The following is a 57,671-nucleotide window of genomic DNA, read 5'->3' on the forward strand; positions in this document are numbered from 1 at the left end:
CCGGGTCGTCGCCAAGGAGACGGACGGGCAGGTCACCGAGTACGGCTACGACGAGGCCGGCCGCCTGCTGAGCGCCCGCGCCCCCGGCAGCGAGCTGAGCCGGTCCTACGACCCCCTGGGCCGGGTGCTCAGTGAGACCGTGGACGGCCGCACCATCACTTACGCCTACGACGTGCGCGGGCAGATGACGGGTCGTCGGACACCCTCGGGCGGCACCAGTCACTGGACCTACGACCAGCTGGGCCACCCGCGGACGCTCACCGCCGCCGGGCACCTCGTCACCTTCGACCACGACGCGGCCGGACGCGAAGTCAGCCGCGCTCTCGCGCCGGACCTCACCCTCGCCCTCACGTGGGACCCGGAGAACCGGCTGACCGGCCAGACGCTGTCCGGCTCCGCCGGCCTGCCCCTGATCCGCCGCACCTACCGCTACCGGGCCGACGGCGAGCTGACCGCCCTCACCGAACAGACCGGCGCGAACCCCGCGCGCACCACCTCCTTCCAGCAGGACCGGGTCGGGCGGGTGACCGCCGTCCGGGCCGCCGACTGGACCGAGACCTACGCCTACGACCAGGGCGGCCACCTGGTGGGGGCGACCTGGCCGGGCGCAGCGGCGGCGGCGGCCGGTGGCGAGCGCACCTTCGACGGTTCACTGGTCAGTTCGGCGGGGCGGGTCACCTACCAGTACGACGCCCAGGGGCGGACCACCGCTCGCCACCTGCGCACGCTCTCCGGCCGGACCAGGGTCTGGCGGTACACCTGGGACGCGGAGAACCAGCTCACCGCCGTCACCACACCCGAGGGTGACCGCTGGCACTACCGCTACGACCCCCTCGGCCGCCGCATCACCAAGCAGCACTTCGTCGCCGACGGCGAGGCCTGGACCCTCCACGAGTGGACCGACTTCAGCTGGGACGGTCACACCCTGGCGGAGCAGACCGCACACGGCCCCCACCTGCCCGGCCCCTACACCCTCACCTGGGACCACCGAGGGCTGCACCCGGTCGCCCAGACCGAACACCTGGTGACCCAGGACGAGACGGACCGCCGGTTCTTCGCCATCGTCACGGACCTGGTCGGCACCCCCACGCACCTCCTCGCACCCGACGGAACGACGGCCTGGGAGCAGCGCAGCACGATCTGGGGCCTGCCGGTCGCCACCGGCCAGCACGCCACCACCACGCCGCTGCGCTTCCCCGGTCAGTACCACGACCCCGAATCCCGGCTCCACTACAACGTCTTCCGCTACTACGACCCCGCGACCGCCCGCTACCTCAGTGCGGACCCGCTCGGCCTCTCTCCCGCACCGGACGCCTACACCTACGTCGGCAACCCGTTGCTCGCCTGCGACCCGCTCGGCCTCGCGGCGAGGCATGACCGCAAATCCGAGTACCCGAAGGGGTACTGGCAGGACACTCACGATGAGATGGTCAAGAACTGGACGCACGAGGGAGTCGGGGCGGGTACCGGCGACATTCGTGACGCCAACGGCAAACGGGTGCCGCGCAGTCAACTGCACTGGTTCGACGCTCAGGGGAACAACATTCCCCCCGGACAGCAGACCTATGAGCACACGCGAGCGGTCGTCGACCACTACAACACGGTCGGGCACAATTCGGACCGGGCGACCCGGGACGAGTTCTTCAACAACACCTCGCACATGGAGGCGATGTCACGGCAACAGAACTCGAGCGGTGGTGGCAGCATGACCCAGACCTACACGCAGAACACCGGGCCGAACTACCAGTCGCGCTAGCCGCACGGCGTACCCCCTATCCTGGAGAGCTTTCATGGACCTGACCGCGACCCTGGCCGGAATGCCGGGAGCCGAGCCGTGGACAGACCTGCCCGACGCCTGGCGTTGGGCCCCCAACCCCCGGTTCAGCTTTTCCGCCGTCCTCACCACGGACCGCCGGCACCTCCTGCAGGTGGTCGCGCTCGATCACCACGACGAGGACCTGGTCCGCAGTCTCCTGGCCTTCGCCCGCGACCACAGCGCCGAGGCGCTCGGCAGCCGGCGCCCGCTGACCGTGCTGAGCGGGTTCACCGCCGCCGGGCACGGGTTCGACACCGCGGTGGTGGCGGCGCCCGGTGCTCACCGCTACCAGATCCAGGACGCGAGCCTGCACGCGGTGACCTACGCACTCTTCCCCGGCTGGCACTTCGAGTTCTCCGGCACCGAGACCGAGAGCGAGGCGCTGTTCCTGACCTCGCACCCCCAGGGCCTGAGGGCCACCCGTCTGGACCGGCAGCCGGTGCCGTTCCTGAGGATGAGCTACCTGAACACGGCCACCACGTCACGGAGCACCTCGACCGAGCGTGCCCTCGCCACGGCGGACGTGCTCCTTCGCGAGCTCCCGCTGCTGGAGGATGCGCCCGGGAGCTGGGTCGAATTCGAGAACTTCCGCGGCCAGGCCTGGCGCGCCGAATGGAACGGGACCTTCGTGGTGACCGGCGAGGGCAGCCGCCTGGAGTTCGACCGGGACGGGCTGCTGGATTTCGCCCGGAATTCTCTGACCTGATCCGACAAGGAAATTGGGGGCGCCGGATGGCGATCGAACTACCCGAAGAGGTGGCGCAGTTCCTGCTGGTCATCGGGATCAACTGGCCGATGGTGAACGAGGACTCGGTGCGGAGCTTCGCCGAGCACGTGCGGGAGTTCGCCACCAACATCGACGACACGCACAACCAGGCCACCGGCACCATCAAGGCCATGGCCGACTCCTACCAGGCCGACTCCTACGAACTGCTGGTCTCCAAGTGGGCCCACCTGTCGCAGGGGCACATGAACAGCCTGGTGGAGGCCTGCCACGTGCTCGCCACCGCGCTGGACGCGGGCGCGGAGTTCATCGTGGCGATGAAGCTGGAGTGCATCGCCGAACTGATCGCGCTGGCGGTCGCCTTCGTCGCCGACCAGGCCGCCGCCGTGCTGACCCTGGGCCTGGCCGAGGCCGCCGGGGCCCTGGTCATCGCGGCGGCGGAGAAGGCCGTCGACTACCTGGAACAGCAACTCATCCAGTACATCATCACGAAGGTCATCGAGGCCGCTCTCCCACCGTTGCTCGCCCTCATCGAGAAGGCCGTCGCGGGCATGGCCTACTCCGCTCTGGAGGACCTGCTCGGCGTCTCCGGCACGGGCCGGGGTCAGGGCGACGGCTTCATGGTGCACCCCGAACAACTCCGTACCCACGCCGAGGTCTTCGCCCGCCACGCCGAGACCGTCCAAGGCCACGCCGAAGCCCTCTCCGGCAAGATGGCCGCCCTGAGCTTCACCTGAATCCACCCGGCCTGGTGGCGCCCTCCGTGTCGAGGTGGGACCACGCCGTTACCACGGCTACCCCCGAGGTGGCACCTGCGCGGCCCGGCCGAAGCGAGCACTCCATTCGCGCAGCTGCTCGACCAGCTCGGGCGGATCCAGGACCCGGAAGTCAGCCCCGATCGCACCCAGGGCCATGGTCGGCCAGTCCAGGGAATCCGTGGTCATCCGCACCCGGCAGTGCGCGGGGTCGGCCTCCTCCACCGTGGCCCACCGGCCGATCCGCGCGCGCACGGCAGCGGCGGGGGCGTCCACCACGACGTCGACCTGGTAGGGGCGGGGCGCGCCGATCAGGCCGGCCCGGACGAACTCGGCGGCGTCGGCCCCGGGCAGCTCGCGAGGCCGGAACCGGGCGCCGCCGCCGCGGGGTGCGGCGAGGCGGTCGAGCCGGAAGCTGCGCCAGTCGTGCCTGACGCGGTCGTAGGCGACCAGGTACCAGCGGCGCCCGAGGCAGACCAGCCGGTGCGGCTCGACGTTCCGCTCGGTGTGACGGCCGTCGGCCGTGGTGTACGAGAAGCGGAGCTGCTCGCTGTCCCGGCAGGCCAGCGCCACCACGGTGAGCGCCTCGGGATCGATGCCTGTGGCCGCCGTGCCGGCCGGGTCGCCCCAGTCGGCGGGCACGGTCATCGCGCGCAGCGCCTCGGCCCTGCGCCGCAGTCGGGTCGGCATCACCTGCACGACCTTGGCCAGTACCCTGACCGACGCCTCGGCGATGCCCTCCACTGCCACCTCCGCGGCGGCCTGCAGCCCCACGACCAGCGCCACCGCCTCCTCGTCGTCGATCACCAGCGGCGGCAGCACCGCGCCGGCGGCGAGCTGGTAGCCGCCGTCCACGCCGCGCTGCGCGTCGACCGGATAGCCCAGATCGCGCAGCCGGTCGATGTCGCGGCGCAGGGTACGGATCGAGACGCCCAGTCGATCGGCCAACTCCTCGCCCGGCCAGTACCGGTGGGTCTGGAGCAGGGAGAGCAGTCGCAACGTACGGGTGCTGGTGTTCGCCATGTCGACGATTCTCTCGGGAATTCAGGTCAGAAAGTGACCGCTGTCCTCCCTAGGGTGGGACTCGACCGACGGAGCAGCAACAACGGAAGGCGAAACCCATGAGCGAGACCACGACCACCACTGCCCCGGCCCTGACCGGCGAGCGCGCCGACCTGCTGGTCGCACTGGCCAAGCAGCGGCACTTCCTCCGCTTCACCACCCGCGACCTCACCGACGCCCAGGCCGGGCAGCGGACCACGGCCAGCGAGCTCTGCCTGGGTGGCCTGATCAAGCACGTCACCTCGGTCGAGCGGGTCTGGGCGAACTTCGTCGTCGACGGTCCGTCGGCGATGCCCGACTTCACCGCCTTCACCGAGGCCGACTACGCCCGCCGCGCCGACGAGTTCCGCCTGCTGCCCGGCGAGACCCTCGCCGGTGTCCTGGCCGACTACGAGGAGGTGGCCCGCCGCACCGACGAGCTGGTCGCCACCCTGCCCGACCTGGACGCCACCCAGCCGCTCCCCAAGGCGCCCTGGTTCGAGGCCGACGCGGAGTGGTCGGCCCGCCGGGTCCTGATGCACGTCGTCGCCGAGACCGCCCAGCACGCCGGCCACGCCGACATCATCCGAGAGTCGCTGGACGGAGCGAAGAGCATGGGGTGAGTGCCGACAGGAGGGCGACCATCTGGTCGAGCTGAGGGCTGAGGGCTGAGGGTGGTCGGTTCAGGTTCGGCGCACGCATCTCCCCGCCTTGCCGAGTGGCCGTCAGCCGGACTCGTGCAGGGGGTCCTTGACCATCACGGGGCGGCTGGAGGGCGTTGGCGTCCCGGACCTGTCTCCGGGTCCACTCACATGGGCCCGGAATTGTCGGTCGCCGGAGACGAAGCCGGATGGGGGACCGGCATGCGATGTGCCTTCGGTGATTCCCAGGATACTCCGGTGCGGGGCCGGACCCACCATGTCCGCCAGGGGCCCGCCGCAGTGGGCGTCGCGGGGCGGGTGGCCGGCCGTCGCCCGGCCGTCCGGCGGTGCCGTGCTGATGGTCTGTCACCTGCGTGTTGTCCCGGGGGGCCGGTCGTGGGTGTGGTGGAGTGGGCGACTATGGCAGAGGCGGATGGGGAGCCCGACCGGGTCGTGGTGGACCGGTCGGAGGGGTTCGGTGAGCGGCTGCTCGGTGTGCTGCTGGACCGGGCGCACGAGATGCCGCCGCAGCTGATCGCCCCGTTGATCGCCGAGGAGGTCGGCATCGTCGGGGGCCGGGACGTCTCCATCCTGCTGCAGGACTACGAGCAGCTGATGCTGGTCCCGCTGCCCGGGCGGCGGTTGTGGGTCGGGGAGCCCCAGCCCATCGACGCTTCCCCCGCCGGCGCGGCGTTCCTGCGTGCGGCGGCGGTCGAGGTGGCGCAGGCCGACGGGGTGCGGATGTACCTTCCGCTGCTGGACGGCAGTGACCAGGTGGGGGTGCTCGCCCTGACGCTGGACACCGTGGACGACGACGACCGGCGGCTGCTGCGGCGGCTCGCCGGTCTGGTGGCCGACATGCTGGTCACCAAGAACGGGTACACCGACGAGTTCTTCAAGGCGCGTCGCCTCGTCCCGATGACGACCGCCGCGGAGATCCAGTGGTCGTTGCTGCCGCCGCTGACGATGTCCACCCCGCAGGTCGAGGTCGCCGGGATCCTCGAACCCGCCTACCAGGTGGCCGGCGACAGCTTCGACTACGCGCTGAACGGCGACGTCCTGCACGTGGCCGTGATCGATGCGATGGGCCACGGGCTGGACGCGGCGGTGATGGCGACGGTCGCCATCGGGGCCTACCGGCACTCCCGGCGCTCGGGCATCGCGCTGGCCGAGACGTACGCCTTCATGGACACGGCGATCGCCGACCAGTTCGGACCCGAGCAGTTCGTCACCGCGCACATGATGGAGCTCAACGTCGCCTCGGGACGCCTGCGGTGGGTCAACGCCGGCCATCCGGCGCCGCTGCTGATCCGCGACCACGACGTGGTCCAGCAGTTGAAGGGCCCGACGACGTTGCCGGTCGGCTTCGGCGGCGAGCAGCCGCGGATCAGCGAGCAACTGCTGCGGCGCGGTGACCGGGTGCTCTTCTTCACCGACGGGCTCGTCGAGGAACACCTGGCCGGCGGTGAGCAGTTCGGCGAGGAACAGCTGATCGACGTGGTCGCCCGGGTGGGGCGTGCGGAGGTCGGTCTGCGGTCGACGGTACGGGCGCTGTCCCACACCCTGAAGCGGGAGCGCGGCGGCGCCACCAGTGACGACGCGACGCTCTTCCTGGTCGAGTGGCGCGGCGGCAGTGCCGACCACCTCGCCACGGCCTCCTGGGACGACGGCCGCAGCGCTCCTCAGCGGAGCGGGGGCAACCCGGGAACCACGGACAGCGCGTACCGCTGAGCGCAGCTCGCGCCGGGACAGCCATCGCCGGGCTTCGAGGAGCACCCCGAGGAGATGACCCGGCTGCTGCTCGAACGTCCAGACGGTCGCGGCGGCGAACGGCTACCGGCGATGGAGCGCGTGCTGGGGGCGACAGGGACAGTCGTGGCCGGCACCTCATGGAGCGTCAACCACCTTCTCGGAGCTCGATGAGCCGGAGCGGGATGGAGGCGCTCGTCCGGCGGCGCGGCTGCTCACGACAGCGACAGTGCAGTCCCGCCCCCACCTGCGGTCTTCGGGCCGGAGTGATCATGGATGGTCGACCCCGTCGGTGACCTCGTGGGGATGAAGGTGCTGAGCCTGGTGCACGGCGGGGTGGTGATCAGGATGTGCTACTAATACGAAGGATTGCCTTCTCCTGGGGGGAGGAAGGCCACAGCGGTGGCGACGGCGGCGGCTGGGTCGATCCCCGCCGGGCGTCGGGTGTTTCGCACGAGGGGACTGCCGCCCATGATCCAACCTGTCCGCTTCTTCCTGCTGGGCGCCATGCGGGCCCAGGACGGGGACGAGGTCCTGCCGGTCGGGTCGCCGCTGCAGCAGGTGATGATGGCCGCCCTGCTGCTGCGGGACGGCCGGGCCGCGAGCGCCGGCGAGCTGATCGACGGCATCTGGGGCGAGGCCGCTCCCGCCAGTGCCTCGGCCATGCTCCGCACGTACGCCTGGCGCTGGCGCAAGGTGCTGGGACGGGACGGGACCGCTCCGGGGATCCTGGCCTCGGTGGGGGACGGCTACCGGACCGTGCTGCCCCCCGACGGGGTGGACGCCGTCCGGGCGGAGAAGCTGGCCGCGACGGCGCTCGGCGCCGCGACGGCGGGCGAGGACCCGCAGCGCGCCCGGCGGCTGCTCGCCGAAGCGCTCGACCTCTGGTACGGCGAGCCGCTGGCCGGCCTGCCGGGTCCGTTCGCCGAGCAGCAGCGGGCCAGGCTGGCCGACCTGCGGATCAGCCTGCTGGAGGAGCGGTGCGGCCTCGACCTGGAGCTGGGGGACCAGAAGCTCGCGGTGCCCGTGCTGCGCGAGCTGACCTCCGACCACCCGCTGCGCGAGCGCCCGTACGTGCTGCTCATGCGGGCGCTCTACCAGGACGGGCGCCAGGCCGACGCGCTCACCGTCTTCGACCGGGCCCGCGGCCTGCTCGCCGCGGAGCTCGGCATCGACCCGGGGCCCGAGTTGCGCGACATGCACCGGCGGATCCTGCGCGGCGACCCCGCGCTGCTCGCCACCGCCCCCGTCGCCACCGCCCCCGTCGCCCCCGCCCACGTCGCCGCCGCGCCGGCCGGACCGGCCCTGGTACCCGCCCAACTACCTGCCGACATCGCCGACTTCACCGGCCGCCGGGCCGAGCTGGACGCGCTCCACGCGGTGCTCGGCAAGGCGGTCGACGGTGCGGCCGAGGACGCGGTGCTGCCCGTCGCGGCGATCTCCGGGATGGGCGGCGTCGGCAAGACCGCCGTCGCCGTCCGCGTCGCGCACCGCCTGCGCGGCGGCTTCCCCGACGGGCAGCTGTACGCCGACCTGCGCGGCGACCAGCCGGAACCGGCCCGGCCGAGCGTGCTCCTGGCCAGCTTCCTCACCGCACTGGGCGTCGCCTCCGCCGCCATCCCCGAGACGCTGGAGGACCGCTCCCGGCTGTTCCGCTCCCTGCTGGACGTCCGGCGGGTGCTGATCCTGCTGGACAACGCCCGGGACGCGGCCCAGGTCCGCCCGCTGCTGCCGGGTTCGCCGCGCTGCGCGGTCCTGGTGACCGGCCGGGCCAGGCTGTTCGACCTGGCCACCGCGGCCCAGATCGACCTGGACGTGTTCAGCGTGGACGAGGCGACCCAGCTGCTGGCGCGGGCGGCCGGCGCCGGCCGGATCGCCGCCGACCCGGCCGCGGCCGGCGAGTTGATCCGCTACTGCGACCATCTCCCGCTGGCCGTACGGATCGTGGCGGCCCGGCTCGCCTCCCGCCCGGCCTGGACGGTGGCCCGGCTGGCCGATCGGCTGGCCGCCGAGCAGGACCGGATGGCCGAGCTGCGCCTCGGCGACCTCGCCGTCGCCGGCGCCTTCGACTGGGGCTACCGGCAGTTGACCGCGGAGCAGGCCACCGCGTTCCGGGTGATCGCCGCCGTCGGCCGCCCGGACATCGGGGTGCCGGCCGCCGCCGCCGTCCTGGGCGTCGACCCGCGCCGCGCCGAGGCACTGCTGGAGTCCCTGGTCGACGCGGGTATGGTCACCGAACCGCGTGCCGGCCGCTACCGCTACCACGACCTGCTGCGGGTGTTCGCCCTGCAGATCGACGGGCCCGGCGGGCAGGACGAGTCTGCCGCGGCGCTGCGCCGGCAGCTGGACTTCCTGCTCGCGACCGCGACGGCCGCCTTCCAGCAGGTGGTGCCCGGCGACCCGATCGGCACCGCGCTGCGCACGCCCCCGGTGCCGGGACTGCGCTTCGACAGCACCCGGGCGGCGGTGGACTGGGTGGCGGAGGAGTTCGACGCGGCGATCACCGCGGTGCTGGCCACGGTCGCCGAACGGGCCGGTGGTCGGGCCGGTGGTCGGGTAGGCGACGGGGTCGGTGATCGGGTGGGCGACCGGGCCTCGGCGGAGGATGTCAGGACGGCCGCCGACCTGCTGATCGCGCTCTGCCCGTTCGACGCGGATCCGCGCTACGAACGCCTCGCGGTCGCCGCGGCGGCGGTCTCCGCAGCGGCGGCCGACCACGACGACCAGCACTCGCTGGGCCGGGCCGAGTTCATCCGGGGCAACCTGGCGGTGCAGGCCGCCCGCCTGAGCGAGGCCGCGGAGCACAGCCGGCGCGCCGCGGACGCCTGCCGGGCGGCCGGTGACGTCGTCGTCCTGCAACAGGCCCTCAACGACCTGGGCCTGCTCGCCCAGCTCCAGCACCGCTTCGACCGGGCGGTCGGGCTCTACGACGAGGCCAACACACTGGCCCGCGCGCTCGGCCACCGGGCCGGCCAGACCGTGACCACCCTCAACGCGGCACTGGCCCGGGTGCGCAGCGGCGCGCCCGCCGAGGCCGAGGCCGCCTGCCGGGAGCTGCTGCCGGCCCTGCGCGCGGCCGAGGACTGGCCGGGCGTGTCCTACGCGCTCTACGTGCTCGGCCTCGCGGCCCACGAGTCGGGCCGGTACCGGGAGGCCGCGGCGATCCTCCGCGAGTGCCTGGAGCTCTGCCGGTCCCGAGGGCTCCGGCTGCGCCAGGCACACGCCCGCTACCGGCTGGCCGACACGCTGCGCCACCTGGGCCGCGGGGCCGAGGCGGTGGAGGCGGCCCGGCAGGCGCTGGCCGAGTGCGAGGAACTGGCGGCCGAACGGGACCAGGGACACGCCCTGGTCGTGTTGGCGCAAGCCTTGGCGGACCTCGGCCGCAGGGACGAGGCCCGGGCGCAACTTCACCGGGCCCAGGCGCTGTTCACCAGGCTCGGACTGCCCGATCGCGACCGGGTGCGCGAGCTGCTGGCCGGGCCGGCCGGGCCGGCCGGGGTGCCGGTGACGACCACCGGGCAGGCCGCCGGGTAGGTCGCGGGGCAGGTCGCCGGGTCGATCCCCGGGAGCCTCAGTGGACCGGCCGGTGGTAGTCCGACCCGGTGTTGTTCCAGACCACGATGCCCTGCGTGCAGTCGTCGCCCACGGCGGCGCCGGTCGACCGGGCGGCAGCCACGCACGCGGAACTCGCGCCCGAGGAGCCCGGGTCGGCGCCGACGTTGATCCGCAGCAGGTCGGGGTCGGGCCGGACGTCTCGGTCGTGCTGGGTGGCCGGGCTCGACGCCGTGGTCGGGACGGGAGCGGCGGACGCGACGGCCGGCACCACTCCGACGGCCACGACCGCGCCCAGCACGGACAGGGCGGCCATGCCCCAGCGGGCGGCGGAAGGGCGTCGAGCAGTCATATCGGGTCACTACCTTCGGGTCGGCGGTTGCTGCGCGCCCAGCATCGCAGTCCTCGATATCCGCTCGATATCCGCGGATCTCCGCCGAGCCCGCACCCCGGGCGCGCGGCCCGCCGAGGCGTGCGGATCCAGCGGCGATCCGGCCGGGGCAGTCTTCGTACACCCACTGCGACCGGCCCCGACCGGCCACCGGAACCGATGGGCCACGCCGGTGACGCCCGGTCAGGGAGGGCCGGGGGAGCGGGGGGCGAGGTACCTGGCGGCCCGACGGCGACCGGCGCGCCTGGTTCGCGTGACGGTCCGTTCGCCGGACCCGGAGCGCGGACCGCCGCTCGGGCAGCTGGGCAGGCACCGACAGAAAGGCCCGTTGTATGCATGATTTCGGCTGGCGCGGCGATCTCGGCCGACGCCCCCGCCCTGCGGAGACCCAGGACCACCGGCGGGTGCCCCGCTCCCCGGACGGGATGGTCGAGCGAGAGAACCAGTACATCGAGCTGAACCGCATCGCCGACGGGGTCAGGGCCCGCGGCCCCGCCGCAGTGGTGATCCACGGGCCGTGGGGGGTGGGGAAGTCCGCGCTGCTGGCGTCCTGGGCGGCCGGGCTGCGGCGGGCGGGCTGGGCCGAACTCCGGGTGGCCGGCTCGGGCTGCCCGACCGGATCGGAGTCCGCCGCCGGTCCGCAGGCCGGGTGGCCCGACCCGACGGTCCGGCACCTGCGGGCCGTCCCCGCGGACCCGCTCGGTGTGCCCGGCACCTCCGCGGCGCCGGCCGCCGGCCGGCCCGCGCCCGGCGAACTGCTGGCCCGGGCCGCCGGGGTGGCCCGGACCGCGCCGGCCCTGCTCGCCGTCGACGACATCGGCCCCGACGACGCCTGCTGGCTGGCCCGCCTGGTCCGCCGGCTGGACGGCGCCGGCGGGCCGCTGCTGCTGGCCGTCCTGCTGGAGTCCGGTGCCCCGGGCCCGGCCGGGCGCCTCGACCACACCCTGGAGGACCTCCTCGACGCGGGCGCGCACTCGGTGCCCGTCCGCCCGCTGAGCCTGCGCGGCACCACCCAGCTGCTCACCTCCTACCCGTCCGTCGCGGCGATCCCGCTCGCCGAGGTGGCCGGCGCGGTGCACTCGGCCACCGGCGGGACCCCGCTGCTGGTCCGCCGGCTGGCGCGCCGGCTCGGCCGGGAGGACGGCTCCCACCGGCCCGGGGCCGACCGCATCCACACGCTCGCGGCGACGGAGCGCCGGCGCGCGGTGGTCGCCCGGCTCGAACAGCGGGGCGGCACACTCCTCGACACCGCCGTGGCGGCGGCCGTGCTCGGCCGGCGGTCGAGCTGCGAGGACATCACGGCGCTGGCGGGCGCGGACCCCGCCACCACCCGGGAGCAGATCGCGGCCCTGACCGCGGCCGGCGTCCTGGAACGCGGCCGGGACGGCGCCGTGCTGTGCCGCGAGGCGACCGGTGAGGCGCTGCTGCGGACCCTGCCGACCGCCGCGCGCACGGAGCTGCACGCCCGGGCGGCAACCGTGCTGTTCGAGGCGGGAGCAGCCGCCGAAGCGATCGCGGAGCAACTCTGCGCGACCCCGCCCGGCGGCCCGCCGTGGGCGATCCGCGTCCTGCTGGACGCGGCCGACCGGGCCGGGCTGCGCGCGGTGGACGGCGCGGTGGACGGCTCGGTGGACGAGGAGGCGAACGAGGAGGTGCTGCGGCTGTTGCGGCGCGCCCTCGCCGAGGCGGGCGAGACCCCCGCGCGGGCCGCCGTGCTGCGCCGCCTCGCCGAGTTCGAAACGCCGACCTCCCCCACTTCGGCCGTCCGCCGGCTGCGGGAGGTCGTCCGGCTGACGGGCACCGCCCGGCCCGACGGGGCTGACCGGACCGCGGAGCTGCTCTCCCGGGCGCTGCGCAGGTCCGGCCGTCCCCTGGAGGCGGCCGGTACGGCGCTGAGCGCGCTGGGTGCGCTGCGGGGGGCGGGGGCCGAGAGGGACGGGCGGGAGGCAACGGCCGCTGCCCGGAGCGAGGTGGCGGATGTCCTGGAGGAGCAGTGGACCTTGGCGGCCCTGGCGGACACCGGCGCCCTGTCCGGGGCGCCCGACGAGCGGCAGGGCGGCGCCGTGGTCGACCCGGTCACGCTGGTGCGCTCGGCACCCTCCCGCGCCCTCTGGTCCGCGCTCGGAGCGCACCCCGGCAGGCCCGCGGACGAGCTCGGATCGCCGGGCTGTGCCGCGTACGGGCGCCGGGAGAGCCCGGCCGGGCGGGACGCCCGTGGCCCGGAGCACGTCCAGGTACGGGCCTGGGCCGCGCTCCTCGGCGACCGCCTGCAGCCGTGCGGCGCGCTCACCTGCGACTGCTCGGAGCGGTGGCCGGGGCCGGGGTCGGGGTCGGCCGGAGCTGCCCGGGGTGACCGGGAGCAGCGGGTGTTCCGGTACGGCTGGCGGGCCCACGCGGCGCTCTGGCACGGGGCGCTGGACGAGGCCGGGGCGCTGGCCCAGCGTGCCCTGGAGCTCCAGGACGGCCGGGCACCGGCCGCGCCCTGGCCCTCGCCGATCGCCGCGGCGGCCGCGGTGGAACTGGAGCGCGGGCGCCCGGCGGCGGCCGCGCTGCTCCTGGAGCGGGCCGAACCGGCGCCGCGCAGCCTGGACGGCGCGGTGCTGATGGTGCTGACGGGCCGCCTGCACCTGGCCACCGGTGACCACTGCGCGGCGCTGGAGATCCTGCTGCGGTGCGGGCGCGAGCTGGGCCGGGCCGGCATCCACCACCCGGTGCTGGTGCCCTGGCGGCGGACCGCGGCGCTGGCCTGGGCGGCGCTCGGCCGGGCCGAGCCGGCGCGGGAACTGCTGCGGGAGGAGGCCCGGTCGGCGTACCGGCTGGGGACCCCTCGGGCGCTCGGCCTGAACCGGCGGGCATGGGGCGCGGTGACCGACGGGGAGGAGCGCCGGTGGCACCTCCGGATGGCGGTGACCCACCTGGGGCGTTCCCCGGCACGGTTGGACCTCGCGCGGGCCTTGGCGGACCTGGCCGAGGCGGAGGCCCTCCTCGGCGATCCGGCCGCCGCGGCCGCCGCGGCCCGCCGCGCGCGGGAGCTGGGCCTCGCCTGCGGGGCCGAGCAGGTGGTGGCACGGGCAGGGGCGGCGATCACCGCCGGGCCGCTCGGCCCACAGCCGTCGGCGCGGCTGACCAAGGCCCAGCAGCGGGTCGTCGAGCTGGCGGCCGCCGGGCTGAGCAACCGCCAGATCGCCGGGCGGCTCTATGTGACCCTGCGGACGGTGGAGATCCACCTGACCCAGGCGTACCGACGGCTGGGCATCCGCGGCCGGGCCGAACTCCCGAGCGCCCTGGCCGGGGTGGCTCAGCCGCCGGCCGGCCCGGGCTCCGCCGCGTCGGGCTCCGCCGCATCGGGGTCTGCTGCGCCCGGCTCCGCCCCGGTCACCGGGACGTCGGCCGCCGAGGCGACCAGGTGACACAGGGTGAACCGGTCCACCGGCCGCAGCCCCAGCCGGGTCATCAGCAGGTAGAGATGGTTGATCACCAGCCGGTACGCCTGGTAGTCGACGCTGTCCAGCAGCTGCCGGTAGGCGGCCGGGTCCAGACCGCGGTGGAACGGGCTGCGCTCCAGGAACGCGGTGGTCATCGCCGCCTCGTCGATGTCCTCCCGCTGGGTCTCGCTGTTCTTGAGGGAGATCTCGCCCGCCGCGATCAGCTCCTTGGCGCGGCTGTGCAGGGCCCGTTCCAGGCCGGCCCATTCGGCCAGGTGCGGGATGCTGTCGTCACCGGCGTCGACCGCGTCGACCACGGCCCGCAGCCGGGCCCGCAGGGACTGCGCCCTGCTCCCGTACTGCCGGTCGAGGTGGGCGCGGACCTGCTCGGGCGCGCTGCTCGTGGCGATGAACGCCTCCGAGTGGGAGCGGAAGGAGGAGGCGGTCCTGGGGACGGAGTGGACCAGGTGGGCCGTCGCGACCATCAGGTCGAAGGCGGCGGCGAGCCGTCCGGCGTGGCCGCCCGCGCGTTCGAGGACGGCGAAGGCGAGCGGCGTGGTGTCCGCGTGGAAGGAACCCAGCAGCTCGGCCGCGGCCGCACTGCCCACCACGTGCCCCCGGCCGTCGAACGGCTCGTACTGGAGCGAGTTGTCGGGGTGGAACGGCGTGAGCGGACCGAGCTCCCACTCGACGAAGGCCAGCCGTCGGTGCAGCCGCAGCTCGCTCTCCTCATCGACGCGCTCGGTGGAGGGATGCTCCGCCAGATAGCTGCCGAGGACCGCCTCGGCGGTGGGGCGCACCGTCCGCTCGAACACCTCGGGCGTCGTCCTGAACTGCAGCCTGAGGTGTGATCCCCGGCGCCAGTGCGGCATGAAGTACTGTGCCTCGACGGCTCCTTCGAGCTCGGCGAAGAGCGGGCGCACGGCCCGCAGCAGCAGGTCGGTGCGGTCCGGGGTCCGGTGGTGCAGCTGGATGCTGTGCCAACTCGTCGCCGGCGCGGCCCGGGTGAGGACGGGGGTCGGGGCCGGGGTGGGGGCGAGGTCCGAGGGGTGCACGGTCAGGCTCCTTGGGTGAGGCCGTCGAGGGTCAGGGCGGCGATGTGGCGCAGCCGGGCCTCCTGCGCCACGGTGACGCCGAGCCGGTTGAGGTGGAGGTGCAGGCAGCGGAACAGGGCGCGGTCGACCGGGAATCGGCCGGCCGGGGTGCTCGCGGTCGGGGTGCTCGCGGTCGGGGTGCTCGCGGCCGGGGCGCCGGTGCCGGGCGCCGGTGCGAACCGCCCGTCGGCCATCAGCTCGGTGAGTCCGGTGCGCAGGAAGCGGACGCCGTCGTGCCAGAGCGCCAGCGGCGCCGCCGCCGGATCGTGCGACGCGCGGGGGGCGACCGGGCCCGGGTCGCCGGCCGCGCCGCCCGCGCCCAATCCGATGGCCGTGGCCTCCAGTTCCGGGCGCAGCCGCCGGTGGGTCGCCTCGGCCTCCGCCCGGTCGAACGCGGCGGGACCGCCGCCCCCGGGGACACCGCGCACCAGACGCCCGGCGGTGCCCTCGGCCAGGGCGGCCAGCAGCGAGATCGTCATGGCCAGCGCGGCGCCCTGTCGCCCGGAGCCCGGCCGGGCCAGCGTCGCCAGCGCCACCCGGGTGGAGAGATCGAAGTGGCTCTCCACCAGGGTCAGCGCCGCGCCGACGCCGAACGAGGCGTGCTCGGGCGGGTACGGTACGAACCGGATGGTGTCCGCCGGGTGGATCCGGCTGTCGTACGCGTGGTGGCCCTCGAACTCGGCGATGGTGCGCGCCACCTGCCGGTAGGCGTCGGGATCGATCCGCCGGGTGGACGGCCGCTCGCGGAGGTAGCCGCCGAGCGCGTCGACGAGCCGGTCGCGGACCTGGTCGGCCCGGCCGGGTGCGCTGAGCAGCCGCACCCGCAGGTGCGGGCCGCCCTCCCAGTAGCGCAGGTAGAAGAAGCCGCGGACCAGCCCCTCGGCGCGCAGCGAGTCGGCCAGCGGTGCGACGGCCTCCAGCAGGATCCGGTCGTGGTCGTCGTGCCGGTGGACGTGCGCGCTCACCCACTGACGGTGTGTCGTCACCGTGTCCCGCCTTCCTCGCACCGTTCGGTCAGCTCCAGCACGATCTCGGTGACCCGCGCGGACGCCGGGTCCGCGGCGCCGAGCAGGGCGGGGGAGGGCCAGGCCTCCTCCAGCACCACCAGGTCGTCGGCGGCGCCGAGCGCGCGGTCGAAGGAGTCGAGCAGCAGCGGGCTGGAGAAGTCCAGGTAGAACGGCTTGCGGCTCTTCTGCATGGGGTTGGCCCGGTCGGCGCCCAGGTTGCGCGGCAGGACCCGGGCGAAGCACTGCCGCGGCAGCCCGTGCTCGGCCCGCCAGCGGGCGATCCGCAGCAGGTGGGCGGCGGGCGGGTCGGCGGGCGCGGGCCTGGGCACGTCCTCGCCGCTGAAGAGCCAGCAGGCGCGCTGCACGGTGACGTGCGGCAGGGCCAGCCGCGGCAGGTGGATCCCGTGCGGCCGGGCGGCGTCGGGGTGTGCGGGTGCCAGCGGGTTCTGCTTGGCGAAGGAGACCAGCGCGCTCTCGCCGAACGCCAGCAGCAGCCGCATCACCGGTGGCAGCAGCGTCGGCGCCATCAGGCCGAGGTGCACGGGAAGCACCGCGAAGCCGCGGGCCGCACTGCGCATGACCACGCTGTCCGGGCTGCCGTCGTGGCGTACCAGGAGGTCGGCGAGCGGGATGCTCGCCTCCGGCGGGCGGTCGCCGGCGGTCGCCGGATAGTCGATCGCGAAGGACGTGGCGGGGTGGCGCAGGCTGCCGCTGTGGCCGAAGGCCGCGCGGACCTCGACGGGTACCGCCGCCCCGTCCCCGGCGGGCGGCGCGGTGGCCCCGGGGCCGGCGCCGCGGCCCGCGTCGGCGAGCTGGCGGTGGACCCGGTTGGCGGCCCTGCCCCACCCGGTGGCCAGCATGTTGACCACCAGGTGCGGCGCGCCCCCGATCTCGCCGGGCTGCCCGTAGACCGACACGGACCGCGGCGCCCGGACGAACGCGGGCCACCCGGCGATCATCCGCTCCAACCGGGCCGGGTCCGGCCGCACCACGCCGTCGTCCCCGGGCGGGGCCTCGTGGAGCTCGGCCAGGGTGCGCCGCCGGACCTGCTCCAGCTCGCGCACCTGGGCCACCGGGCTGTCGGCCAGGCCGCTCGGGCCGGGGTCGGCGAGCAGCGCGACCGCGTGCCGTGCGAGCAGGCGCAGGCGCAGGTGCTCCGGCGCGGGCGATCCGCGGTCCGCCTCGGGGCTGCCCGCCTCGGGGCCGCCCGGCTCGGTGTCCCCGGGCCGGGCGGCGTCGGCGAACAGGTCGCGGCAGAGCAGGACGAACGGAACGGACTCGCCCGCCGGGTAGCGCGCGGTCAGGTAGGCCCGTACGGCCAGCCGGGCCGCCAGCCCCAGGTCGAACAGGGCCATGAAGCGGCGCAGCAGGTCGAGTTCGTCCAGGACCGGACCCCACTGCCGGACGTCGGCGGTCGCCGCCCGGCCTGCCGACAGGACGTTGTGGAAGAAGGCGTCCGTCAGCGGGACCGGCACCGCGGCCGGGGCCAGCGAGTCGGCCAGGTCCTTCAACTGCCGGTAGGCACCGGCCCGCAGCGCCGTCTGGACGGCGGGCCGCCGGGCTTCGCCGTACTCGGCCAGCGTGTCGGACAGCCCGCTCAGCGCCCGCCAGGTCCGCTCGTCCGCGTCGGGGCACTGCCGGGCCCAGGAGGTCAACGCGCCCAGGTGGTCGGGGTGTTGATCGGTGAGCGGGGTGGGGGTCTGCAGGACGCCGGCTTCCAGGAGGCGTTCCAGGAACGCCCGCACGCTGGCCGGGTCGCCGTCGCCGTCGCCGGGCCCCGCGCCGAGCGCGGTCAGCCGCTCCCGCAGGCCGGCCAGGGTGAGCGGCTCCTGGCGGACCAGGTCGAGGCACCTGCGGACGGCGGGGGTGAGCGGCAGCTCGACGACGCTCTCCTGACGCAGCCCGCGGCCGACGGCGAGTACGGTGCGCCCGATCGCCAGCGCGCTCGGGTTGACCCGTACCGGCAGCAGGTCCCGGTTGGCCGGGCGCCCGAGCAGGACGCCCGCGACCGCGGACAGCGTCCACAGGTTCAGCTCGGCGACCTCGACCCGCGGGCTCCCGCCGGCGCTCTCGAAGGCGGGGCCGCCGGGCACGAGGCGGCCCAGACCGCAGCCGGTGAAGGTGCTGTACGGGCTGGTCTTGGCGGCAGCGCGGGTCAGGTACCTGGTGAGCGCGCCGGTCAGCTTCCGCGGCGGCACGCTGCTCCCGGGGCCGGCCAGCCAGGCTTCCAGGGCCCGTGCCACCGACGGGCTCGCGTGCGCGACGCCGCGCCGGAAGTCGGTGTCCGCGCAGGCGGTGAGCATCCGCCGGACCTCCTCCCCGGCCTCGGCGGCCACCAGGGCGTCGAGTGCCGCCAGTTGCTCGCGGCCGCGCCGCGCCAGCGCGCTCCAGGCCGTGACGAGCCCGGCCACCGCCGGGGGGATCCGGTCGCCGAGCCGGCCGAGGAGGGTGGCCGCGGCGGTCGCGTCGCCGCGGTGGACGGCGCGGCGCAGCGCGACGGCGAGCGGCTTGGCAGGCGTCCCGGCCAGTGCGCCGATCACGGTGTGGAGGGCGTCACCGGCCGCGTCGGCCGCGGCCTCGGCCTCGGCCCCGCACGTCAGGTGGTCGCGGAGGGCGCCCGGGGTGGTGCGGAGGCCGAAGGTGTTCAGGACGGCGGCGGGCAGCCCCGCGATCCGTACGGCGAAGTCCTCGGTGACGCGGTGTCCGGGGAGCGCGGTGCCCGGCCGGGGCGCCGCCGCCGTGGCGGTGGTCGCGGTGGCGGTGGTGGTCGTCATCAGAAGCTGACCCTCATGCGGTAGGTGCGGCCGGGCGGGCAGGGGGCCACGGCGATCTGGAACACCGGATCGCGTCGGGGCCCGTCCAGCCGGAGGAAGGAGCGGATCGCGTCCGGGTCGAAGGCGTTCACGATCCGGACCGCGAGCCCGGCAGCGGCTCCGGCCGTGCTCAACCGGTGGGCCACCAGGCCCGCCTCGTGGCTGAGCAGGCGCAGGCCGTTCTCGCCGTGCTGCCGGAGCATCGCCGACAGGTCACCGACCAGGTAGCAGAGCAGCGCCGACGAGGCGAAGTTGACCTGCTGCCCGGTGGCGAGCGGCCCGCGCAGGGCCGGCCCCACCGGCTGGTGGTGGATCCGACTCAGCGCGTGTTCCCGCGGGAGCAGGCGAAAGGCGCCGGTCGGCAGTCCGGCGACCCGGTTGGCCAGCACGTAGCAGTCCAGGTCGGGGCGGGCGAGGCCGGGGCGCAGATCGCTCCGGTAGGGCGCGAGCAGGTGGGCCAGCAGCCGCCCGACGACCTCGGCCGACACGGGGGCTCCGGTCGGGCTGAAGGCGTACGGTCCGGAGGTCCGGCGGGCGAGCACGTCGACCAGATCGGGCCAGGGGGTGTCGTCGGCCGGCAGCGGCACGGTGGCCTCCTGACGGGGGGCGGTGGCCGGTGCCGGGACGGGGGCCGGGAGCGGGGCCGGGGCCCGGAGGTCGGCCGCCACCGCCGCCCGGTCCATCTCGACCAGACGCGCGCACAGGGTCCGGTCCAGGCGTGGCGCGGCCCCGGGGGCGGAGCCGGAACCGGTGCGCGGGCCGAGCTCGGGGAGCGGCTCGGCCACCGGCGGTACGAGCGCGGGGCCGGGCCGCCCGCCCAGCACGACGGCCGCCATCGGCGTCTCCTCGTCCGGTGCCAGGCGCAGGGCGGTGCGCAGCCGGTCCGCGGCGATCCGGTAGCGCACCTCGGCCCGCAGGCCGAGGACGGCGGCGGTCTGCAGCAGGCTGCCCGCGGTGATGCCGACCTCCTGGGTGCACAGGCGGTAGGCGTAGTCGCGGTAGTGGAAGGCGGTGCGCCACCAGTGGGCGGTCAGCAGCAGGACCGCGTCCGCGCCGTCGACGGCGATCCCGGCGGCGGCGGACAGTTCGGCCGCGGTGAGGCCGGGGCGGACCTCCGCCAGCACGTGGTGCGCCGGGTCGTAGTGGTACAGGCCGGTCGGGAGGCCGTCCGTGCCCGGCGTCCACAGGTAGAGCTCGACCGGGTAGAAGCACCGGGCGGAGGCCACCGCCCGGTGGTGCGGCCAGCGCACGTCGGGCCCCAGGTCGTGCCGGACCAGCCCGTAGCCGTACCGCAGCAGCTCGGACAGCTCGCGGCTGCCGATCCCGGTCGCGGAGTCGGTACCGGCCCCGTCGCCCGGACCGTGATCCGGTGGACCGTGATCCGGTGGGGCGAGGGCTGTGCGGGCGTCCCCCACCGCGGAGCGGACCCCGCCCGGCAGCGGCCTGCGCACCGCGCCGGGCCTGAGGGTGAACGGCGCGGGCTGGTCCCGCTGCCCCTCCGTCCCCTGCCCGTGCGGCCAGACGGCGGCGGGGTCTCCCGGGAGGATCTCGACCGTCAGCTCCCAGTACCGCTCGGCGACCAGGGACGGCGTCGCTCGGCTCGGGTCGCGGTCCGTGGCGCAGCCGGCCGCGGGGCCCGTGCTCCAGGGGACGGGATCGGACATCGGACGGCCTTTCGACGAGGGGAGCCGGCCACCGGGGCGGCCTGGACCGGTGCCTGGACCGGTGCCGGTACCGGTGCCGGCACCGGCACCGGTCAGGGGAACGGGTGGGGGTGCGGGTTGAGGTCGGTGTCCGCCAGCGGCTGCGACGCGTACCCCAGCAGTGCCGGCACCGACCGGACCCGGGGCAGGCCGTGGACGCGCCGGTTCGCGTGTCCGAAGGTCATCGGCAGCAGGCCGGGCACGATCACCTTCGCGCAGTGGAACCCGCCCAGGCGCTGCTCGGGGGTGGTCTGGTCGACCGCGATCACGTCGAGCCCGGTGCCGAGGTAGCGCCCGGCCCAGTGGTCCAGCTCCGCGCGCAGGTCCGAGCCGGGGGTGCGGCGGGCCGCGCCGCCGAAGGCCTCCGCGATCGGGCGTGCCTCCTGGTCCCCGTCCAGGAACGCGAAGCGGGACCAGGCGTCGGGGTGGGTGGCCTGCAGCGCGTGGTCGGGCATCGCCCGGACCAGCGAGGGGTCGGCGACCATCGCCGCGGCCCGTTCGCGGTCCTGCGCGAAGCCCGCGCTCTGCCAGGCCACCCCCGGTGCGAGTTCCAGCAGCGCGGCGGCCAGGGCGCGTTCGGGGTCGGGGTGCGCCCCGGCCGCGCACATCACCCTGGCCCGCTCGGGCGAGGGGGTGGCGTCGACGGCCATCACCCACACCGAGGGCAGGCCGTGCTCCAGCGTCGTGTCGAAAGCCCGTACCCGGTAGCCGAGTTGGTGTTCGATGCGCTCGGCGAGCAGGGGCAGCGTACGGTCCCGCGCGCCGGCGAGGTCGACCCGGGGGACGGCCATCCTGGCGTACCAGGTCATCAGGAAGGCGTCCCGCTCGGCGAGTTCGAACAGGCCGTGCAGGATGGCCTCCTCCAGGCTGCCGCCGAGCGCGCACCCGTTGGACACCTCGTGCACGAAGGGCCGGCGCGCCGGATCGCCGTGGTGCACGCCGTAGTAGGCGTACGACTCGGGCACCAGGACGGGGGCGGCACGGGCGAAGGAGTAGCCCCACACCCAGTCGAGTTCGAGGTCGTCGTGGTAGCGGCGGTACGGCCGCTCCGGGCCGCCGGCCACGGGGTCCGGGTGCAGGCCGAAGGACGGCGGGTGCACGGCGGTGGCCGCGAGCTCCCGGTGGCTGCCGCGGACGACGGTGCGGCGGCTGCTCGGCCGGAATCCCGCGTAGCGCTCCAGGGCTTCGAGGACGGCGGTGGTGCGCGCCGAGCGGTAGTCCAGGGTACGGCCGTAGCCGTTCTCGGCGTGCGCGCCGGCCCTCGGCCCCATCGGTGCGGCGACCAGCGGCACGGGTTGCTCCCGCATCCGCAGCATGCCGCTGACCAGCCCGGCGGTGTCGTCGACGTAGCGCCGCGCGATCTCCTCCTCGCTGCCGTCCAGGGACCGGGTGCGGTAGCTGCCGGGGCGGTGGGCGCTCACCGGCCGGACGGGCAGGACCGCCGCGTCGGCGGTGTCGGCGGGCAGCTCCCCGCAGTGCGGGCACAGCGGCTCGGGCAGGAAGCGGTGGCGGCGGACGGCCAGGTCCCGCAGCCGCACCGTGGTGAGTTCCGCCGCCCCGGCCCGGTCGGTGTCCACCGGTCGGCCGGCGGGCAGCAGCGCTTCGGCCACCACCGCCGCGACCTGATCGGCCCCCAGGCTGCTCAGCCGGACGGCGGCCGCGGCGCCCTGCGAGCCGGCCGGCCCCGGCTGCGCCGCGCCGCGCCGGAGCGTGGCGCAGGTGTCGCAGCCGGCGATGCCCGCCCGTACCAGCGGGCCGACGACGATCCGGTCCCACTCGACGGTGACCGGCAGCCAGGCCGGACCGGCGCCGAGCGCGGCCGCCTGCTGCTGGGCGCGGGAGCCGTCGTCACCGGCGCTGTAGATCCGTACGACGGTGCCGCGGTGTTCGGCCTCGGCCGCCGCCGGGGCCGGCGTGGCTCCGTCCGGCGTGGCTCCGTCCGACTGCCGGACCGTGGCCCCGGCGGCGACCAGGGCGGCGGCGACCGCCTCGGCGAGCACGCCGCGGCCGACGACGGTGACCGGGGCCGGCGGCCGGGCGGCTGCGGGACGCGCTGCGGCAGGCCCGGTCCCGGTGCGGGTGGCGAGGTCAGACATCGGCGATCACCACCCGGACGGTGCAGGGCAGGACGGCGGCGGCGACCGGGTCGTGGTCCAGCGGAACGGCCAGCGGCACGCGTCCCGCGGCGGCGAGCGCCGTCGTGAGGTCCCACCGGGCCGAGAGGTCGAGGACGCCGATCGGGGCACCCGGCGCGGGCGTGGCGACCTCCGGCTCCGGCCCGTACTCGGCGCCCGAGGAGCGGAGTTGGTGCGTGCGGAGGACCTGTTCGAGCACCGTCCGCAGGGCCCGCGCCGGGCGCGCGGCGGCCGCGGCCGCGACGACGGGGCCGTGCTCCGACAGCGCGCCCAGATACACGGGGGCGGCGAGCGGCCCCGAGACCTCCCAGACGCACACCGGCACCTGTGCCAGGCGCAGCAGCCGCAGCAGTCGTCGCCCCTGCGGGTCCGGGGTGACCTGCTCCAGGTCGACCCTGGTGGGGACGGCTCCGGCAGCGCGGGCCCGCTCCAGGGCCTCGGGGACGTAGGCGTCCGCGACGCCCGCCTCCAGCGCGCCGATCCAGCTCCGCCCCGAGGCGAGTCCGCGCGGTCTGCGGTAGGCGGAGCCGGGCGGCGGCCACTGCCACGGCGTCTCGTCCGCGCTCAGCAGGCGCGGTTCGCCCCGCAGGACGTCCCAGGCCCAGACGCCCGCGCGGGCGGGCCGGGCGCGCCCGGCCCGTGACCCCCCTGCGCCACGCGGGCTCGCCGACACGGCGCAGGCCATCAGGTCCGCGTACACCTCCAGGGCGGCGCGGGCCGCGCCGGCGCGGGCCGTCGGCAGGTCGAAGCCGCTGCCCACGACCGTCGGCCTGGTCCGGGTGGTGCCCAGCAGTGGGGCGACCGGATCGGCCACGACGGCGGTGCAGAGGTGGAGCGGGAGTTGGAGCAGTGCCTGCTCGTCGAGGTCGGCGGCGATGCCGGTCCTCGGGTCGAAGAGTGCGGCGGCGCCCTGCGAGAACTCCTCGGGGTCGAGCTCGGGGCCGAGGGCCAGCGCCCGGACCCGGTCGGCCAGCGCGGCCCGGCTCCTCGTCGCGCCGGTCGCCCCGGTCGTCCTGGTCGCGCCGGTCGCCCGCCGCCCCGTCCTGGGCCCGGCCGGTGAGGTCGCGCGGGACCGTAGCGGGTGGGGGTCGAAGGTGTGGGTGCGGGTCTGCAGCGTCTTCAGGTCGAGCACGGTCAACTCGCCCTTGCCGGTGTCCTGGTGCACCCCGGTGAGGGCGGCGAAGGAGGCGAAGACCAGGTGGTTCGCGGCCACCGGGACGGCCGGCCCGGTGAGCCATTCGGACTCGGCCGGTGCGCTCGCCGATCCGGTGGCCGGGAGGGTGGCGCGCCCGGTGGCCGGGGCCCGCCGGACCCGGGCGGTGCTCCGGCCGTCCTGGTCGCCCAGCCGCAGCCAGCCGTCCTCCCAGCGGGCCGGGGAGGAGGAGGGCGCGGAGATCCAGGCCTCGTCGTCGAGCAGGCACAGGTGCCCGACCGCCGTCCCGCCCGCGTGGCAGGCGCGGTCCACCGCCCGGATCACCGCGTCCCGGGTGTGGTCGCCGACCGTCAGCACCAGCTGGTGGCCCTCGATGAGTCCGGTGGGGTCGGCGGGAGCGGAGACCACGGACAGCGGTCCGTCGACGTCGTGCCCGACGATCTCCGCGTACCGCCGGGCCAACGCCTCGCGGTCCGTCGGCGGTTCGGCGGTGACGGCGAGGTCCACCGCGCGCAGCCCGGTCCGCCAGGCCGCCACGGCGGCCGCCTCCAGCAGCGGGCCCGCGCCGAGCAGCAGCGTCCGCAGCCCGCGGTAGGACTCGAAGCGCGCGGCGGCGGAGTCGCGGTAGGCGTCGATGAAGGAGATCTCCGGTGCGAAGCGCCGCAGCTCCTCGTCGGTGAGCCCGTGCGGGCGGTCGGCCGCGCAGTCCTTGATGAATCCCGTCCGTTCGAGACTGCCGATCAGGTCGCGCAGGAACCGGCCGCGGTCCTCGCTCACCCCGGCGGTGAGTTCGGCCAGGGTGCGGCTCCCGTCGAGCAGGCGCGACAACCGCTCGACCCAGTCGTACAGGGCCGGGCCGCGCAGATCGAGCGGGCCGCGCTCGTTGCGCAGGTGTACGCCGTCCGCTGTCGGGGCGATGAACACATCGTCTCGGAACTTGGGTTTCACTGTGATCCCATCGGCTAGCACGCGGTGACAGGTCTCCTGGCGGCCCGTCACCTGAATTCGCGGATGGCACGGCCGGCCCCTTCGAGGACCGGCCGCGGCACCCGTTCACGCGATCACTGCATCGACGCCCGGTGGGCGGTGGACCACGCCGGCCGGCGCCCTCCGCCCACCGGGCAGATCCGTCGAGGGATCAGATCGAGGAGCAGTGGCAGGAGCAGCAGGAGCAGGTGCAGGAGCTGCACGCGCAGCTGTGCGACGCGCTGCCCTCGATCATGCCGTGGCCGGTGGTGACGCCCTCCAGGCCGCCGAACCCGGCGCTGTCGGCACCGAGGTCCACGTTGCCGATCGGCAGGTCTTCCAGGTCGAACGACAGGGTCTCGTTCATGACGCCTCCAAAGGCGTGAGGGGATGGGTTGACGTCCTGATCAGGGATCTGACCGGCACCGGGCCCCGGATCGGGCGACCGGATGCCGTCGGCTCAGTCTCAAGGCGCCCGATCACCGGCGGCAACGGCCCGCGACCGAGAGGGCACCGCAAGAAACCCCGGCCGCCCACCGAGAGGACCCGCCCGTGCGGGCCACCTCACGGTCGGTCATCACCGCTGGTCGGGGCGGTCTCGGCGGCCGCCTCGCGGCCGGGGCGACCGAGAGTCTCGGTACGGATTCCTCGCCCGCGCCCACCGCCGCCTGGCATCGTGACGGCTGCCGCCGCGCGGCACCACCGGCCACCCGCCCACCACATGCCCGAGGGAGAAGACGATGGCCCTGGAAGAGCTCCACCGCTGGGTGGGCGACGGTGACGAGTTCACCGCCCGCCACTGGCGGCAGGCCCCGGCCGTGCTCCGGCCCGAGCCCGCACCCGTCAGCCCGATGACCCTCGCGGACGTCGACGCGGCGCTGGCCGGCGGGCTGCTGCGGACGCCCCACGTGGAGATGGCCCGCGCCGAGCAGCCGATCCCGGTCGAGGCCTACACCGCCGTCCGCACCGTCAACGGCCTCACCACCCCCGGCTTCGCCGACCCGGGGAAGATCCGCGCACTGCTCGACCAGGGCGCGACGCTGCTGCTCCGCAACACCGAGCAGTGGCACCGCGCCACGGCCGAACTGGTGGGGCGGATCGCGCGGGACACCGAGCGGCAGGTCGAGGCCTTCGTCTTCGTCACGCCGCCCGGCGCCCAGGGGCTGCCGCTGCACCGCGACGACGCCGACGTGCTGCTGCTGCAGATCGCCGGCAGCAAGCGGTGGAGCGTGCACGGCGGCCCGGACGGCGGCGGTTGGGCGCCCGGCCCTGCGGCGCAGAGCGGGCCGGCCCTGCTGGAGACCACGCTGAGGCAGGGCCAGGTGCTGTACATCCCACGAGGGTTCGCCCACGCGGCGGTCGGCGACGAAGGGCTCTCCTGTCATCTCTCCCTGACCATCCGCGAGGTCGGCTCCCAGCAGCTCTACCGCACGCTCCAGCACCTGCTCCTGGACGGGCTCACCCTGCCGGCCCGCCCGCTGACCGAGGCTGATCTGCTCGACAACTCCGCCCGGCTGCTCGCACACTTCGCCACCCGCCTGGACGCCATCGACCCCCGGCACCTGCTCACCGCCGCCCGCCGGCACCAGCACCGGCCCGCCGATCCGACGACCGCCCCGGGCCTGGTCGCCCTGGCCGCCGCCCTGGAGTGAGGCCCTGGGGCGAGGCCTTGTCGTTGCGGCCCGGACGGAAATGCTCGGCGGGCCGCGGCGGCCCGGGCTATGCTCCCCGCGATGACCACTCAATCCGTCGACAGATCGGGGGTCCCGTCCGCGCAAGGTGAGTGCTGATGCTCACTTCCACCGCGAACGGGGATTCCCGCCATTCCTTCTGGCTGCGCGTGCGCGAGTTCGCCGTGCCGCCCTCCGTGATCGAGACCGCGTCCGCCCGTCGCCGTACGGGGGACTGGGCCGGGGCCTGCGCCGCTGCGGGGTTCGACGTCGATCTCGACCTGCGTGCCGCGGCGCGGACCCATGGCCGGGATCTCGCCGCACAGGTCCGGGCCGATCTACGGCACCTGGCTCCCGACCTGCTGCGCTGGCACTTCCCGAGGATCGCCCCCGACGGCCTGCTGCGGCCGGGGCTGACCCTCACGCTGGCGCGCTACGACGGCGCCGGGCGCGACGGGGTGAGCCCCGTGCACCTGGTGGTGCGGACCGCGCCCGCCTGGGCGGACGCCGGTCAGCGGATCGGCCTCGCACTGTGGGACGCGTCCCGGGGCGAGCCCGGCGGCCGCCGGCAACCCCATCCCCGGCCCCGCCCCGACCGGCGGTTCCGCCTCGACCTGCACCGCCACCTGTGGGATGCGCGCAGGGCCGATGAGCTGAGGAGCCGGACCGGAGCCGACCGGCCGCCGCCCGACGGACGACCCACGACGCACCCGGGTCCATCGGGAGCGCTCCCGTCCGGACGCTGCTGCGCCGTCGACCGGTGGGCGGCCGAGGCGGAGATCCTGCTGCACGCCGAGGGGCGGGCCGCCGGGGTGGTCGGCGTACGGCTCGGTGGGCGGCGCCGGCTGCTGCTGGAGCTCGCCGCGGGCCCGGACGGCCCCGGACGGCCAGCACTGCGGTTCGCGCAGGCGCCCGCCGATGGCGCTGCCCGCGCGCTGCCGGTGCTGCCCGATGCGGCGACCTGGGTGCTGCCGGACCTGGAACTGCTCCGCGCCGGTGCGATCGAGGTCGACCGGCTGCATCCGCTGGTGGCCGCGGCGCTGGTACCGGGTCGCCCGGCCGCCCGGCCGTTCCGACCTCCCGACCGGGCGGGGCAGCCGCGCTCGGTGGAGTGCCGGGGGGCGCAGCACCGGATCGGCCTGGTCGACGGCGTCCTGGCACCGCTCGACCACGACCCGGCCGAGATCCGGCGGGAGGAACTGCTGGTCGCGCTGACCGGCACACCGCTCCCGTGCCTGCAGGCCATCGACGAGGCGCACCGCCGCCCGGACTGCCTCGCCGGTGTCCGCGAGCGCCTGGACCACGGTGACACCGCCGGTGCGCTGGCCGTGGTGGAGGGGCTGCTCGGCCCCGACGCCGTGCTGCGCAGCGGCGCGCTGCGGGACGAGTTGGAGGCGGCCGCTCGGCAGCGGATCACCTACGGACTGTTCCGGGCAGGCCTGGTCGGTCCCGGACCGGCCCGAAGCCGAGCGGACCGCCGCGGCCGCGGTGAGCTCCGCTCCCACCCGCGTCACGCGACGCCCCGCTGACCCTTCCGGGCGCCGTCGCGCCCGGACCCCGTCTCCTCGACCCCACAGGTGATGAACCATGCCCGTACCCGTCCGCCCCGTTCCGACCTCCTCCACCCAACTCGCCGTGGCTGCCGACCTGTTGGCCCTGTTGCGCGACTCCACCACCGAACCCCGCCCCGACATCCGACTGGAGGCCCTCACTCTGGCGGTGGCGGCCGATCTGCCCGTGCTGCTGTGGGGGGAGCCGGGGATCGGCAAGACCGCGGCCCTGACCCAGCTCGCCACCGCCCTGGACCTCCCGCTGACCACGGTGATCGCCAGCGTGCACGAGCCGTCCGACTTCTCCGGACTCCCCGTCATCGGCGACGATCCCGCGGAGCAGGGAGTGCCGATGGCCCCGCCGGACTGGGCTGTGCGGCTGGTCCGGGCGGGCCGCGGGCTGCTGTTCCTCGACGAGCTGTCCACCGCCCCGCCGGCGGTGCAGGCCGCGTTGCTCCGCCTGGTGCTCGAGCGGCGCATCGGCTCCCTGCAACTGCCGCCCGGGGTAAGGATCGTGGCCGCCGCCAACCCGCGCTCCTCGGCGGCCGACGGCTGGGAGCTGAGCCCGCCGCTCGCCAACCGGTTCGTCCACCTCCGGTGGACCCACGACCACGAGGTGGTGGTCCGCGGTCTGGGTGGGATCTGGCCCCGGGCGACGCTTCCCAGGCTCGACCCGGAGCGGCTGCCGGCGGCCGTGGCCCTCGCCCGCCGTGCGGTGTGCGGGCTGCTCACCGTCCGGCCCGGGCTCGTCCACCGGCTGCCGTCCGGGGAGGCGCCCAGGGGCGGAGCCTGGCCGTCACCGCGCAGCTGGGAGATGACCCTGTGCCTGATCGCGTTCGCGACCGCGGTGGGCTCCTCCCGGGAGGTGCTCTCCCTGCTGGTCCGGGGCACCGTCGGGGACGGCCCCGGGCTGGAACTGCTCGCGAGCCTGGACCGGATGGACCTCCCCGATCCGGAGCTGCTGCTCGCCGACCCGGCGGCCGCCGAGCTGCCCGAGCGCGGGGACCTCCGGCAGGCCGTGCTGGACGGTGTGGTGGCCGCGGTCCGCAAGCGCCCGGAGAAGTCCCGCTGGGACGCGGCGTGGCGGCTGCTGGTCCGGGCGACGGAGACCGGAGCCCCGGATCTGGTGGTCGTGCCGGCGACCACCCTCGCCACGCTCCGCCGACCGGACTGGGACGTGCCGGTCGCGATCGAGCGGCTCGCCGGTGCGGTGGCGCTGTCCCGGCGGGCGGACCGGGCCGCGGACCGGGCGGCCGACCGGTCCGCGGGCGCGGCGAAGGCCGGCCGGTGATCCCGGAGCCGCCGAGGGCACTCGACCTCGACAAGCTGTTCGCCGCCCGGCTGTACGCCGCGCGGGTCCGGCCCTACCTGGCGACCGCGCTGTTCGCCCTGCACACCGTGGAGTCGCGGCTGGTCCCGACGATGGCCGTCGACCGGCACTGGAGGTGCTACGTCGCGCCGGCGTTCGTGGACCGTACACCGGTGGAGGAACTGGCCGGGGTCTGGGTGCACGAGGTGTCGCACCTGCTGCGCGACCACCACGGGCGCAGTGACCGGGTCGCCCGGGAGCGCGGGCTCACCGGGCCGGGGGAGCGGCTCCGGATGAACATCGCCGCGGACTGCGAGATCAACGACGATGCGTTCGGCGACGGGCTGGTCCGGCCCGAGGGCGCCGTCCAACCGCCGGCCCTGGGGCTGCCCGAGGGCGAGCTGATGGAGGACTACCTGCGCCGGTTCACGCTCGGGCCGCTCACCCAGGGCCTGGTCTGGCTGGACTGCGGCAGCGGCGCCGACGGACTGGACCGGGCGTGGGAGCTGGGACCGGACGGGGCGCACGGGCTCAGCGCGCAGGAACGGGACGCGGTCCGGTACCGGGTGGCGCAGGGCATCTCGGGCCGTCCGGGCACCGCCCCGGCGGGTTGGCGGCGGTGGGCCGAGCAGGCCTTCCACCCGCCGCAGCCGTGGCGGGAGTTGCTGGGGGCGGCGGTCCGCTCGGCGGCCTCCGGCGCCGGCGCGGGCGAGGACTACAGCTACGGCCGGCCGTCGCGGCGCTCGGCCGGGGTGCCCGGCGCCGTCCTGCCGAGTCTGCGCCGCAGACCGCCGCGGGTCGCGGTGGTGATCGACACCTCCGGGTCGGTCAGTGACGCCGAACTCGGCAGCGCGCTGCTCGAGGTCGCCGCCATCTCCCGCGCCGTCGGCGGCCGCCGGGACCAGGTGACCGTGCTGCCCTGCGACGCGGCGGCCCGGGTCGTGCACCCGCTCTGCCGCGCCGAGGGAATCCCGCTGCTGGGCGGCGGCGGTACGGATCTGCGGACGGGCTTCGCGAAGGCGCTCGCGACGCAGCCCCGACCGGACGTCATCGTGGTGCTGACCGACGGCCAAACACCCTGGCCGGCCCGGCGCCCGCCCTGCCGGACGGTGGTCGGGCTGTTCCCGCGGCAGCGGTCGGCGGCGTCGTGGGACGAGGACGACCCCGACCACGTGCCGGACTCCCCGCCCGGGTGGGCGCGCGTGGTCGACATCGGACCGGCCTGAACGCCTTCGCCGGCCCCGGCCGGGGGCTGGTCGCCCCCGGCCGGGCGCGGTCAGCCGCCGAGCACGAACTGCTGGTCGGTGGCTGCCACGTGCGGCTTCTGGACCAGGATCGCCTGCCGCCCGGCGCCGTTGACCTGCAGGTAGAGCCCGGTGCGGGCATTGCGCAGGTACACGGCCCCGGTGCCGTCGGCCTCGATCTGCAGGTTCTGCCGGGTGGCGCGGTTCTGCAGGCGGTAGTCGAGCTTGGCCGTGCCGAGCGCGGACGGCATCCACCACTGCTGGTGCGGGTCGCCCTCCCGGCACTCGCCCAGCGCCGCGGCGGTGGTCGCGACCTTGGCGGGCGTCGGCACGGTGGGCGGGGCGGCCTGCCCGGGCATGGTCAGGCAGCTGCCGGTGCCGAGCAGTCGGAGGGTGAAGTAGCCGCCGCTGTCGATGGTCCGCCGCCAGGTCTGCGCGGCGCCCGGGGCACACGGCCGCTGCACGACGGAGCCGCCGTCGCCGCTGGTCAGACAGAGCCCGCCCGTCCGACCAGAGCGGTGTCGACCGGCGCGGCGGGCCGGTCCTTGCGCAGCCCCAGGAGACCTCGGCCCGCCCGACGACGCCGACCGCGTCACCGGACCGCCCCCGACCGACGCGGAGCTCGCGGCCGGCGCCTGCGACCCGAGACCTGGGAGATGAGTCGTCGGGCGGCGCTCAGCGGAACGAGAAGGTCCCCGCCTCCAGGCAGAGCCCGGCGCCTGGACAGCGGGCGCTCAGGTAGACGGTGTGCACGCCGCTGGTGGGCCGGAGACCGACCTCCTGACCGCCGGGGCCGGCCTCGGCGACCGGGGCTGAGCCCGGATCGTCCAGCCTGAGCAGCACCTTCGGGGCCGCTGTGCCGCGCGCGTCGAAACGGACCGTGGCCCGGGTCTTGGAAGCGGCGCCGAAGTCGACGTTGTCGAACCGGAGCCAGCCGACGGCGCCCAGCGCGCGGGTGTCCGCCTCGGCGGCCTCGGTCGCGTGCTCCGCCGTGTAGTCGGCCGCCCGGATCGGCTCGGTGGCCGGGGTCAGTGCCACCCGGGTCGCGGCGGCCGCAGGCGCCGCGCCGTCACCGGGACGGCCGGCGGCCGCGTGGTCCGGGACCGGCGCCCCGACCGTCCCGGACGCGCGGCCAGCGCTACCGCTCGACGGGCCGCCGAGCCCGTACGCCGCCGCGGACACCAGGACGGCGGCCGAGCCGACGGCGAGGCCGGTGCGGAGCAGTTGGGCGGCCGACGAGCCGTCGGTGGCACGACGGGAGCCCATGTCGCGCAGGAGGAAGGCGGGTGGGGCCGTCGGGCGCGGGAGGTTCGCCCGCCGCCGGTGGCCGTGCCCGTCCCACCAGCCGAGCAGCATCGCCGGCAGCTGGCCGCGCAGCCGGCCCCGGAGGTCGGCCAGGTCCGCCTCGGCGTCCCGGCAGAACCCGCACCGCGCGAGGTGGCTCACCGCGACCCGGGGCAGGGACCCCGGCCCGGTGTGCTCGGCCAGGACGTGCGCGGTCGCCGCGCAGGCGGGGTGGGGCTCCACGGCCCGCCGGTGGAGTTCGGTGTAGCCGGTGCGCAGCCCGGCGAGGGCGCGGGCGACCAGCCGTCTGGTGTCCTTGCGCCGCAGTCCGACGATCCGCGCGAGGTGATCGGTCTCCTCCTGCTCCACCACCGCGTGCCACAGGGCGGTCTGCCACTGTCCGGGGAGGAGCCGGCAGGCTTCGGTCAGTCGCGCGTGCCCGTCCAGTGGCCAGGCGCCGCCGGTGGTCGCCCACTGCCGGAAGCCGTCGGTGAGCACGGCGGCGCCGCGCGGCTCCCGCAGGAGCCGGACGGCGGACGTCCGGGCGGTGGTGAACAGGTGGACCCGCCAGACCGGTTGCCCCGGCGGGTCGTGGCGGGCGAGGCGGTACTGCTCGGCGAAGGTCTGCTCGGTCAGCCGGTCGGCGACCGCGTCGTCGGCGACGCAGGTGCCGAGGTAGGCCCGGACGGACTGCCAGTGCCGGTCCATCAGCGGGCGGAACGCGGCCGGGTGGCCGTCCCGGACCTCGCGCAGCAGCCTGAGGTCGGGGGCGGCGGGCAGGAGCCGGGGCATCGGGAACGGGAACGGGTCGTGGCGCATCACAGTGGAGTCCCTCGGGCGGCGGGGGCTGACGGGATTTCGGGCGGCGGGCCCGGTGGGCGGCCGCCGGGCCGCTCTCGGATGGAGAGGGCCGGTTCGCGCCGACATCCCGCGGCTTTGCCGAGACTTTGCCCGGCGGCCCCGACCGGTGCGGGTGCGGCGCGCCCGGCAGGGCCGGGCGTGGGGGCAGCCACGGTCGGTAGCGGATGAGGGTGGGCGGCTTCGGTGCGAGGATGGAGGATGCCAGGTCGACCGGGTGTGACGCAGGAGGAGACATGGCGACGCATGATGGTGTGCAGCGGATTCCCGAGGACCTGCACGGGGCGATGGCGGAGGTCCAGGCGGCGTACGACCGGCTGATGGCCGCGGAGCACCCGGACCCTCAGCTGCTGCTCGATCTCCAGCGGCGGAACGTCGAACTTCATGCCGCGGCCGAGCGGGCCCGGGTGGCGGAGCCGCACGGGCGGGCCGAGCGCATCCACAGCCGGTGCGAGGGCGCCACCCGCGGCGCCCGGTGGATCATCCAGCACGCGGGCTGACCGCGGGCGGTGCCGGGGGCCGTTCCGGTGTTTCGCCGCCGATCCGGGCGCTGCGGTGGGCAGGGTGGTGGCAGGCCCCCGTACCCCAGCCAGAGAGCCACCGGCATGAAGCACGAGAGCGAATCCGACTGCTGCGCGCCCGGCCGCCCGGCCGGGGAGGCCCGTACCCCACCGCCGGGCGCCGCAGCGCCCCCGGCCGCCCCCGGACCGGGGCCGGGCGTCCGGCTTGCGGGCGGGGAGTTCAGCATGGGCAGCGCCGATGCGCTCGCCTACCCCGCCGACGGGGAGGGCCCGGTGCGGCGGGTGGAGGTCGGCCCGTTCACGATCGACGCGCACTGCGTGAGCAACGCCCGCTTCCGCGCCTTCGTCGAGGCGACCGGCCACCTCACCGACGCCGAACGCTACGGGGCCTCCTTCGTGTTCGGCGGGCTGCTGCCCGAGGACTTCCCGCCGACCCGCGCGGTGGCCGCGGCCCCGTGGTGGCGTGAGGTGCTCGGCGCCGACTGGCGGCACCCCGAGGGGCCGCGGTCCGGCCTGGCGGGGCGGGAGGACCACCCGGTGGTGCACGTCTCCTGGCGGGACGCGGCCGCGTACTGCGCCTGGGCCGGGCGCCGGCTGCCCACCGAGGCGCAGTGGGAGTACGCGGCCCGCGGCGGACTGGAGCAGCAGCCCTTCCCCTGGGGCACGGAGCTGCGACCCGGCGGCCGCCACCGGATGAACGTGTGGAACGGGACGTTCCCCGACCGCAACACCCGCGAGGACGGCTACCTGGGCACCTGCCCGGTGGACGCCTTCGAGCCCAACGGCTACGGCCTGTACAACATGACCGGCAACGTGTGGGAGTGGACGGCCGACCCGTTCGAGCCCGGCCCGCCTGCCGCCGGTGCCGCGCGGGCCCTGCGCGGCGGTTCCTACCTCTGCCACGCCTCGTACTGCCGCCGCTACCGGGTCTCCGCGCGGATGGCCAACACCCCCGAATCCTCCACCGGCAACATCGGGTTCCGCGTGGTCGCGGCGGCCCCGTGACGGCGGCCCCGTGACGGCACGGGGCCGCCGCGCGCGGTCACTCGCGGGACAGCATCGCCGCGGCCTCGCGCTCGAGGTCGATGTACGGCTCGCCGCTGACGTCGACGGCCACCCGGCGCAGGGTGCCGCCGGTGAAGGTCCAGGGGGAGGTACCCGGGTAGTCCTCGGTGACGGCCTCACCGAGGTCGCGCCCGGCGTTCAGGCCCTCGCCGCCGACCCCGAACTTGCCGGGCTGGGTCCTGATCCGGCCCTCGCCGACCTTCCGGTCGCCGTGGTAGAGGCTCAGGGTGCCGCGGGCGGTGCCGGGCGGGTCCTCGCCGTCCTTGTCGAAGGAGGCGGCCAGCAGCAGCTTGGTGCCGGTCGGCAGGTCCTCGGTCGCGCTGACCAACTGCAGGTCGCTGCCCAGGTAGTTGTAGACGTAGTGCAGCCGGTTGTCCTTGACGTACAGGGCGTGTCCGCCGAACCGGCCGCCGTGCGCGAACAGCACGCCGGAGGCGCCGGGCCCCGGCAGGTCGACCACGGCCCCGATCGAGTAGGAGCGGTTGCGGATGCTGACCGCCACCGACTCCGGCACCTCCGCTCCGCCCGGGCGGTACAGGTAGCGGTTGCGCGGCGGGGAGAGCTGGGGGCGCGGGGTGGTGAGGATCTCCACGGCGGACCGGTCGTCGAGCGGGAACGCCTGGTTGGCGCCCGCCTCGTGGAACCACAGCCCGACCAGCTCCGCCAGCCTGACCGGCTCCTGCTCGGCGAGGTCGTTCAGTTCGGCCCGGTCGGTCTCGGTGTGGTAGAGCTCCCAGGTGTCCTCCGGGTAGCGGCCCCAGCCGCTGATCGCCGGGTGGGTGGTGACCGCCTTCCAGCCGTCGTGCCAGATGCCGCGGGTGCCGAGCATCGAGTAGAACTGGGTGTGCTTGGCGGTGGGGATGGTCGCGGCGTCGAAGCTGTAGCGCATGCTGACGCCCTGGAGCGGGTGCTGGGTGTAGCCCTTGACCGTCTCCGGGAGCTCGATGCCGAGGCAGTCCAGCAGGGTGGGGACCACGTCGATCGCGTGGTGGTACTGGTCGCGGACCTCGCCCCGGGCCGCGATGCCGGCCGGCCAGGAGATGACGCACGGGTCGCAGGTGCCGCCGTTGAAGGAGTACCGCTTCCACATCTTGAACGGGGCGTTGAAGGCCATCGCCCACCCGTTCGGGTAGTGGTTGTAGGTCTTCGTCCCGCCCAGCTCGTCCAGCATCGCCAGGTTCTCGGCCAGGTCGTCGGCCACGCCGTTGAAGAGCTTGTTCTCGTTCACCGAGCCGTTCGGCCCGCCCTCGCCGCTGGCGCCGTTGTCGGAGACCACGACGATGATCGTGTTGTCGAGCTGCTCGATCTCCTCCAGGTACTCCAGCAGCCGGCCGATCTGGTCGTCGCAGTGCGACACGAACCCGGCGTAGACCTCGGCCATCCGGCAGAACAGGCGCTGCTCGTCGGCGGAGAGGCTCGCCCAGGGCCGGGTGTAGTCCAGCGGCGGGAACGGCTCGCCGTTCGGCCCGGTGCGCGTCTCGGGCGTGCCGATCGGGTTCACCGGCGGCAGCTCGGTGTCCCGCGGCACCAGCCCGAGTTCCTTCTGCCGGGCCAGGGTCCGCTCCCGCATCACCTCGTAGCCCTCGTCGAACCGGCCCCGGTAGCGGTCGCTCCACTCCCGGGGCACCTGGTGCGGGGCGTGCGCGCAGCCCGGCGCGTAGTACAGGAACACCGGCCGTTCCGGGGCGATCGCCTTCACGTCGTCGAGGAAGGTGAGCGCCTTGTCGGTGATGTCCACGCCGAAGTGGTAGCCCTCCTCGGGCGTGGCCGGCTGCTGCACCGGATGGTTGTCGTGCACCAGGTCCGGGTACCACTGGCTGGTCTCCGCCCCCAGGAAGCCGTAGAACCGCTCGAAGCCGCGGGCGACCGGCCAGTTGTGCTTGGTCGACGCCAGGTTCATCTCGTCCTCGGCGCACAGGTGCCACTTGCCGACCAGGCCGGTGCTGAAGCCCCGCTCCACCAGGATCTCGGCCAGCGTCGCGCACTGCGGCGGGATGTGGCCGTTCGCCCCCGGGAAGCCGACCGCGGCCTCGCTGATGCAGGCCATGCCGTTGGTGGTGTGGTTGCGGCCGGTGAGCAGGCAGGATCGGGTCGGGGAGCACAGCGCGGTGGTGTGCCACTGGCCGTAGCGCAGCCCCGTCGCGGCGATCCGGTCGATGTTGGGCGTGTCGATCGGGCCGCCGTAGCAGCCCAGCGCACCGAAGCCCACGTCGTCGAGCACGATGTACAGCACGTTCGGGGAGCCCGGCGGCGCCTTCGGCTGCTCGTACGGCCCCCAGTCCGGGACGGAGTCCCGGATGTCCAGATTGACCACACCTCGGAACGGCTGCGCCATGATCCGTCTCCCTGTACGAGCTGCACGAGCAGGACAGTCCTCCCTCCAGCTGACCACCACCGGACGAGGTGCGCGACGCGAGAGCGGGCGGGGCTCCGGGGCGTCAGGACGTCCGGCTCAGCGAGAGCGGCAGGTCCAGGTCGGCGGTCAGCACCTCCACCGGCAGCAGGTCCCCGTGGTTGCCGGAGCAGGGCGCGCAGGAGCGGACGTGCCGGGCGGTGCGCTTGCGCCACAGCGGGGTGAGGGCGCCGTCCCAGCCGGCGGTGGTGGCCGCGAGGCCGGTGCAGCCGGGGGAGGCGGCCAGCGCGCGGACCACGGCGCGGCTGGCGGTGAGCCGGGTCTTCAGCCGCTGGATCCGTACCCCGACGTGGCAGGGCGAGATCTGCATCAGCTGGGCGAGCTCGGGCCGGCGCAGCTCGCCCTGGCTCTCCAGCCGCCACAGGGTCAGCAGCCTGCGGTCGTCCTCGTCCAACCACCGGCTGGCCTCGGTCAGTTCGCGATGGGCGTCGAGCAGCCCGAGGCGCAGGATGGTGAGGTCGACGAAGTCGGCGGCCGGATCCGGCAGATGGTCGTCGGGCTCCACCGGGGCCACCGCCTGCTGCTGGCTGCTCCAGCGGCGGCGGACCTCGTTCAGGGCCACCGCGACCAGCCACGAGCGGAAGGAGCGCGGCTCGCGGAGGGTGCCGAGCCGGGTGACGACCCGGACCATGGTCTCCTGGACCACGTCGTCCACGTCCCCGTGGCCGTCCATCTCCCGGCCGACCACCTTGTAGACCAGCGGGAGGAACGCCGCGGTGATCCGGTCGAGCGCCGCCGGGTCACCGGTCTGAGCGGCCGTGACATCCGCCACCGTGGCTTCCCGTTCGGTTTTCATGCGCAGCTCTTCTCAGTCGTTCCTGCCGCACGCCGGCCCGGCGGCGGGGTGCCCGTTGCTGCGGGCCGTGCCCGGGTGGTGCCGGGTACGGCCCGCGGGGTGGGGGTCAGCTGCAGGTGAGTTGGGGGTTGGCCCAGTCGGCGTGGTCGTAGTCGATGTTGTCGCCGCCGTTGGTGACGACGAGGCGCAGTTGCTTGCCGCCGGTGAGGTCGGCGGTGAGCTGCTTGGCGGGGGAGGCGCCGGTGAGGGTGCCGCTGTCGGCGACCTTGGTGGTGTCGCGGTAGATCTCGAAGCCGACGGAGCCGTTGCCGTGGGTCTCGTCGTCGAGGCCGACGTCGACCGTGAGCCTGGTGCAGGCGCCGGCGAGGTCGTAGGTGATGGTGCTGGGGGCGTGGGCGCCGATGCCCTTGGGGTAGGTGGTGCCGCGGATGGTGAGCGGGTGGCCGTCGCCGGTGGCCTGTTCGCCGTTGCTGCTGTTCTTCTCGGCGGGGCCCCAGCCGCTGGTGGCGGCGCTCCAGGTGCGGTCGGTGAGCGGGGTGGTGCGGCCGGGCGGGGTGGTGGGGGGCACCGGCTTGGTGGGCGTGGGGGTCGGGGTCGGGGTCGGGGTGGGCGGGACGGGGGTGGGATCGGCGGTGTCGGTGGTGGGCAGGGTCCACTTCTGGTCGGCGCCGCCGGTGCAGTCCTTGGTGGCGGTGGTGCCGTCGGCGATGGCGGTGAGGCACAGGCCGCTCTGGTTGTTCTTGAAGGTCTTGGCGGTGGGGTCGTAGGTCCAGCGCTTGGCGGGGTCGCTGACCTTGCCCTGGCTGTTGCTGTCGCCCTGGCAGGCGGCGACGGCGGTGCTGGGGCCGCCTGCGGTGAGGCAGTTGTCGGACCGCAGGCGCAGGGTCTGGTCGGTGGCGTACACCCAGGCGCGGTCGGCGGCGGTGGTGTTGCAGTCGGACAGGGCGGCCTTGCCGCCGCCGGGTGCGCGCAGGCACTTCTGGTCGTTGCGGACCGCGCCGCGGGCGCTGTTGCCGATCGCGGTGCGCTGGACGGAACCCTGGGCGGTGGTGTCGACCTTGGCGGCCGCGCCGCAGGTGGTGTTGACGTGGGAGCCGGAGGTCTTGGCGGTGACGGTGCCGCCGTTGCCGGTGGGGGCTGCGAAGGCGACGGTGGCGGCGGGCTGGTTGTAGCAGTTGGACGCGGACTGGCTCCACTCGAAGTACTCGGTCCAGTCGATCATGCCGCCGGGGCTGATGCCGGTGGCCGTCCGGCCGCCCTTGGCCGCCTTGATGGTGCCGACCTCGGTGCTGGTGGAGGTGGTGGCGTCGGTGACGGTGGCGGTGAACCAGCCGTCGCCCTTGGGGGCGAGGGCGAACTTGTAGCTGTGGCCGGCGGTCCAGTCCACGTGGGCCTGGCAGTGCTGGCCCTCGCCCTCGCCGCCGAACGGTTCACAGGTGCTCTCGGGGCCCTTCTTGGCGTCGTCGGTGTCCCAGACCGAGAAGAGCAGGGTGCGCTTGCCGCCCCCGTTGCTCTGCATGCCGAAGTAGGCGCCCTGGCCGTTGTCGAAGCTGAACTGGTGGCTCCAGAAGATGTTCGCGGTGTAGCCCGGATCGGACTGCGGGGTGGTCGTCCAGACCACGTCCTTGAGGGAGCCGGTGCCGGCGGGGAAGGAGTAGTAGGTGTACGTGCCGGGTGTGGGGCCGGCCGCCGCCGAGGAGGCGAGCAGCGCGGCTCCACCGCCGGCCACCGCGAGGGCGGAGACCAGGCCGACGACGACGCGCCGGCGCTTCTTCAGACGGTGATGGGCCATGGAGCACACTCGATTTCTTCGTAGGGGACACCCGCGGTGTCCTGGGGGTCGGGCGGACCCTCGGGAGGCAGGCCCGAGGGTCCGCCCGGGAGGCGTACGGAGGCTGTCGGGGCCCCTCGTACGCCGACCGGGGAGCGGGACCTCCGGCGGCCTGTCACGACCGCGGCACTCCCCGAACCGGACCGGTGGCCATGGCCGTTGAACTCGGCCGATGGGCCGGGCCGGTGGACCGGTGCGACCGATCGTACGAGCGGCTCGGGGCCCCGTCCGTGGTGTTCAGAGCGGGCTAACAGTGCCCTAATGTTCCGCTTATTTCCGGCCCCGCCACCCCGGCCGGGCCCCGGCCACCGAGGTGTTCGCGCACTTCGCGGAGGCTGGGGGCCGGGCGGACGGTGGGCTACGGTGTCCGCCATGACGTCCGTGCTCGTCGTCGAAGACGACCCGATCATCCGCACCTACCTGATCGACGAACTGACCGCGCACGGCCTCGTGGTGCGCAGCTCGCCCGACGCGCTGGGCGCGCTGCGGGAGGTCACGCAGTGGCAGCCGGACGCGGTGGTGCTCGACCTCGGACTCCCCGACCTGGACGGCGCCGACGCGCTGCGGATGATCCGCGGACTGTCTCAGGTCCCGGTCCTGGTGGCGACCGCGCGCTCGGACGACCGGGAGATCATCAAGCTGCTCAACGCGGGCGCCGACGACTACCTGGTCAAGCCGTTCTCCGCCGGCCAGCTGGTGGCCCGGCTGGCCGCCGTGCTGCGCCGCAGTGCGGTGCACACCGTGAACGCCGGGGCGGCCGCGGCGATCGGGGCGCCCGGGGCCGTCGGCGGCCCGGACGGCGGAGCCGCGGTCGGCACGGCCCCGCTGGTCGTCGGCGAGCTGTGGATCGACCCCACGGCCCGCGCCGCGCAACTGGCCGGCCGGGAACTGGCGCTGACCAGACGCGAGTTCGATCTGCTGGAGTTCCTGGCCCGGAACGCCGGGCGGGTGGTCTCCAAGCGGCAGCTGCTCGCCGAGGTGTGGCGCCTGCCGTACGTGGACGAGCAGACCGTCGACGTGCACCTGTCGTGCCTGCGCCGCAAGCTCGGCGAGCGCGCGTCGATGCCCCGCTACCTGCACACCGTCCGAGGTGTCGGCGTGAAGCTGGTGTCTCCGCGGTGAGAGCGACGCTCGCCATGGTCGCGCTGGTGGTCACCTCGATGGTGGCGGTGTCCTTCCTGATCCCGTTCGGCCTGCTGGTGCGCACCCAGGTGGAGACCCAGGCGACCACCATCGCCGAACGGCGGGCGGTGGCCGTCGTGCCCGCGCTGGTGCTCTCCCCGCAACCCGGTGAGCTGGCGGTGGCCGTGGCCGGGATGCGACCGGCCGACCGGCCGTGCGTCCACCTGCCGGAGGGCCAGGTGGTCGGCGAGACGCACGCACCGGCGGAGCTGCTGGAACGGGTGGTGCGGGACCGGCAGTCCGTCTCCGGCGACGTGCCCGGCGGGTGGGTCTACCTGCAGCCCGTGCTGCTGGACGGCGCCCGGGTGGCGGTCGTGGAGGAGTTCGTGCCGCAGGCCGAGCTGACCCGGGGGGTGGCCAGGGCGTGGACGGTGATGGTGCTGCTCGCCGTCTGCCTGGTGATCTCCTCGGTGCTGGTGGCCGACCGGCTCGGCTCCCGGATGGTGCGGGCCTCCCGTGGCCTGTCCCGGGCCTCGGCCGCGCTCGGCGCCGGCGACCTGGAGGTACGGGTGGAGCCGGCCGGCCCCGCGGAACTGCACGAGGCAGGCCTGGCGTTCAACGCGATGGCCGACCGGGTGACCCAGCTGCTCGCCAGCGAACGGGAGCTGGTCGCCGACCTCTCGCACCGGCTGCGGACACCGCTGATGGCGCTGACCGTGGCCTCCGAGCGGATCGGGCCGGTGCCGGGCTCGCCGCAACTGGGATCGGCGGTGCGCCAGCTGGAGTCCGAGCTCGACTCGATCATCCGCGCGGCCCAGACCCCGCGGTCCACCCGGCCGGCGCCGTCCGGGGCCGGTGCCGACGGCCGGGACGCGACCGGGGCCGGCCCGGCGGCCTCCTGCCGGGTGGCCGAGGTGGCCGGGCGCCGGGTCGGCTTCTGGTCGATGCTCGCCGAGCAGCAGGGCCGGGCGTGCACCTTCCTCGCCACCGACGAGCCGACCCGCGTCCAGCTCCCGGAGGACGACCTGGCCGCGGTGGTGGACGCCTTGGTGGGGAACGTCTTCCGGCACACCCCGCAGGGCACGGCCTTCGGGGTGAGCGTGCTGCGGACCGCGCAGAGCGTCGTCCTGGTGGTCGAGGACGCCGGGCCCGGCATCGCGGACCCGGACGGTGCGCTGTCCCGCGGCGCCAGCACCGGCGGATCGACCGGCCTCGGGCTGGACATCGCGCACAGCGCCGCCAACGCCACCCGCGGCCGGGTCCGCCTGCTCCGCAGCCGGCTGGGCGGCGCGCACGTCGAGGTGGTGCTCGGGCTCGCGCCGGATCCGGAGCGCGGTCTCGCCGCGTCCTGGGGCCACCGGCGCCGCCGCGTGGTGGAGCGCCGGCGCCTGCGGCGGCAGGCCTGAACCGGGGCCGTGGCGTCGGCCAGGAGATTTCTGTTATTCCGGTCCGGCCCCTGCATCTCCTGAACGGGTGACCAGGGTGACCAGGGTGACCAGGGTGACCAGGGCGGGCGGTGGCCGCCGGGACCGGCGGCTGAGGACAGGAGTTCTGCCATGGGAGCAGCACCGCGGTGCGCGGCGTGCGAGCGGACCGGGCCGACGTACGGATGCCGGTGCGGCTGGCAGCACGCGGCGCGGGCGGCCCCCGGAGCGGCCCCGGGAGCGGCTCTCCAGGAGGCGCGGACCCAGTGGCTGCCCGCGGCCCGGGTGCCCGTCGGGCCGGCCGGCCCACCGACCGGGCCCGGCTCGCAGCCGACCTCCGACCCGCTGACCGGCCCCGGCCTGCCGACGGCCCTGGGCCCGGCCGGCCGCGGCCGGGTCGACCGGCGCAGGGTCTACCCGGCGATCGAGGCCCGGCTGCGAGCACCCCAGGTCGTCGGCATGCTGGCTGCCGGGATGGTGGCCACCACCGCGGCCGTCACCGTCCTGGCCGTCGTCACGACCCCCGACGGGCTGAGCACCTCGGTCGCGGCGCCCCAGCTGCCGTCCAACCGGCCGCCGGCCGCCTCTCCCACGCCGTCACCTTCGCCGTCGCCCTCACCGTCACCCTCGCCCTCACCGTCGCCCTCGACCGACTCGCCCTCGCCCACCGCCTCGCCGTCGTCCGCGGCCGCCGTGCCGACCCTGAAGATCCTGGTCAGCGCGGCCTCGGGGCGGTGCCTGACCGCCAGCGGGGCCACCCGGGTCGACATCCGGGACTGCGACGGCGGCCACGGCCAGCAGTGGACCCTCACCAGCTCCGGCGAGGTCCGCGACCGGGACGGCGACTGCCTCGACCCGTGGAACGCCTCCGTGCAGCCCGGCACACCGGTGCTGGTCCGGCCCTGCACCAAGGACGACAACCAGAAGTGGCGGACCGGGGTGAGCGGCGCCCTGGTCGGGGTGCGCTCCGGCCTGTGCCTGGACGTCTACAACGGCCGTACCGGCAACGGGACCACGGTGCAGCTGTGGTACTGCGGCGTGCACCAGACCAACCAGACCTGGACCGTCACCTGAGCGGGAGCCTTAGCCGAACCTGAGCGCAACCCTAGGGGTCCGTGAGGGATCCCCCGAAGCCCGCGCACCGCTCCTACCATCGGGTACGCGGGCCCCCGGCGCCGCCCGACTCCGGATGCTCGCGGCCGCGGCCACCCGCTGCGGCGCACCGCGACCACCAACCGAGGAGAGCGATCTGTGAGCCGGTTCTCGCGACGTCCCGCCACGCGGTCGAGCCACGAGCAAGGGGTCGTGCTCCGGGCCAGAGCGATCAGGTGCCTGGAGCAGAAGGCGGCCGAACTCTGGTCCCAGGTACCGGCGGTGTTCCCCGACGGCACCCCGTTCCGGGCCAGGACGGCCTTCGAGGAAGTGGTGGCGCTCGGCCGGCTGCTCATCCTCTCCTCCCCGCCCAACGGGGCGGAGCTGATGGGGCACTGCCTCAACGCCCTGGCCGGCCTCGCCACGGTGGCCGACCCCGCCTCGTACACCGTCCACGCGAGCATCCAGGCCACCACGGCCCGCCGGCTGCTGCTGCGGGACGGCCTGGCGGCATGGGACCAGACCCTGACCCGGGCCCTGCTCCTGACGGTCCGCTACCACCGCAAGGCCGGCCACCGGCCGAGCGCCGCCGACGCCCCCGAGCTGCCCGCCCCGGCCGTCGCCCACGGGCCGCAACCGGGGCTGCGCCAGGGGTGGGGATAACCCCACCGTCGGTCCGCCGGTGGCCTCCATGGTGCGGCGGGTGCGCTCTTCCTAGCCTGGAACTCGTCGCTGACCAGTGATGATTCCGGACGGAAGGCTCCACCATGGCACCCCGCCACGACCGCACCCACGCCGAACAGGCCGGGCCGTACGGGCGCCCCGCCGCCCCTGCCGCGATCGAGCTGCGCGCGGTCCGGCGCAGCTACGGGCGGGGCGGCGAGGCCGTGCAAGCGCTGCGCGGGGTCGACCTGACGCTCGCCCGGGGCAGCTTCACCGCCGTCATGGGCCCCTCCGGATCCGGCAAGAGCACCTTCCTGCAGTGCGCGGCCGGCCTGGACCGTCCGGACGGCGGCGAGGTGTACCTGGGTGGCGAGGAGATCACCCGGCTGAGCGAGAACCGGCTCACCAAGCTGCGCCGCAGCCGGATCGGCTTCGTCTTCCAGTCCTTCAACCTGCTCCCCTCGCTGACGGTGCTGCAGAACGTCCTGCTCCCGCAGCGCCTGGCCGGAGGACGCCAGGACCGGGGCCGGGCGCGGGAGTTGCTGGCCCAGGTCGGTCTCGGCGAGCACGCCGGACGGCGGCCCGGCCAGCTCTCCGGCGGTCAGCAGCAGCGGGTCGCGATCGCCCGCGCGCTGATCACCCGGCCGGACGTGGTCTTCGCCGACGAGCCGACCGGCGCGCTGGACACCCGCACCGCCCACGAGGTGCTCGGTCTGCTGCGGCACGCCGTGGACACCATGGGCGCGACGGTGGTCATGGTCACCCACGACCCGGTGGCGGCCTCGTTCGCCGACCGTGCGCTCTTCCTGGCCGACGGCGCCTTCGCGGGCGACCTCCACCACCCGGACCCGCAGTCCGTCGCCGACCGGATGGTCGCGCTCTCGGCGCGCCCGCTGGGAGCGGCGGCATGAGCAACGGACTCGCGCGCGCCTCGGTGCGCTTCAGGCCCGCCTCCTTCGCGGGCACCTTCATCGCCCTGCTGCTCGGTGCGGCCGTCATCATGGCCTGCGGCACGCTGCTGCAGACCGGCATCACCGCGAGCGTGCCGCCGGTCCGGTACGCGGACACACCCGTGGTGGTCGCGGCCGACCCGACGGTCTCGATCACCGTCAGGACGGGCGAGGAGACCGACACCCGGGAGCAGGCCGTGCCGGAGCGGGCCCGGGTCGACGCGGCCCTGGCCGCCCGGATCGCCGAGCAGCCCGGGGTGGCCGCCGCCCGCCCCGACACCGCGTTCCCGATCCCGGCGGGCGCCGCCGACCAGGCCGGTACGAGTGCCCTGCCGGCCCTGACCGGTCGCGGATTCGCCGCGCTGGGCATCGCCGGCCCGGCCGAGCGACTGGCCGAGGGCCGCGCCCCCGGCGCCGGCGAGGTGGTGCTGGACGCGGACACCGCGCGCGCCGCCCACCTCGCCCCGGGCGCCTCGGTCGCGCTCACCGCGCCCGGTGGCACCGCCACGTACCGGATCTCCGGTCTCGCCACCACGCCGGCCGCCGGCCCGCAGCAGCCGGCGGCCGCCACCGCCTGGTTCGCCGACCAGGTGGCCGACCGCCTCGGCGGCCACCCGGGCCGGGTCGACGCGATCGCCGTGCAGCCGCGTACCGGCGTCGCTCCGCAGGCGCTCGCCGACCAGGTCCGCCGGGCCGTCGGCGGCGCGGCCCGGGTGCTCACCGGCGATGCCCGCGGCACCGCCGAACAGCCCGCGCTCACCGAGAGCCGGACCATGCTGATCGCCCTCGGCGGCTCCTTCGGTGGGGTCGCCACCATGACCGCCGTCTTCGTGGTGATGAGCACCGTCGCCCTGGCCACCGGCCAGCGCGCCCGGGAGTTCGCCCTGCTGCGGGCCATCGGGGCCACCCCGCGCCAGATCCGCCGCACCATCGCCACCGAGGCGATGCTGGTGGGGCCGGTCGCCGGCGCCGTCGGCATCCTCCCCGGACTGGCCCTGGCCCACTGGTGGTTCGGCGAGCTGGCGGACCGCGGCGCGGTGCCCCGGGCGGTCGCGCTGGAGGTCGGACCCGTGCCGATGCTCGCCGCCGTCGGCGGCTGCTCGCTGGCCGCGCTGGCCGCCGGCTTCCTCGCCGCCCGCCGGCCGTCCCGGATGCGGCCCGGCCAGGCCCTCGGCGCCGCCGCCGTGGAGCCCGTCCGCCCCGGCCCGGTGCGGACGGTCACCGGGCTGGTGTTCACCGCCGGCGGGGTGACGCTCGCCGTGCTCGCCGCCAACCTGAACGGGTCGAACGCCGCCAACACCGCGCTCGGCGTGGTGATGTGCTTCCTGATGGCCGTCGCGCTGCTCGGCCCCTGGCTGGCCGGGGCCGCCGCCCGGGTGCTCGGGCTCCCGCTCCGCGCCGGAGCCGGCGCCGCCGGCTCGCTGGCCGCCGACAACAGCCGGGCCAACGCCCGCCGGCTGGCCTCCGCGATCACGCCGATCGTCATGGTCACGGCCTTCTGCGGCACCCTGCTGTTCATGCAGAGCACCGTCAGCCACGTCGCCGGCGAGCAGCTGCAGGCCGGGGTCACCGCCGACCAGGTGCTCGGCAGCGCCGGCCCGGGCCTGCCCGCCGCCACCGCCGACCGGGCCGCCGCGGTGCCCGGGGTGGAGGCCGCCGTCGGCGTGCTGCGCACCGGCGCCGTCTACCGCGACGGCGGGATCCTCGCCACCGCCAACGTGCTGGGCATCAGCGGCGACCCGGCGAAGCTGCCCCGGGTGCTCGACCTCGGGGTGCGCAGCGGCTCGCTCGCCGACCTCGGCCGCTCCGCCGACACCGTCGCGCTGGACACCGGCCTGGCCGACGCGCTCGGCGTCAAGGTCGGCGACCGTGCCCCGCTCTGGCTCGGCGACGGCACCGAGGCCCGCCCGACCGTGGTCGCCACCTACGGACGCGGCCTCGGCTTCGGCCAGGTGCTGCTGCCCCGGGCGGCCGTGGTGCAGCACGTCACCGCCGGCTACGACAGCCAGGTGCTGATCGCGGACGCGCCCGGCGCCGACCGGGCCGCCGTCGCGGCCGCGCTGGCCGCGGTCGCCGGCCCCGCCGGGGGCACGGTCACCGACCGGGCCGGCTACCTGGCCCGGACCGACAAGGACCGGGAGATCGGCGCCTGGGCGAACACCGTGATGGCCGGGGTCCTGGGCGGCTTCGCCGCCGTCACCGCCGCCAACACCCTGGTGATGACGGTCCTGGACCGGCGCCGCGAGGTGGCGCTGCTGCGCCTGGCCGGCACCACCCGGCGCCAGGTGCGCGGCATGATGCGCTGGGAGGCGCTGCTGGTGGCCGCGACCGGGCTGTCGATCGGCGGGGTGATCGCCTGGGTCACGCTCGTCCCGATCACCCGGGCGATCACCGGCTCGGCCCCGCACGTCCCGGCCGGCACCGCGCTGCCACTGTCCGCCGGCGCCGTGCTGCTGTGCCTCGGTGCGACCGGCCTGCCGGCCCGCGCGCTGCTCCGGCTGCGGCCGGTCGCGGCGGGCGGCGGGCGGCAGTGACCGCGCCCGCTGGGCCGCGCCCGGGCCGGCAGGGGCGGCCTGACCTGGGCGGCTGGGCGGCGGTGGCGGGCCGCTCCGGGTGGCCCGCTGCCTTGATCGAAAAGTCCCAAAGCTAGCATGTAGGCATCGCCTAGCTCGAAAGATGGACCTGTGACTGTCAACGAAGACGTGTTCACGAACTGGATGAACCGTGAGGAGATCGCGGAGTCGATGATCCCGATCATCGGGAGGCTGCACCGTGAGCGGGACGTCACCGTCCTGCTGCACAGCCGCTCCCTGGTGAACAAGTCGGTGGTCAGCATCCTCAAGACCCACCGGTTCGCCCGCCAGATAGCCGGCGAGGAGCTCTCGGTCACCGAGACGCTGCCGTTCCTGGAGGCTCTCACCACCCTCGATCTCGGTCCCTCCCAGATCGACATCGGCATGCTCGCGGCGACCTACCGCGCCGACGACCGCGGCCTCACCGTCGAGGCGTTCACCGCGGAGGCCGTGGCCGGCGCCACCGGGGCCAACAAGCTGGAGCGCCGCGACTCGCGCGACGTCGTGCTGTACGGCTTCGGCCGGATCGGCCGCCTCCTCGCCCGCCTGCTGGTCGAGAAGACCGGCTCGGGCAACGGCCTGCGGCTGCGCGCCATCGTGGTCCGCAAGGGCCGCGGCGACGACCTGGTCAAGCGGGCGTCGCTGCTGCGGCGTGACTCCATCCACGGCCAGTTCCACGGCACGATCACCGTCGACGAGGCGAACAACAAGATCATCGCCAATGGCAACGAGATCACCGTGATCTACTCGGACGACCCGACCACGGTCGACTACACCGAGTACGGCATCAACGACGCCATCCTGATCGACAACACCGGCCGGTGGCGCGACCGCGAGGGGCTCTCCAAGCACCTGCGCCCCGGTATCGCCAAGGTGGTGCTGACCGCGCCCGGCAAGGGCGACGTGCCCAACATCGTGCACGGCGTCAACCACGACACGATCAAGCCGGACGAGCAGATCCTGTCCTGCGCGTCCTGCACCACCAACGCGATCGTCCCGCCGCTGAAGGCGATGGCGGACAAGTACGGTGTGCTGCGCGGCCACGTGGAGACCGTCCACTCGTTCACCAACGACCAGAACCTGCTGGACAACTACCACGACTCCGACCGTCGTGGCCGTTCGGCGGCGCTCAACATGGTGATCACCGAGACTGGTGCCGCCTCGGCCGTCGCCAAGGCGCTGCCCGACCTCAAGGCGAAGATCAGCGGCAGCTCGATCCGGGTCCCGGTGCCGGACGTCTCGATCGCGATCCTCAACCTGCAGCTCGCCCGCGAGACCACCCGCGAGGACGTCCTCGACTACCTCCGCAACGTGTCGCTGACCTCGCCGCTGAAGCGCCAGATCGACTTCATCAGCGCCCCGGACGCGGTCTCCAGCGACTTCATCGGCTCGCGCCACGCCTCGATCGTCGATGCCGGTGCCATGAAGGTCGAGGGCGACAACGCGATCCTCTACCTGTGGTACGACAACGAGTTCGGCTACTCCTGCCAGGTCGTCCGGGTCGTCCAGCACGTCTCCGGGGTCGAGTACCCGACCTACCCGGCGCCGGCGGCCTGATCCTCACCGATCCCGCCCGATCCGGCCCGCTTCCCGGCCCCCGGATCGCGCCCGCGCAGGGCCGAAGGCCGTTCCCGCCACCGGCGGGGGCGGCCTTCGCCGTTGCGCGGAGGCGGCCGGGGTTGACAGCCAAAAGTGTGAGTGGTTGAGTACTCACATGCAAACGGAACGCCAACGCCAACTCTCCACCGCCGAGGAGCGCCGCGACACGGTGCTGCGCACGGCGATCGGAGCCTTCGCCTCGCGGGGGTACTTCGGCACCACGACCACGGAGGTCGCCAAGGCCGCCGGGATCTCGCAGGCGTACGTCTACCGGCTCTTCCCGAGCAAGGAGGCGCTGTTCGTCGCGGTGGTGGAGTACTGCTTCGTCCGGGTGCGGGCCAGCCTGGAGGCCGGCGCGGCTGCCGCGCCGGGGAGCTCCCCGGAGGCCGTGCTCGACGCGATGGGCGATGCGTACGCCCGTCTGATCAGCGACAGCGACCTGCTGCTGGTGCAGATGCACGCCCAGGCGGCCGCGGTCTCCGAGCCGGCGATCCGCGAGGCCGTGCGCGCCGGGTACGCCCGGATGGTCGAGTACGTCCGCGGGGCCTCCGGGGGTGATGACCGGCAGGTCCAGGAGTTCTTCGCCGTCGGCATGCTGTGCCACCTGGTGGCCGCGATGGACGCCGACAAGGTGGACGCGCCCTGGACGCGCACCCTCACGGCGGGCATCCGGCACTACTGAGGATCCGCCCGTGGGGCGGCGGCCCACCCGCAGGGGGCCGCCGTTTCTTCGGGCCGATAAGTGAGTGGTTAACCACACATAAGAGCCAGACCGATCGAAGGAAGAGAGCCCGACATGAGCACCGACCGCACCGCCACCGACGCCGCCACCAAGGCCGCCATCGCCACCGCCATCGAGGCCGCCGTCGACATCGACACCGCCGCCCTCACCGGGCCCGACGTCACGATCGACGAGAACGCCCCCGTCGTCGTCCGGTTGTCGACCACGGTGGACGCCCCGCTCGCCTCGGTCTGGCGCCTGCACACCGACATCGACTCCTGGGTCGACTGGAACCGCGACATCACCCGGGCGTCGATCGAGGGCCCGCTCGCCCCCGGTGCCACCTTCCGCTGGCGCACCCACGGTCTGGACATCACCTCCACCGTCCAGCAGCTGGTGCCCGGCGAGCGGATCGTCTGGGGCGGCCCGGTGCAGGGCATCGAGGGCATCCACGTGTGGACCTTCGAGGAGGCCGACGGGGTCGTGACGGTGAGCACCGAGGAGTCCTGGGCCGGGGCTCCGGTCGAGGCCGAGCCCGAGCTGCTCGGGGACGCGCTCCGGCAGTCCCTGGAGGACTGGCTCGGCCAGCTGAAGGCCCGCGCCGAGCGCCGCTGACGGCACCGCACCGCACGGCACCGCACCGCACTTCACTCCACCGCACCGCAGCCCTCACCGCACCCGCCGGCACCCGAGAGACGAGACCCCACGATGACCAGCAAGCCCTACCTGACCGGCCACTACACCCCCGTCGCCGACGAGGTCACCGCCACCGACCTGACCGTCGAAGGCACCCTGCCGCCGGAGCTGACCGGCCGGCTGATCCGCAACAGCCACAACCCGAAGCCCGGTGTCACGCCCACCCACTGGTTCAAGGGCAGCGGCATGGTGCACGGCATCCGGCTGCGGGAGGGCCGCGCCGAGTGGTACCGCAACCGCTGGGTGCACACCCCCGCGCTGGACGGCGCCCCCTACCTGACCGAGCACGGCCCGGACCTGACCGCGAGCACCGCCGGCACCCACGTCATCGAGCACGGCGGCCGCCTGCTGGCCCTGTGCGAGGCGAACCTCCCGTTCGAGCTGACGGCCGACCTGGAGACGGTGGGCGCCTACGACTTCGGCGGCCGGCTGACCTCGGCGATGACCGCGCACCCCAAGGAGGACCCGGCCACCGGCGAGCTGCACTTCTTCGCCTCCTCGCCCTTCCCGCCCTACCTGATCCACCACGTGGCCTCGGCCGACGGCCAGGTCCTGGAGAGCCAGGAGGTGCCGGGCGCCAGCGCCGCGCTGAAGCACGACTTCGCCATCACGGAGCACCACGTGGTCTTCCTGGAGGGCTCGGTCACCTTCGATTCGGCCGAGCACTCCGGCATCCCGTACGGCTGGAGCGACGCGCAGTCCTCGCGGATCGGGGTGATGCCGCGCGGTGCGGGCGGCGCGGGCAAGGTCCGCTGGTTCGAGATCGGCCAGGGCTACGCGATGCACCTCGCCAACGCCTACGAGGACGGCCGCGGGCGGATCGTCGTCGAGGGCCCCTCCGTCGGGCGCACCGGCTGGCAGCGCTCGTGGAACTGGTGGGTCGGCGCCCCGGATCGCGGCGCCGAGCCCAACTCCGGTTCGCGCAGCCGCCGCTGGACCATCGACCTGGCGACCGGCCGGGTCGGCGAGGAGGAGACCGACGACCTCACCGTGGAGTTCCCGACCATCAACGACGCCTTCATCGGCCGCGAGCACCGCTACCAGTACGCGCTGGCCTTCCCGAACGACCTCGGCATCGGCAACCACACCCTGGTCAAGTACGACCGCGCCACCGGCGCCCGCCAGCTCCGGCCGGTCGGCACCGGCCAACTCCCCAGCGAGGCCGTGTTCGTGGCTGCCGCCGACGGCGCGGACGAGGATGCCGGCTACCTGCTGACCGTGGTCAGCGACCTGAACGCCGACGCCTCCAGGCTGCTCGTCCTGGACGCCTCCGACCTGAGCCTGCCGCCGGTCGCCACCGTCCACCTGCCCCGGCGGGTGCCCGCCATGATCCACGGCTCCTGGATCCCGGACGCCGACCTCGCCTGACCCGGCGCTCCGACCCACCGCTCACCGCACCGCATACGCAAACAACCCCCGAGGAGTACCCGATGTTCGAGAACCGCGACGAACTGCCGCAGCCGTTCGAGAAGCAGGACGCGCCGCAGGAGGCGCAGCAGGACGGCAAGCTGGAGCGGAAGGCCGACAAGAAGGCGGCGAAGAAGCGCCGCCGCACCCGCCGCCGGGCCGCCGAGGCCGCCGTCTACACCGGCCTGGGCGTGGTCACCCTCGCCGAGCCCTGGCTGCTGCTGCTCATCGTGCCGGCCCTGCTGCTCGCCCTGCGCGACTGATCCGCCTGCCGGATCCGCCCGACCGATCCGCCCGCCGGATCCGCCCCTGGGAGCCCGTCACCCGCACCGCGGGGTGGCGGGCTCCAGGCCTGCCGGCGGCGGGGCGCCGGCGATAATCGGAGGTGCTCCGTCCGGCCGCCCTCTAGGGTCTGCGGCATGACTCTTGATCATGATGTGACCGGGGACGGCCCCGCGCTGGTCCTGCTGCACTCCGCCGTGTGCGACCGCAGGATGTGGGATCCGCAGTGGACGGCGCTGGCCGAGGCCGGGTACCGGGTGGTGCGCTGCGACTTCAGGGGCTTCGGCCGCAGCCCCTTGCCGGCCCGGCGCCACAACGACGCGGCGGACGTACTGGAACTGCTGGACGCGCTCGGCATCGAGCGGGCGGCGCTGGTCGGCTCCTCGTACGGCGGGCAGGTCGCCCTGGAGGTCGCCGCCCGCCGGCCGGACCGGGTGACCGCCCTGGCCCTGCTGTGTGCCGGGCTGCCGGGGCACGAACCGTCCGCCGAACTGCGCGAGTTCGGCGGACGGGAGGACACCCTGCTCGAGGCGGGCGACGTGGCGGCGGCGGTGGAACTCAACGTCGCCACCTGGCTGGGCCCGGAGGCCGACGAGGCGGCCCGCGAGCTGGTCCGCCGGATGCAGCGGGACGCCTTCGAGGTGCAACTGGCCGCTCCTGAAGGAGCCGGGCGGCTCAAGGTCGAGGTCGACCTGGCGGAGATCAAGGCTCCCGCGCTGGCCGTCTCGGGCGCCCACGACGTCGCGGACTTCCGGCAGATCGCGGCCCGGCTGCCCGAGCTGCTCCCCGACGCCCGGCACCTCGAACTGCCCTGGGCCGGCCACCTCCCCGGCCTGGAGCGGCCGGCCGAGGTGACGGAACTACTGGCCGGCTTCCTGCGCGAGGCGGCCCCGGCCGGCTGAGCGCCCCGGCCGGCTGAGCGCCCCGCCCGGCTGGGCGCCCCGCCCGGCCTGCGGCTCAGGCCGGCCGCGCCCGGTTGCCGAGGGCGAGGGCGAGGGCGGCGGCGATCAGGACCGCCGCCACGGCGAAGGTGACCCGCATCCCGGTGGCGACGGCCGCCGGGCCCGCGGTGCCGACGTCGGTCGTCGCCGAGGCCAGGGCGAACACCGCACCCATCACGGAGGCCCCGGTGACGAGCCCGAGGTTGCGCGACAGGTTGAGGAGACCGGAGGTGACGCCTCGCCGCTCCGGCCGGACCTCCGCCATGACCGCGGTGTTGTTGGCCGTCTGGAACACCGCGTAGCCGGCTGTGATCACCACGAGCGGGCCGAGGTAGCCGGCCACGCCGAGCGAGGACGGGAGCACGGCCAGCGCCACGGAACCGGCGGCCGCCCCGACCAGCCCGACGGCGGTCGTCCGCGCCGCGCCGAAGCGGTCGGCGACCCGACCGGCCGGCACCCCGGTCAGCGCGGCGACCACCGGCCCGACCGACAGGGCCAGCCCGACCAGGGCCGTGCCGAGCCCGAGCGTCCTGGAGAGGTAGAACGGCCCCACCACCAGCGTGGCCATCATCACCGTCGAGACCAGCGTGCTCATCGCGAGGCTCGCGCTCAGCCGCCGGTCCCGGAACATCGCCGGCCGGACCAGCGGCGAGGCGGCCCGCGCCTCGGTGCGTACGAAGACGCCGACCCCGACGGCGGCGGCCAGCAGCAGTGCCAGGTTGAGCACCCCGAAGCGGCCGTGCCCGATCGTCATGGCGAGCGCGTAGGCCGCGAGGGTCAGCGCCAGCAGCAGCGTGCCGAGCCCGTCGAAGCGGATCCGGTCGGTCCTGGCCTCCCGCCGGTCGGCGGGCAGGTGGCGGTACGCGAGGAGCAGGGTGATCAGGCCCAGCGGCGCGTTGACGAGGAAGACCGCCCGCCAGCCCGGCCCGGAGAGCAGCGCGCCGCCCAGCGAGGGGCCGAGCGCGGTGCCGATCGCGGACATCGTCCCCAGCAGCCCCATCGCGCTGCCGGTCCGCTCCTTCGGCACGGTCTCACCGACGAACGCCAGGGTCAGCGCCATCATCACGGCGGCGCCGAGCCCCTGCGCCGCCCGGGCGGCGATCAGCAGCCAGAGGGTGGGCGCGAGGGCGCACAGCACCGAGGCCGCCGTGAACAGCAGGATCCCGGCGAGCAGCAGCCGCCGGCGGCCGGTGAGGTCCCCGAGGCGTCCGACGCTGACGATCAGGGTGGTGATGCCCAGCAGGTAGGCCAGGACGATCCACTGGACCTGCTGGAACGAGGCGTCGAAGGCCTGTGCCAGCGTCGGCAGCGCGACGTTGGCGATGCTGGTGCCGAGCGAGGACAGCAGCATGGAGAGCGAGAGGCCCGCCAGCGCCCACCGGACCGCCGGTGTTCCCTTCGCCCGTGCGGCCGTGGCCTCGTCAGGTCCTGCGGTGAGCGACTTCAAGGTGGGCTCCGATCTACCGGGTGACTCCCGAGGGCCGGCCGTCGGACGACGGCGGGCGAGGTGGCGGGCGCCGCGGGCCTGCCGGCGCACGGCGCCCGGCGCGGTCAACGGGCCGGGCGGGTGCCGGTGAAGACCGTGGTGGCGGAGAGCAGGAAGGCGTCGGGCCGGCGCAGGATGCCCTCCGGCGCCTGCGGATCGACCAGCAGGTCGAGCGTCTCGCGGTCCGTGGCGTCCAAGGCCTCGCCCATCTCCCGCAGGCGGGTGAGCTGGGCGTGCAGGAAGGCCCGGGCCGTGTCGTCCAGCGGCGCCGGCAGGTCGAGGACGAGGGTGAAGCTGCCGGTGTCGGTCAGCCCGGCGCGGCCGAGCATCGCGGGCCAGTCCTCCACCACCGGGGTGCTGCCCGGCAGTTCGGCCCGCATGGTGGCGAACCAGTCCTCCTGGAGGGCGTCCAGCCGGGCCTGCAGACCGGGCCGGCCGATGCCGATGTCGCGGGGGAGGAAGCGGACCGGCAGGCCGCCCTCCGCCATGGCGAGCAGGCCGCCCGGCCGCAGCAGCCCGGCCAGCCCGGTCAGCGCCGCCTGCTGGTCGCCGAGGTGGTGCACGGCCTTGCTGCTCCAGATCAGGTCGGCCGGGCCCAGACCGCCCCCGCCGGGCCCGTCCGCGGTGGGCAGTCCCTCGGGCAGCTCGGCGTGCCGGACGCCGACCCGGCCGCGGAGGCCGAGCCGCTCGGCGCGGGCGAGGGTGTGCTCCAGCAGCCCGGGCGCGCCGTCCACGGCGACCGCCTCGGCGTCCGCGAAGGTCTCGGCGAGGACGCAGGTCATCACGCCGGGACCGCTGCCGACGTCGAGGATCCGGCGGACCTCGCGGTCCGGGCCGAGCAGCTCGCGGAGGCGGGCCGCGGTCCCGCGCAGGGCCGGGAGCTGCACCTCGCCGTTGCGCTCCAGGTGGGCCGCCATCGCCGCCCAGTCGATCTCGGTGCTGCCGTGCCCGTGCCCGTGGCCCTGCTGGTGCTCGTGGCCGTTGCCGTGGTGGTGGTGTGCGCTCATGCCGAGGAGCGTGCACCTCGCCGGATCGGGTGGCAATTTCTGTTGCCGATTCCGGGACAGCGGGATGGAATGGCCGGCATGGACGAAGTACCGACCTACCAGGCGGTCCTCGAGGAGGTCGCGCCGCGGCTCAGGCGGCTGCGCGACAAGCGCGGTCTCACCCTGGCGGCGCTCTCCGAGCTGACCGGCATCTCCAAGAGCACCCTCTCCCGGCTGGAGTCCGGACAGCGCCGCCCCAGCCTGGAGCTGCTGCTGCCGCTCGCCGGTGCCTACCGGGTGCCGCTGGACGACCTGGTCGGCGCTCCCGAGGTCGGAGATCCCCGGGTCAGGCTGACCCCGCGCGCCCTGGCCAACGGCGGCACCTTCGTGCCGCTGACCCGGAGCCCCGGGCCGCTCCAGGCCTACAAGATGATCATCCCTGACCGGGGCTCCGAGCCGGAGCTCCGCGCGCACGAGGGCTACGAGTGGCTGTACGTGCTGGACGGGCGGCTGCGGATCGTCCTCGCCGAGCACGATCTGGTCCTCGGCGCCGGGGAGGCGGCCGAGTTCGACACCCGCGTGCCGCACTGGTTCAGCAGCGCGGACGGGCGGCCCGTCGAGGTCCTCAGCCTGTTCGGACGGCAGGGCGAGCGGATCCACGTCCGCGCCAAGTCCCGGACCTGACGGCGGCCCGGCCCGGCGGGGTCGGCCGGCGGCGCGGTCCGTCAGCCGGCCGCGCTGTCCGTCGGCCGGGCGGCGTCGGCGGCGCGCAGGCGGTCGGCGACCTGGCGTTCGACCAGGATCGGGATGAACGAGCGGATCGGACTGGTGTCGAAGCTGTGCCGGGCGGTGTCCACGGCCCGCTCGACGGCGTCCGCGCCGTAGGTGTCGTCGAAGCGCAGGTGCAGACGCACTCCGACCGCGCGCAGCGCCGCCTCCTCCGGTGCGCCGGGATCCTGGTCCACGGTGGCCTCCTCGATCCGGTGCCTCAGACGATTCTCCGCGCGGGCGCGGCGAAGCGCCTTTCCGCCTCGGTGATGCGGGCGGTGGCGTGACCGATGGTGCGGCGGGCGGCGCCGTCAGCGGGGGCGTGGGCGGGCGGCGAGCAGGGCGGTGTCGTCGTCGGCGGGCCGGCCGGCCAGGTGGTGCAGGACGGTGTCGAGCAGGTCGTCCAGGTCGCCGGAGGCGGGCAGCGGGAGGTCGGCGAGCCTGGCCAGCGAGACGTCGATGTCCTCGCCGCGGCGCTCCACCAGGCCGTCGGTGTAGAGCAGCAGCGTCTGCCCCGGGGTGAGCGGGCGGATGGTCTGCTCGTAGTCGGCGAGGCCGGTGCCCAGCGGTGGGCCGGTGGGCAGTTGGAGGAGTTCGGTGGGCCGGCCCGGGGTGATCAGGGCGGGCGGGAGGTGGCCCGCGCTGGCGAGCGTCCAGCGGTTGCGGGCCGGGTCGGCGAGGGCGAGCAGACAGGTGGCGGGGCGGGAGGACTCGTTCTCGGTGATCAGGGTGTCGAGCTGGCGCAGGATCCGGTGCGGGGGCAGGTCCATGCTCGCGGTGTAGCGCAGCATGGAGCGGTAGGTGCTCATGTCGACGGCGGCCTCGACCCCGTGGCCCATCACGTCGCCGATCACCAGCAGGGTGCGGCCGAAGGGCAGCCGGACCGTCTCGTACCAGTCGCCGCCGACCACCGAGCTGCTGCCCGAGGGCAGGTAGCGAGTGGCGAGTTCGAGGTTGGGGTGGGGGTTGGCCGGCTTGGCGAGCAGGGCGCGCTGCAGGTCGAGGGCGACGTGCTGGGAGCCGGTGTAGCGCTGGGCGTTGTCGATGGCGAGCGCGGCGTGACCGGCGAGGTCACCGATCAGGGCGAGGTCGTGGTCGGTGAAGCCGGGGCGCGCGCCGGGCAGCCGGCCCAGCTGCAGGACGCCGAGGATGTGGCCGCGGGCGGCGAGCGGCACCACCAGCAGGTGCCGGGCCCCGGCTGCCCGGTAGCCGGCCGGGTCGGCGCCGGCCGCACCGCCGCCGGCGGCCGGCGGGGTGCTGCCCAGGTCGATGCTGACGGTCCGGCCGGTGTCGAGGGCTTCGGCGGTGGGGGAGTCGTGGTGGTGGCGGACGCTCCCGCCGGGCCGGGCGAGCGCCGAGGTGTCGGCGCCGCCGAGCGGCCCGGTGGCCAGCGCGGCGCGGTGCAGGCGCACCCGGTCGCCGATGTGCGGGGTCCGGCCGATCGGCAGCAGGTCC

Annotated in this window: 44 protein-coding genes (2 of these 44 cut by a window edge); 26 read left to right on the top strand and 18 right to left on the bottom strand. The window is 75.1% G+C overall.

The annotated features are described in order from the left end of the window. The 3 genes in view from AB0K43_RS13170 to AB0K43_RS13180 are tightly spaced (at most 34 nt apart) and all read left to right on the top strand, a layout consistent with a single transcriptional unit that may run on beyond the window. Positions 1-1,756, top strand: partial view of a DUF6531 domain-containing protein gene (locus AB0K43_RS13170; protein ID WP_363638949.1) — the end only. Its footprint begins 2,066 nt before the window's first position; the window shows 1,756 of its 3,822 coding nt (coding positions 2,067-3,822); the start codon falls outside the window, past its left edge; its stop codon occupies positions 1,754-1,756. Positions 1,757-1,790: 34 nt separating this feature from the next. Then, a complete protein-coding gene (locus AB0K43_RS13175; RefSeq protein WP_363638951.1) occupies positions 1,791-2,522 on the top strand; it encodes a hypothetical protein in 732 nt (243 codons plus the stop codon). Positions 2,523-2,548: 26 nt separating this feature from the next. Beyond that, a complete protein-coding gene (locus tag AB0K43_RS13180) occupies positions 2,549-3,277 on the top strand; it encodes a hypothetical protein (protein WP_363638953.1) in 729 nt (242 codons plus the stop codon). 57 nt (positions 3,278-3,334) lie between these two features. Here AB0K43_RS13180 and AB0K43_RS13185 read toward each other — a convergent pair whose 3' ends face one another. After that, positions 3,335-4,318, bottom strand: coding sequence for a YafY family protein (locus AB0K43_RS13185; protein ID WP_363638955.1), 984 nt, complete (start codon positions 4,316-4,318; stop codon positions 3,335-3,337). A 98-nt stretch (positions 4,319-4,416) separates the two neighbouring features. Between AB0K43_RS13185 and AB0K43_RS13190 the strand changes: the two genes are divergently transcribed. From AB0K43_RS13190 to AB0K43_RS13200, 3 genes are all read left to right on the top strand, one after another. Then, entirely contained in the window at positions 4,417-4,959 is a 543-nt protein-coding gene (locus AB0K43_RS13190; protein WP_363638957.1) for a DinB family protein, read from the top strand. Between the two features lie 438 nt (positions 4,960-5,397). Continuing rightward, complete coding sequence (locus tag AB0K43_RS13195; RefSeq protein ID WP_363638959.1) at positions 5,398-6,708, top strand: PP2C family protein-serine/threonine phosphatase; 1,311 nt, start codon at positions 5,398-5,400, stop codon at positions 6,706-6,708. Between the two features lie 489 nt (positions 6,709-7,197). After that, positions 7,198-10,260 carry a BTAD domain-containing putative transcriptional regulator gene (locus AB0K43_RS13200; protein WP_363638961.1) on the top strand — a complete coding sequence of 1,021 codons (3,063 nt, stop codon included), beginning with the start codon at positions 7,198-7,200 and terminating at the stop codon, positions 10,258-10,260. A gap of 37 nt (positions 10,261-10,297) precedes the next feature. Here AB0K43_RS13200 and AB0K43_RS13205 read toward each other — a convergent pair whose 3' ends face one another. Continuing rightward, positions 10,298-10,630, bottom strand: a complete 333-nt coding sequence (locus AB0K43_RS13205) for a hypothetical protein (RefSeq protein ID WP_363638963.1) — start codon at positions 10,628-10,630, stop codon at positions 10,298-10,300. A gap of 443 nt (positions 10,631-11,073) precedes the next feature. Here AB0K43_RS13205 and AB0K43_RS13210 point away from each other — a divergent pair, with 443 nt between their 5' ends. Continuing rightward, entirely contained in the window at positions 11,074-14,079 is a 3,006-nt protein-coding gene (locus AB0K43_RS13210) for a LuxR C-terminal-related transcriptional regulator (protein ID WP_363638965.1), read from the top strand. Here AB0K43_RS13210 and AB0K43_RS13215 read toward each other — a convergent pair. From AB0K43_RS13215 to AB0K43_RS13245, 7 genes are all read right to left on the bottom strand, one after another. Continuing rightward, on the bottom strand, positions 13,968-15,149 hold the full coding sequence (locus AB0K43_RS13215; protein WP_363638967.1) for a thiopeptide maturation pyridine synthase: 1,182 nt from the start codon (positions 15,147-15,149) through the stop codon (positions 13,968-13,970). The genes AB0K43_RS13210 and AB0K43_RS13215 overlap by 112 nt on opposite strands. Before the next feature lie 2 nt (positions 15,150-15,151). Then, positions 15,152-16,153: a lantibiotic dehydratase C-terminal domain-containing protein gene (locus AB0K43_RS13220; RefSeq protein ID WP_363638969.1), complete on the bottom strand. Its 1,002-nt coding sequence runs from the start codon at positions 16,151-16,153 to the stop codon at positions 15,152-15,154. A 17-nt stretch (positions 16,154-16,170) separates the two neighbouring features. After that, positions 16,171-18,969, bottom strand: a complete 2,799-nt coding sequence (locus tag AB0K43_RS13225; RefSeq protein ID WP_363638971.1) for a lantibiotic dehydratase — start codon at positions 18,967-18,969, stop codon at positions 16,171-16,173. Continuing rightward, positions 18,969-20,672: a SagB/ThcOx family dehydrogenase gene (locus tag AB0K43_RS13230; protein ID WP_363638973.1), complete on the bottom strand. Its 1,704-nt coding sequence runs from the start codon at positions 20,670-20,672 to the stop codon at positions 18,969-18,971. Before AB0K43_RS13230 ends, AB0K43_RS13225 begins: the two co-directional genes overlap by 1 nt. A 92-nt stretch (positions 20,673-20,764) precedes the next feature. Continuing rightward, positions 20,765-22,807: a TOMM precursor leader peptide-binding protein gene (locus AB0K43_RS13235; protein ID WP_363638975.1), complete on the bottom strand. Its 2,043-nt coding sequence runs from the start codon at positions 22,805-22,807 to the stop codon at positions 20,765-20,767. Beyond that, positions 22,800-24,947, bottom strand: a complete 2,148-nt coding sequence (locus AB0K43_RS13240) for a hypothetical protein (RefSeq protein ID WP_363638977.1) — start codon at positions 24,945-24,947, stop codon at positions 22,800-22,802. The genes AB0K43_RS13235 and AB0K43_RS13240 overlap by 8 nt, the downstream gene beginning before the upstream one ends. A 190-nt stretch (positions 24,948-25,137) precedes the next feature. After that, positions 25,138-25,332, bottom strand: a complete 195-nt coding sequence (locus tag AB0K43_RS13245) for a thiomuracin/GE37468 family thiazolyl RiPP peptide (protein ID WP_363638979.1) — start codon at positions 25,330-25,332, stop codon at positions 25,138-25,140. Between the two features lie 373 nt (positions 25,333-25,705). Between AB0K43_RS13245 and AB0K43_RS13250 the strand changes: the two genes are divergently transcribed. The 4 genes from AB0K43_RS13250 to AB0K43_RS13265 all read left to right on the top strand — a co-directional run bounded on the left by AB0K43_RS13250 (position 25,706) and on the right by AB0K43_RS13265 (position 30,720). Then, positions 25,706-26,617 (top strand): cupin domain-containing protein, encoded by a 912-nt coding sequence (locus AB0K43_RS13250; RefSeq protein WP_363638981.1) that lies wholly within the window; start codon positions 25,706-25,708, stop codon positions 26,615-26,617. A 137-nt stretch (positions 26,618-26,754) separates the two neighbouring features. Then, positions 26,755-28,164 carry a hypothetical protein gene (locus AB0K43_RS13255; RefSeq protein ID WP_363638983.1) on the top strand — a complete coding sequence of 470 codons (1,410 nt, stop codon included), beginning with the start codon at positions 26,755-26,757 and terminating at the stop codon, positions 28,162-28,164. A 58-nt stretch (positions 28,165-28,222) separates the two neighbouring features. Further along, positions 28,223-29,476 (top strand): MoxR family ATPase, encoded by a 1,254-nt coding sequence (locus AB0K43_RS13260; RefSeq protein WP_363638985.1) that lies wholly within the window; start codon positions 28,223-28,225, stop codon positions 29,474-29,476. Next, complete coding sequence (locus AB0K43_RS13265) at positions 29,473-30,720, top strand: VWA-like domain-containing protein (protein WP_363638987.1); 1,248 nt, start codon at positions 29,473-29,475, stop codon at positions 30,718-30,720. The genes AB0K43_RS13260 and AB0K43_RS13265 overlap by 4 nt, the downstream gene beginning before the upstream one ends. A 50-nt stretch (positions 30,721-30,770) precedes the next feature. Here AB0K43_RS13265 and AB0K43_RS13270 read toward each other — a convergent pair whose 3' ends face one another. Further along, the gene (locus AB0K43_RS13270; RefSeq protein WP_363638989.1) at positions 30,771-31,202 is read right to left on the bottom strand and encodes an RICIN domain-containing protein; all 432 of its coding nucleotides are present in this window, start codon (positions 31,200-31,202) and stop codon (positions 30,771-30,773) included. A 211-nt stretch (positions 31,203-31,413) separates the two neighbouring features. After that, positions 31,414-32,841, bottom strand: coding sequence for a hypothetical protein (locus tag AB0K43_RS13275; protein ID WP_363638991.1), 1,428 nt, complete (start codon positions 32,839-32,841; stop codon positions 31,414-31,416). A 275-nt stretch (positions 32,842-33,116) separates the two neighbouring features. Here AB0K43_RS13275 and AB0K43_RS13280 point away from each other — a divergent pair, with 275 nt between their 5' ends. Next, on the top strand, positions 33,117-33,380 hold the full coding sequence (locus AB0K43_RS13280) for a hypothetical protein (RefSeq protein ID WP_363638993.1): 264 nt from the start codon (positions 33,117-33,119) through the stop codon (positions 33,378-33,380). 105 nt (positions 33,381-33,485) lie between these two features. Continuing rightward, on the top strand, positions 33,486-34,406 hold the full coding sequence (locus AB0K43_RS13285; RefSeq protein ID WP_363638995.1) for a formylglycine-generating enzyme family protein: 921 nt from the start codon (positions 33,486-33,488) through the stop codon (positions 34,404-34,406). Between the two features lie 37 nt (positions 34,407-34,443). Here the strand turns inward: AB0K43_RS13285 and AB0K43_RS13290 are convergent, their stop codons facing one another. From AB0K43_RS13290 to AB0K43_RS13300, 3 genes are all read right to left on the bottom strand, one after another. Next, a complete protein-coding gene (locus AB0K43_RS13290) occupies positions 34,444-36,801 on the bottom strand; it encodes an arylsulfatase (RefSeq protein WP_363638997.1) in 2,358 nt (785 codons plus the stop codon). A 103-nt stretch (positions 36,802-36,904) separates the two neighbouring features. Then, positions 36,905-37,675, bottom strand: a complete 771-nt coding sequence (locus tag AB0K43_RS13295; protein ID WP_363638999.1) for a sigma-70 family RNA polymerase sigma factor — start codon at positions 37,673-37,675, stop codon at positions 36,905-36,907. A gap of 106 nt (positions 37,676-37,781) precedes the next feature. Then, the gene (locus tag AB0K43_RS13300; protein WP_363639001.1) at positions 37,782-39,467 is read right to left on the bottom strand and encodes an NPCBM/NEW2 domain-containing protein; all 1,686 of its coding nucleotides are present in this window, start codon (positions 39,465-39,467) and stop codon (positions 37,782-37,784) included. 411 nt (positions 39,468-39,878) lie between these two features. Here AB0K43_RS13300 and AB0K43_RS13305 point away from each other — a divergent pair, with 411 nt between their 5' ends. The 12 genes from AB0K43_RS13305 (at position 39,879) to AB0K43_RS13360 (ending at position 52,937) form a co-directional block, all read left to right on the top strand. Beyond that, on the top strand, positions 39,879-40,628 hold the full coding sequence (locus AB0K43_RS13305; protein WP_363639003.1) for a response regulator transcription factor: 750 nt from the start codon (positions 39,879-39,881) through the stop codon (positions 40,626-40,628). Next, on the top strand, positions 40,625-42,034 hold the full coding sequence (locus tag AB0K43_RS13310) for a HAMP domain-containing sensor histidine kinase (RefSeq protein ID WP_363639005.1): 1,410 nt from the start codon (positions 40,625-40,627) through the stop codon (positions 42,032-42,034). Before AB0K43_RS13305 ends, AB0K43_RS13310 begins: the two co-directional genes overlap by 4 nt. Before the next feature lie 150 nt (positions 42,035-42,184). Further along, positions 42,185-43,126 carry an RICIN domain-containing protein gene (locus AB0K43_RS13315; protein ID WP_363639007.1) on the top strand — a complete coding sequence of 314 codons (942 nt, stop codon included), beginning with the start codon at positions 42,185-42,187 and terminating at the stop codon, positions 43,124-43,126. A gap of 231 nt (positions 43,127-43,357) precedes the next feature. Further along, positions 43,358-43,807, top strand: a complete 450-nt coding sequence (locus AB0K43_RS13320; RefSeq protein ID WP_363639009.1) for a hypothetical protein — start codon at positions 43,358-43,360, stop codon at positions 43,805-43,807. Between the two features lie 104 nt (positions 43,808-43,911). Beyond that, positions 43,912-44,718, top strand: coding sequence for an ABC transporter ATP-binding protein (locus AB0K43_RS13325; protein WP_363639011.1), 807 nt, complete (start codon positions 43,912-43,914; stop codon positions 44,716-44,718). Continuing rightward, positions 44,715-47,291: an FtsX-like permease family protein gene (locus tag AB0K43_RS13330; RefSeq protein ID WP_363639013.1), complete on the top strand. Its 2,577-nt coding sequence runs from the start codon at positions 44,715-44,717 to the stop codon at positions 47,289-47,291. Before AB0K43_RS13325 ends, AB0K43_RS13330 begins: the two co-directional genes overlap by 4 nt. A 150-nt stretch (positions 47,292-47,441) precedes the next feature. Further along, a complete protein-coding gene (locus AB0K43_RS13335) occupies positions 47,442-48,887 on the top strand; it encodes a glyceraldehyde-3-phosphate dehydrogenase (protein ID WP_363639015.1) in 1,446 nt (481 codons plus the stop codon). A 157-nt stretch (positions 48,888-49,044) separates the two neighbouring features. Next, entirely contained in the window at positions 49,045-49,611 is a 567-nt protein-coding gene (locus tag AB0K43_RS13340; protein WP_363639017.1) for a TetR/AcrR family transcriptional regulator, read from the top strand. Between the two features lie 114 nt (positions 49,612-49,725). Further along, on the top strand, positions 49,726-50,265 hold the full coding sequence (locus AB0K43_RS13345) for an SRPBCC family protein (protein ID WP_363639019.1): 540 nt from the start codon (positions 49,726-49,728) through the stop codon (positions 50,263-50,265). Positions 50,266-50,358: 93 nt separating this feature from the next. Continuing rightward, the gene (locus AB0K43_RS13350; protein WP_363639021.1) at positions 50,359-51,714 is read left to right on the top strand and encodes a carotenoid oxygenase family protein; all 1,356 of its coding nucleotides are present in this window, start codon (positions 50,359-50,361) and stop codon (positions 51,712-51,714) included. A gap of 62 nt (positions 51,715-51,776) precedes the next feature. Continuing rightward, positions 51,777-52,016 carry a hypothetical protein gene (locus AB0K43_RS13355; protein ID WP_363639023.1) on the top strand — a complete coding sequence of 80 codons (240 nt, stop codon included), beginning with the start codon at positions 51,777-51,779 and terminating at the stop codon, positions 52,014-52,016. A gap of 156 nt (positions 52,017-52,172) precedes the next feature. Continuing rightward, positions 52,173-52,937, top strand: coding sequence for an alpha/beta hydrolase (locus tag AB0K43_RS13360; protein ID WP_363639025.1), 765 nt, complete (start codon positions 52,173-52,175; stop codon positions 52,935-52,937). Between the two features lie 55 nt (positions 52,938-52,992). Here AB0K43_RS13360 and AB0K43_RS13365 read toward each other — a convergent pair whose 3' ends face one another. Together AB0K43_RS13365 and AB0K43_RS13370 are read right to left on the bottom strand one after the other, a co-directional pair. Then, positions 52,993-54,423: an MFS transporter gene (locus AB0K43_RS13365; RefSeq protein ID WP_363639027.1), complete on the bottom strand. Its 1,431-nt coding sequence runs from the start codon at positions 54,421-54,423 to the stop codon at positions 52,993-52,995. A gap of 104 nt (positions 54,424-54,527) precedes the next feature. Next, positions 54,528-55,469, bottom strand: a complete 942-nt coding sequence (locus AB0K43_RS13370; RefSeq protein ID WP_363639029.1) for a class I SAM-dependent methyltransferase — start codon at positions 55,467-55,469, stop codon at positions 54,528-54,530. 78 nt (positions 55,470-55,547) lie between these two features. Here AB0K43_RS13370 and AB0K43_RS13375 point away from each other — a divergent pair, with 78 nt between their 5' ends. Continuing rightward, positions 55,548-56,132, top strand: coding sequence for an XRE family transcriptional regulator (locus AB0K43_RS13375; RefSeq protein ID WP_363639031.1), 585 nt, complete (start codon positions 55,548-55,550; stop codon positions 56,130-56,132). A gap of 41 nt (positions 56,133-56,173) precedes the next feature. Here AB0K43_RS13375 and AB0K43_RS13380 read toward each other — a convergent pair whose 3' ends face one another. Continuing rightward, a complete protein-coding gene (locus tag AB0K43_RS13380; RefSeq protein ID WP_363639033.1) occupies positions 56,174-56,413 on the bottom strand; it encodes a three-helix bundle dimerization domain-containing protein in 240 nt (79 codons plus the stop codon). Positions 56,414-56,527: 114 nt separating this feature from the next. Further along, a protein-coding gene (locus AB0K43_RS13385; RefSeq protein ID WP_363639035.1) for a SpoIIE family protein phosphatase crosses the window boundary here: on the bottom strand, positions 56,528-57,671 show its 3' portion. 575 nt of this gene lie beyond the right edge of the window; only the last 1,144 of its 1,719 coding nucleotides appear in the window; the start codon falls outside the window, past its right edge; the stop codon is at positions 56,528-56,530.

The organism is Kitasatospora sp. NPDC049258 (genome assembly GCF_040678895.1).
In the GTDB taxonomy this organism is placed as follows: domain Bacteria; phylum Actinomycetota; class Actinomycetes; order Streptomycetales; family Streptomycetaceae; genus Kitasatospora.

Coding starts and splice junctions, on each gene's coding strand:
- AB0K43_RS13175 (WP_363638951.1), top strand. CDS start 1,791: ATGGACCTGACCGCGACCCTGGCCGGAATGCCGGGAGCCGAGCCGTGG.
- AB0K43_RS13180 (WP_363638953.1), top strand. CDS start 2,549: ATGGCGATCGAACTACCCGAAGAGGTGGCGCAGTTCCTGCTGGTCATC.
- AB0K43_RS13185 (WP_363638955.1), bottom strand. CDS start 4,318: ATGGCGAACACCAGCACCCGTACGTTGCGACTGCTCTCCCTGCTCCAG.
- AB0K43_RS13190 (WP_363638957.1), top strand. CDS start 4,417: ATGAGCGAGACCACGACCACCACTGCCCCGGCCCTGACCGGCGAGCGC.
- AB0K43_RS13195 (WP_363638959.1), top strand. CDS start 5,398: ATGGCAGAGGCGGATGGGGAGCCCGACCGGGTCGTGGTGGACCGGTCG.
- AB0K43_RS13200 (WP_363638961.1), top strand. CDS start 7,198: ATGATCCAACCTGTCCGCTTCTTCCTGCTGGGCGCCATGCGGGCCCAG.
- AB0K43_RS13205 (WP_363638963.1), bottom strand. CDS start 10,630: ATGACTGCTCGACGCCCTTCCGCCGCCCGCTGGGGCATGGCCGCCCTG.
- AB0K43_RS13225 (WP_363638971.1), bottom strand. CDS start 18,969: ATGACGACCACCACCGCCACCGCGACCACCGCCACGGCGGCGGCGCCC.
- AB0K43_RS13230 (WP_363638973.1), bottom strand. CDS start 20,672: ATGTCCGATCCCGTCCCCTGGAGCACGGGCCCCGCGGCCGGCTGCGCC.
- AB0K43_RS13235 (WP_363638975.1), bottom strand. CDS start 22,807: ATGTCTGACCTCGCCACCCGCACCGGGACCGGGCCTGCCGCAGCGCGT.
- AB0K43_RS13245 (WP_363638979.1), bottom strand. CDS start 25,332: ATGAACGAGACCCTGTCGTTCGACCTGGAAGACCTGCCGATCGGCAAC.
- AB0K43_RS13250 (WP_363638981.1), top strand. CDS start 25,706: ATGGCCCTGGAAGAGCTCCACCGCTGGGTGGGCGACGGTGACGAGTTC.
- AB0K43_RS13255 (WP_363638983.1), top strand. CDS start 26,755: ATGCTCACTTCCACCGCGAACGGGGATTCCCGCCATTCCTTCTGGCTG.
- AB0K43_RS13260 (WP_363638985.1), top strand. CDS start 28,223: ATGCCCGTACCCGTCCGCCCCGTTCCGACCTCCTCCACCCAACTCGCC.
- AB0K43_RS13275 (WP_363638991.1), bottom strand. CDS start 32,841: ATGCGCCACGACCCGTTCCCGTTCCCGATGCCCCGGCTCCTGCCCGCC.
- AB0K43_RS13280 (WP_363638993.1), top strand. CDS start 33,117: ATGGCGACGCATGATGGTGTGCAGCGGATTCCCGAGGACCTGCACGGG.
- AB0K43_RS13285 (WP_363638995.1), top strand. CDS start 33,486: ATGAAGCACGAGAGCGAATCCGACTGCTGCGCGCCCGGCCGCCCGGCC.
- AB0K43_RS13290 (WP_363638997.1), bottom strand. CDS start 36,801: ATGGCGCAGCCGTTCCGAGGTGTGGTCAATCTGGACATCCGGGACTCC.
- AB0K43_RS13295 (WP_363638999.1), bottom strand. CDS start 37,675: ATGAAAACCGAACGGGAAGCCACGGTGGCGGATGTCACGGCCGCTCAG.
- AB0K43_RS13300 (WP_363639001.1), bottom strand. CDS start 39,467: ATGGCCCATCACCGTCTGAAGAAGCGCCGGCGCGTCGTCGTCGGCCTG.
- AB0K43_RS13305 (WP_363639003.1), top strand. CDS start 39,879: ATGACGTCCGTGCTCGTCGTCGAAGACGACCCGATCATCCGCACCTAC.
- AB0K43_RS13315 (WP_363639007.1), top strand. CDS start 42,185: ATGGGAGCAGCACCGCGGTGCGCGGCGTGCGAGCGGACCGGGCCGACG.
- AB0K43_RS13325 (WP_363639011.1), top strand. CDS start 43,912: ATGGCACCCCGCCACGACCGCACCCACGCCGAACAGGCCGGGCCGTAC.
- AB0K43_RS13330 (WP_363639013.1), top strand. CDS start 44,715: ATGAGCAACGGACTCGCGCGCGCCTCGGTGCGCTTCAGGCCCGCCTCC.
- AB0K43_RS13340 (WP_363639017.1), top strand. CDS start 49,045: ATGCAAACGGAACGCCAACGCCAACTCTCCACCGCCGAGGAGCGCCGC.
- AB0K43_RS13345 (WP_363639019.1), top strand. CDS start 49,726: ATGAGCACCGACCGCACCGCCACCGACGCCGCCACCAAGGCCGCCATC.
- AB0K43_RS13350 (WP_363639021.1), top strand. CDS start 50,359: ATGACCAGCAAGCCCTACCTGACCGGCCACTACACCCCCGTCGCCGAC.
- AB0K43_RS13355 (WP_363639023.1), top strand. CDS start 51,777: ATGTTCGAGAACCGCGACGAACTGCCGCAGCCGTTCGAGAAGCAGGAC.
- AB0K43_RS13360 (WP_363639025.1), top strand. CDS start 52,173: ATGACTCTTGATCATGATGTGACCGGGGACGGCCCCGCGCTGGTCCTG.
- AB0K43_RS13370 (WP_363639029.1), bottom strand. CDS start 55,469: ATGAGCGCACACCACCACCACGGCAACGGCCACGAGCACCAGCAGGGC.
- AB0K43_RS13375 (WP_363639031.1), top strand. CDS start 55,548: ATGGACGAAGTACCGACCTACCAGGCGGTCCTCGAGGAGGTCGCGCCG.